Annotated in this window: 54 protein-coding genes, 2 tRNA genes, 1 pseudogene and 1 riboswitch; of the genes and pseudogenes, 31 read left to right on the plus strand and 26 right to left on the minus strand. The window is 71.6% G+C overall.

All coding sequences use genetic code 11. The annotated features are described in order from the left end of the window. The 3 genes from ADK41_RS29985 to ADK41_RS29995 all read left to right on the plus strand — a co-directional run. The coding region (locus ADK41_RS29985; RefSeq protein WP_167353494.1) for an AIM24 family protein at positions 1 to 874 on the plus strand (874 nt) is incomplete at its 5' end. Positions 875 to 885: 11 nt separating this feature from the next. After that, positions 886 to 1,566, plus strand: coding sequence for an AIM24 family protein (locus ADK41_RS29990; protein ID WP_030835101.1), 681 nt, complete (start codon positions 886 to 888; stop codon positions 1,564 to 1,566). 17 nt (positions 1,567 to 1,583) lie between these two features. Beyond that, positions 1,584 to 2,339 (plus strand): AIM24 family protein, encoded by a 756-nt coding sequence (locus ADK41_RS29995; RefSeq protein ID WP_030835103.1) that lies wholly within the window; start codon positions 1,584 to 1,586, stop codon positions 2,337 to 2,339. Between the two features lie 57 nt (positions 2,340 to 2,396). Here the strand turns inward: ADK41_RS29995 and ADK41_RS30000 are convergent, their stop codons facing one another. Then, on the minus strand, positions 2,397 to 2,918 hold the full coding sequence (locus ADK41_RS30000; RefSeq protein ID WP_030835106.1) for an NUDIX hydrolase: 522 nt from the start codon (positions 2,916 to 2,918) through the stop codon (positions 2,397 to 2,399). Further along, positions 2,915 to 4,363 (minus strand): zinc-dependent metalloprotease, encoded by a 1,449-nt coding sequence (locus tag ADK41_RS30005; protein WP_030835109.1) that lies wholly within the window; start codon positions 4,361 to 4,363, stop codon positions 2,915 to 2,917. The genes ADK41_RS30000 and ADK41_RS30005 overlap by 4 nt, the downstream gene beginning before the upstream one ends. Positions 4,364 to 4,555: 192 nt before the next feature. Between ADK41_RS30005 and ADK41_RS30010 the strand changes: the two genes are divergently transcribed. From ADK41_RS30010 to ADK41_RS30020, 4 genes are all read left to right on the plus strand, one after another. Beyond that, entirely contained in the window at positions 4,556 to 5,719 is a 1,164-nt protein-coding gene (locus ADK41_RS30010) for an SDR family oxidoreductase (RefSeq protein ID WP_030835112.1), read from the plus strand. Positions 5,720 to 5,812: 93 nt separating this feature from the next. Then, positions 5,813 to 6,271, plus strand: a complete 459-nt coding sequence (locus ADK41_RS30015; RefSeq protein ID WP_030835115.1) for a molybdenum cofactor biosynthesis protein MoaE — start codon at positions 5,813 to 5,815, stop codon at positions 6,269 to 6,271. Positions 6,272 to 6,412: 141 nt separating this feature from the next. Beyond that, positions 6,413 to 6,577, plus strand: a complete 165-nt coding sequence (locus ADK41_RS42270) for a hypothetical protein (protein WP_167353495.1) — start codon at positions 6,413 to 6,415, stop codon at positions 6,575 to 6,577. Positions 6,578 to 6,675: 98 nt separating this feature from the next. Next, positions 6,676 to 7,770, plus strand: a complete 1,095-nt coding sequence (locus ADK41_RS30020; protein WP_030835117.1) for a YlbL family protein — start codon at positions 6,676 to 6,678, stop codon at positions 7,768 to 7,770. A gap of 9 nt (positions 7,771 to 7,779) precedes the next feature. Here ADK41_RS30020 and ADK41_RS30025 read toward each other — a convergent pair whose 3' ends face one another. Then, entirely contained in the window at positions 7,780 to 8,322 is a 543-nt protein-coding gene (locus ADK41_RS30025; protein WP_030835119.1) for a PPA1309 family protein, read from the minus strand. Positions 8,323 to 8,486: 164 nt separating this feature from the next. Between ADK41_RS30025 and ADK41_RS30030 the strand changes: the two genes are divergently transcribed. The 4 genes from ADK41_RS30030 to ADK41_RS30045 all read left to right on the plus strand — a co-directional run bounded on the left by ADK41_RS30030 (position 8,487) and on the right by ADK41_RS30045 (position 13,770). After that, positions 8,487 to 11,414, plus strand: a complete 2,928-nt coding sequence (locus ADK41_RS30030) for a UPF0182 family membrane protein (RefSeq protein ID WP_234319091.1) — start codon at positions 8,487 to 8,489, stop codon at positions 11,412 to 11,414. A 55-nt stretch (positions 11,415 to 11,469) separates the two neighbouring features. Then, positions 11,470 to 11,543 (plus strand) — tRNA-Met (locus ADK41_RS30035). A gap of 223 nt (positions 11,544 to 11,766) precedes the next feature. After that, entirely contained in the window at positions 11,767 to 13,581 is a 1,815-nt protein-coding gene (locus ADK41_RS30040) for a tetratricopeptide repeat protein (RefSeq protein WP_199821972.1), read from the plus strand. Between the two features lie 115 nt (positions 13,582 to 13,696). After that, positions 13,697 to 13,770, plus strand: a tRNA-Met gene (locus tag ADK41_RS30045). Between the two features lie 116 nt (positions 13,771 to 13,886). On the opposite strand, the gene ADK41_RS30050 is transcribed toward ADK41_RS30045, so the two are convergent. After that, a complete protein-coding gene (locus tag ADK41_RS30050) occupies positions 13,887 to 14,303 on the minus strand; it encodes a Fur family transcriptional regulator (RefSeq protein ID WP_053637111.1) in 417 nt (138 codons plus the stop codon). Positions 14,304 to 14,447: 144 nt separating this feature from the next. Here ADK41_RS30050 and ADK41_RS30055 point away from each other — a divergent pair, with 144 nt between their 5' ends. Next, the gene (locus ADK41_RS30055; RefSeq protein ID WP_030835131.1) at positions 14,448 to 15,899 is read left to right on the plus strand and encodes a catalase; all 1,452 of its coding nucleotides are present in this window, start codon (positions 14,448 to 14,450) and stop codon (positions 15,897 to 15,899) included. Between the two features lie 71 nt (positions 15,900 to 15,970). On the opposite strand, the gene ADK41_RS30060 is transcribed toward ADK41_RS30055, so the two are convergent. Next, complete coding sequence (locus tag ADK41_RS30060; RefSeq protein WP_030835134.1) at positions 15,971 to 16,372, minus strand: CBS domain-containing protein; 402 nt, start codon at positions 16,370 to 16,372, stop codon at positions 15,971 to 15,973. A gap of 170 nt (positions 16,373 to 16,542) precedes the next feature. Next, positions 16,543 to 17,343: a histidinol-phosphatase gene (gene hisN / locus ADK41_RS30065; RefSeq protein WP_030835137.1), complete on the minus strand. Its 801-nt coding sequence runs from the start codon at positions 17,341 to 17,343 to the stop codon at positions 16,543 to 16,545. 85 nt (positions 17,344 to 17,428) lie between these two features. Between hisN and ADK41_RS30070 the strand changes: the two genes are divergently transcribed. After that, on the plus strand, positions 17,429 to 18,082 hold the full coding sequence (locus tag ADK41_RS30070) for a TetR family transcriptional regulator (protein WP_234319092.1): 654 nt from the start codon (positions 17,429 to 17,431) through the stop codon (positions 18,080 to 18,082). Positions 18,083 to 18,089: 7 nt separating this feature from the next. On the opposite strand, the gene ADK41_RS30075 is transcribed toward ADK41_RS30070, so the two are convergent. The 4 genes from ADK41_RS30075 to ADK41_RS30090 form a co-directional block, all read right to left on the minus strand. Beyond that, positions 18,090 to 18,413, minus strand: a complete 324-nt coding sequence (locus ADK41_RS30075; RefSeq protein ID WP_030835143.1) for a DMT family transporter — start codon at positions 18,411 to 18,413, stop codon at positions 18,090 to 18,092. Between the two features lie 109 nt (positions 18,414 to 18,522). Beyond that, positions 18,523 to 19,533, minus strand: coding sequence for a ribosome small subunit-dependent GTPase A (gene rsgA, locus ADK41_RS30080; RefSeq protein ID WP_030835147.1), 1,011 nt, complete (start codon positions 19,531 to 19,533; stop codon positions 18,523 to 18,525). 9 nt (positions 19,534 to 19,542) lie between these two features. After that, on the minus strand, positions 19,543 to 20,883 hold the full coding sequence (aroA, locus tag ADK41_RS30085; protein WP_030835151.1) for a 3-phosphoshikimate 1-carboxyvinyltransferase: 1,341 nt from the start codon (positions 20,881 to 20,883) through the stop codon (positions 19,543 to 19,545). Positions 20,884 to 21,035: 152 nt separating this feature from the next. After that, positions 21,036 to 21,758: a M50 family metallopeptidase gene (locus ADK41_RS30090; RefSeq protein WP_030835156.1), complete on the minus strand. Its 723-nt coding sequence runs from the start codon at positions 21,756 to 21,758 to the stop codon at positions 21,036 to 21,038. 60 nt (positions 21,759 to 21,818) lie between these two features. Here ADK41_RS30090 and ADK41_RS30095 point away from each other — a divergent pair, with 60 nt between their 5' ends. The 10 genes from ADK41_RS30095 to ADK41_RS30140 all read left to right on the plus strand — a co-directional run bounded on the left by ADK41_RS30095 (position 21,819) and on the right by ADK41_RS30140 (position 31,945). After that, a complete protein-coding gene (locus tag ADK41_RS30095; RefSeq protein WP_030835159.1) occupies positions 21,819 to 22,634 on the plus strand; it encodes an SOS response-associated peptidase in 816 nt (271 codons plus the stop codon). 1 nt (position 22,635) lies between these two features. Then, positions 22,636 to 23,304 (plus strand): alpha/beta hydrolase family protein, encoded by a 669-nt coding sequence (locus ADK41_RS30100; RefSeq protein ID WP_030835162.1) that lies wholly within the window; start codon positions 22,636 to 22,638, stop codon positions 23,302 to 23,304. A gap of 254 nt (positions 23,305 to 23,558) precedes the next feature. Beyond that, positions 23,559 to 24,245: an RNA polymerase sigma factor SigR gene (gene sigR / locus ADK41_RS30105; protein ID WP_030835166.1), complete on the plus strand. Its 687-nt coding sequence runs from the start codon at positions 23,559 to 23,561 to the stop codon at positions 24,243 to 24,245. Next, positions 24,242 to 24,553, plus strand: a complete 312-nt coding sequence (gene rsrA / locus ADK41_RS30110) for a mycothiol system anti-sigma-R factor (protein WP_030835170.1) — start codon at positions 24,242 to 24,244, stop codon at positions 24,551 to 24,553. The genes sigR and rsrA overlap by 4 nt, the downstream gene beginning before the upstream one ends. A 144-nt stretch (positions 24,554 to 24,697) precedes the next feature. Beyond that, entirely contained in the window at positions 24,698 to 26,092 is a 1,395-nt protein-coding gene (locus ADK41_RS30115; RefSeq protein WP_030835173.1) for an HD-GYP domain-containing protein, read from the plus strand. Beyond that, entirely contained in the window at positions 26,089 to 27,390 is a 1,302-nt protein-coding gene (locus ADK41_RS30120; RefSeq protein ID WP_051843565.1) for an HD-GYP domain-containing protein, read from the plus strand. Before ADK41_RS30115 ends, ADK41_RS30120 begins: the two co-directional genes overlap by 4 nt. Positions 27,391 to 27,492: 102 nt before the next feature. Then, positions 27,493 to 28,473, plus strand: a complete 981-nt coding sequence (locus ADK41_RS30125; RefSeq protein WP_030835179.1) for a tetratricopeptide repeat protein — start codon at positions 27,493 to 27,495, stop codon at positions 28,471 to 28,473. Positions 28,474 to 28,622: 149 nt separating this feature from the next. Beyond that, entirely contained in the window at positions 28,623 to 29,273 is a 651-nt protein-coding gene (def, locus tag ADK41_RS30130; RefSeq protein WP_030835182.1) for a peptide deformylase, read from the plus strand. Between the two features lie 219 nt (positions 29,274 to 29,492). Next, positions 29,493 to 30,578 carry an epi-isozizaene synthase gene (cyc1, locus tag ADK41_RS30135; RefSeq protein WP_078662181.1) on the plus strand — a complete coding sequence of 362 codons (1,086 nt, stop codon included), beginning with the start codon at positions 29,493 to 29,495 and terminating at the stop codon, positions 30,576 to 30,578. Continuing rightward, entirely contained in the window at positions 30,575 to 31,945 is a 1,371-nt protein-coding gene (locus ADK41_RS30140; protein WP_030835188.1) for a cytochrome P450, read from the plus strand. Before cyc1 ends, ADK41_RS30140 begins: the two co-directional genes overlap by 4 nt. A gap of 19 nt (positions 31,946 to 31,964) precedes the next feature. On the opposite strand, the pseudogene ADK41_RS40000 reads toward ADK41_RS30140, so the two are convergent. From ADK41_RS40000 to nagB, 8 genes and pseudogenes are all read right to left on the minus strand, one after another. Beyond that, a pseudogene (locus ADK41_RS40000) lies at positions 31,965 to 32,392 on the minus strand (hypothetical protein). 232 nt (positions 32,393 to 32,624) lie between these two features. After that, complete coding sequence (locus tag ADK41_RS30150) at positions 32,625 to 33,638, minus strand: ribonucleotide-diphosphate reductase subunit beta (RefSeq protein WP_030835193.1); 1,014 nt, start codon at positions 33,636 to 33,638, stop codon at positions 32,625 to 32,627. After that, complete coding sequence (locus ADK41_RS30155; RefSeq protein ID WP_030835197.1) at positions 33,638 to 35,998, minus strand: ribonucleoside-diphosphate reductase subunit alpha; 2,361 nt, start codon at positions 35,996 to 35,998, stop codon at positions 33,638 to 33,640. The genes ADK41_RS30150 and ADK41_RS30155 overlap by 1 nt, the downstream gene beginning before the upstream one ends. Before the next feature lie 122 nt (positions 35,999 to 36,120). Beyond that, positions 36,121 to 36,297, minus strand: a riboswitch (cobalamin riboswitch). Positions 36,298 to 36,309: 12 nt separating this feature from the next. Continuing rightward, complete coding sequence (locus ADK41_RS30160; protein WP_030835200.1) at positions 36,310 to 36,816, minus strand: GNAT family N-acetyltransferase; 507 nt, start codon at positions 36,814 to 36,816, stop codon at positions 36,310 to 36,312. 78 nt (positions 36,817 to 36,894) lie between these two features. After that, positions 36,895 to 38,523, minus strand: coding sequence for a monocarboxylate uptake permease MctP (mctP, locus tag ADK41_RS30165; protein ID WP_030835203.1), 1,629 nt, complete (start codon positions 38,521 to 38,523; stop codon positions 36,895 to 36,897). Continuing rightward, positions 38,520 to 38,786: a DUF3311 domain-containing protein gene (locus ADK41_RS30170; RefSeq protein WP_199821971.1), complete on the minus strand. Its 267-nt coding sequence runs from the start codon at positions 38,784 to 38,786 to the stop codon at positions 38,520 to 38,522. The genes mctP and ADK41_RS30170 overlap by 4 nt, the downstream gene beginning before the upstream one ends. Positions 38,787 to 39,005: 219 nt before the next feature. Further along, a complete protein-coding gene (locus ADK41_RS30175) occupies positions 39,006 to 39,770 on the minus strand; it encodes a GntR family transcriptional regulator (protein ID WP_030835206.1) in 765 nt (254 codons plus the stop codon). Positions 39,771 to 39,929: 159 nt separating this feature from the next. Then, a complete protein-coding gene (gene nagB / locus ADK41_RS30180) occupies positions 39,930 to 40,715 on the minus strand; it encodes a glucosamine-6-phosphate deaminase (RefSeq protein WP_030835208.1) in 786 nt (261 codons plus the stop codon). Between the two features lie 508 nt (positions 40,716 to 41,223). Here nagB and ADK41_RS30185 point away from each other — a divergent pair. Next, on the plus strand, positions 41,224 to 42,699 hold the full coding sequence (locus ADK41_RS30185) for a sensor histidine kinase (protein ID WP_078662179.1): 1,476 nt from the start codon (positions 41,224 to 41,226) through the stop codon (positions 42,697 to 42,699). A gap of 138 nt (positions 42,700 to 42,837) precedes the next feature. On the opposite strand, the gene ADK41_RS30190 is transcribed toward ADK41_RS30185, so the two are convergent. Further along, positions 42,838 to 43,095, minus strand: coding sequence for a WhiB family transcriptional regulator (locus ADK41_RS30190; protein WP_030219886.1), 258 nt, complete (start codon positions 43,093 to 43,095; stop codon positions 42,838 to 42,840). A gap of 318 nt (positions 43,096 to 43,413) precedes the next feature. Next, positions 43,414 to 44,382, minus strand: coding sequence for a diacylglycerol/lipid kinase family protein (locus tag ADK41_RS30195; RefSeq protein WP_030835212.1), 969 nt, complete (start codon positions 44,380 to 44,382; stop codon positions 43,414 to 43,416). 114 nt (positions 44,383 to 44,496) lie between these two features. On the opposite strand from ADK41_RS30195, the gene ADK41_RS30200 reads away from it, so the two are divergent. Next, entirely contained in the window at positions 44,497 to 44,937 is a 441-nt protein-coding gene (locus ADK41_RS30200) for a hypothetical protein (RefSeq protein WP_030835214.1), read from the plus strand. Positions 44,938 to 44,958: 21 nt separating this feature from the next. On the opposite strand, the gene ADK41_RS30205 is transcribed toward ADK41_RS30200, so the two are convergent. From ADK41_RS30205 to ADK41_RS30215, 3 genes are all read right to left on the minus strand, one after another. Next, on the minus strand, positions 44,959 to 46,089 hold the full coding sequence (locus ADK41_RS30205) for an RNA polymerase sigma factor SigF (RefSeq protein ID WP_078662180.1): 1,131 nt from the start codon (positions 46,087 to 46,089) through the stop codon (positions 44,959 to 44,961). Between the two features lie 17 nt (positions 46,090 to 46,106). Then, positions 46,107 to 46,520, minus strand: coding sequence for an anti-sigma regulatory factor (locus tag ADK41_RS30210; RefSeq protein WP_003973726.1), 414 nt, complete (start codon positions 46,518 to 46,520; stop codon positions 46,107 to 46,109). 258 nt (positions 46,521 to 46,778) lie between these two features. Next, on the minus strand, positions 46,779 to 47,039 hold the full coding sequence (locus tag ADK41_RS30215; RefSeq protein WP_030835219.1) for a UBP-type zinc finger domain-containing protein: 261 nt from the start codon (positions 47,037 to 47,039) through the stop codon (positions 46,779 to 46,781). A 60-nt stretch (positions 47,040 to 47,099) separates the two neighbouring features. On the opposite strand from ADK41_RS30215, the gene ADK41_RS30220 reads away from it, so the two are divergent. Further along, positions 47,100 to 48,692, plus strand: coding sequence for a Na+/H+ antiporter (locus ADK41_RS30220; RefSeq protein ID WP_030835222.1), 1,593 nt, complete (start codon positions 47,100 to 47,102; stop codon positions 48,690 to 48,692). 229 nt (positions 48,693 to 48,921) lie between these two features. On the opposite strand, the gene ADK41_RS30225 is transcribed toward ADK41_RS30220, so the two are convergent. From ADK41_RS30225 to ADK41_RS30235, 3 genes are all read right to left on the minus strand, one after another. After that, a complete protein-coding gene (locus ADK41_RS30225; RefSeq protein ID WP_030835225.1) occupies positions 48,922 to 49,842 on the minus strand; it encodes a 1-aminocyclopropane-1-carboxylate deaminase/D-cysteine desulfhydrase in 921 nt (306 codons plus the stop codon). Further along, a complete protein-coding gene (locus tag ADK41_RS30230; RefSeq protein ID WP_030835228.1) occupies positions 49,839 to 50,264 on the minus strand; it encodes a DUF6010 family protein in 426 nt (141 codons plus the stop codon). Before ADK41_RS30230 ends, ADK41_RS30225 begins: the two co-directional genes overlap by 4 nt. Before the next feature lie 137 nt (positions 50,265 to 50,401). Next, positions 50,402 to 50,980: an N-acetylmuramoyl-L-alanine amidase gene (locus ADK41_RS30235; RefSeq protein WP_037805219.1), complete on the minus strand. Its 579-nt coding sequence runs from the start codon at positions 50,978 to 50,980 to the stop codon at positions 50,402 to 50,404. Between the two features lie 307 nt (positions 50,981 to 51,287). Here ADK41_RS30235 and ADK41_RS30240 point away from each other — a divergent pair, with 307 nt between their 5' ends. The 5 genes from ADK41_RS30240 to ADK41_RS30260 form a co-directional block, all read left to right on the plus strand. Continuing rightward, entirely contained in the window at positions 51,288 to 52,694 is a 1,407-nt protein-coding gene (locus ADK41_RS30240; protein WP_030835233.1) for a family 2B encapsulin nanocompartment shell protein, read from the plus strand. Positions 52,695 to 52,884: 190 nt separating this feature from the next. Beyond that, positions 52,885 to 53,940, plus strand: a complete 1,056-nt coding sequence (locus tag ADK41_RS30245; protein WP_234319094.1) for a family 2 encapsulin nanocompartment cargo protein polyprenyl transferase — start codon at positions 52,885 to 52,887, stop codon at positions 53,938 to 53,940. 194 nt (positions 53,941 to 54,134) lie between these two features. Beyond that, a complete protein-coding gene (locus tag ADK41_RS30250; RefSeq protein WP_030835247.1) occupies positions 54,135 to 54,749 on the plus strand; it encodes a GNAT family N-acetyltransferase in 615 nt (204 codons plus the stop codon). Between the two features lie 185 nt (positions 54,750 to 54,934). Next, entirely contained in the window at positions 54,935 to 55,474 is a 540-nt protein-coding gene (locus tag ADK41_RS30255; RefSeq protein ID WP_051843569.1) for a hypothetical protein, read from the plus strand. A gap of 124 nt (positions 55,475 to 55,598) precedes the next feature. Continuing rightward, on the plus strand, positions 55,599 to 56,687 hold a 1,089-nt coding region (locus ADK41_RS30260), incomplete at its 3' end, for a cytochrome c oxidase subunit I (protein ID WP_209438656.1).

Raw genomic sequence — 56,687 nt, forward strand, 5'->3', positions numbered from 1 at the left:
CCCGCCGCCGACGCCCTACGGCCGGCCGGGCCAGCAGCCGCCGCACGGCCAGCCCGCTCCGCCGCCCCCGGGTTACGGACAGCCGCACGCTCCCGCCCCGCCGCCCGGCTACGGACAGCCCACGCCCCCTCCGGGCTACGGCCAGCAGCCCCCGCCCGGACAGGTGCCGCACCAGCCGGCCCCGTACGGTGCTCCCCAGGGCGCACCGCAGGGCCCCGGTGTGCTCGGCGCGCTCCAGCAGTTCAAGGAGACGCCCACCGGACAGCGCTGGACCCAGCAGAACAAGAAGCTGGTCCGCGCCGACCTCGGCATCGGCGGGCAGCCCGTGCTGGCCCGGCAGGGCAGCATGGTGCTCTACCAGGGCAAGGTCGACTTCGGCTACAAGGGCGCAGGCTTCTCCGGCCGCGTCGTCGGCAACGCCACCGGCCAGGAGATGCAGCTGATGCGCTGCACCGGCCAGGGCCAGGTGTTCTTCGCCGAGAACTCCACGATGCTGCACCCGATCGAGCTCCAGGGCGACGCCGTGTGCGTCTCCGCCGAGAACGTCCTCGCCTTCGACGAGGGCCTCCAGTACGAGGTCCGCCGCATCGAGGGCCACGGCATCCCCGGCGGCGCGCTGTTCACGATGCAGTTCCAGGGGACCGGCACCATCGTCGTCAAGACCCACGGCACGCCCGTGGTGCTGCCGGTCACCCCCACCACCTTCGCCGACTGCAACGCCGTGGTCGCCTGGTCGGCCGCCTCCCAGGTGGTCGTCTCCAGCCAGGTGCGGATGCGCCGCAACTCCTACCCCGGCGACACCGGGGAGAGCGTCAACCTCCAGTTCCGGGGCGCACCCGGCAACTTCATCGTCGTCCAGCCGTACGAGATCTGAGGGAGCCCGTCATGAACCAGCCGCTCGCGGGCTACGCCCCCGCCCCCGTCACCGCCCGCATGGAGAACCACGGCAACCACATGCTGAAGGTCGCCGTGCAGACCGGGAACGACCTCCTCGCGCGCGTGGGCTCGATGGTCGCCTACGAAGGGTTCGTGCAGTACGAGCCCAACCCGCCGGCCGTGCGCCAGATCGCCAAGGACTGGATGACCGGTGAGGGCGCGCCGTTGATGAAGTGCTCCGGCGACGGCCTGCTCTACCTCGCCGACTACGGCGCCAACGTCGTCGTGATCAACCTCAACGGCGACGGCATCTCCGTCAACGCCACCAACCTGCTCGCTTTCGACGCCCACCTCACGTGGGGCGTGGAGCGGGTCAAGGGCCTGGCGAAGTTCGCCGGACAGGGCCTGTGGAACACCAGGATCTCCGGACAGGGCTGGGTCGCGCTGACCTCGCGCGGCAAGCCGATCGTCGTCGACTGCGGTGGCGGCGACGACGAGACGTATGTCGACCCGGACGCCCTGGTCGCCTGGTCCCCGAACCTCAAGGTGAAGGGCAAGCGCAGCTTCCGGGCCCAGTCGCTGATCGGCCGCGGCAGCGGAGAGGCCTACCAGATGGCCTTCTCCGGTCAGGGCATCGTCGTCGTCCAGCCCAGTGAGGACAGCACCGACCGTCTCCGGGTCCGGGGCTGAGGGGGAGCAACCACACCATGCAGAGCCCGCTTTTCGCCTTCAACGACCAGCAGACCCAGGAGCGCTGGAGCCTGCAGAACCAGCAGATGCTCCGCGTCGCCCTGGAGGGCCACGAGGACGTCCTCGCCCGCAAGGGCACCATGGTCGCCTACCAGGGACTCGTCGAGTTCGACGCCGAGTTCCAGAGCAACAGCGCGTCCCGCGCGCGTGCGCGGACCGGTGAGGGACTCGATCTGATGCGCTGCCACGGGCAGGGCACCGTCTACCTCGCCAACCTCGCCCAGCGCATCCACGTCATGGAGGTGGATCACGACGGGCTGACGGTCGACAGCAGCTATGTGCTCGCGATGGACTCCTCGCTGCACCACGAGGTGATCGCCGTCGACAGCCTGTACGGCATCTCCGGCTCCGGGAAGTACCAGCTCAACATCACCGGCAACGGCAAGGTCGCCCTGATGACCTCGGGCATGCCGCTGCTGATGCAGGTGACGCCGGACAAGTACGTCAACTGCGACGCCGACGCGATCGTCGCCTGGTCCACGTCCCTGCGCGTGCAGATGCAGGCCCAGACCCACTCCTCCGGGGTGTGGCGGCGTCGCGGCAGCACCGGTGAGGGCTGGGAGCTCAGCTTCATGGGCACCGGCTTCGCGCTCGTCCAGCCCAGCGAACTGCTGCCGCCGCAGAACGCCCAGGTCGGCTCCGGCCTGGCCGCGCAGTACGGCATGGGACAGCAGGGCGCCCGCGGTCAGAACCAGGGCAACGCCTGGAGCTGACGGGGGACGGACGCAGGGGTGGGGGCGACCGCCCGGGCGGTCGCCCCCACCCCTGCGTCAGACGCCCAGTCTCGTCCGGGTCGCTTCCACCAGACGGGTGACCGAGGTGTCGGCCACGTCCGCCACCTCGTCGTACGGGAACCAGCGCAGGTCGAGGGACTCGTCGCTGATCGCCTCGACGGCTCCGGACGGAGCCAGTACCGCGTACTGGACGTCCAGGTGCCAGGCACACGGTGTGAGGTGGCGGTCCAGCCGCACGGGCCCGCCGGGCACCAGCGCCAGTCCCGTGACGCCGGACTCCTCCGTCGCCTCCCGCAGGGCCGCCGCCGCGAGCGAGACGTCACCGGGCTCGCAGTGCCCGCCCATCTGGAGCCACATCCGCAGCTTCCGGTGCAGGGTCAGCAGGACCCGGCCCCGCTCGGGATCGATCACCAGGCCGCTCGCCGTGATGTGACCGTCCGCGCAGGCCTTCCACAGGCCGTCCGGGTGCGCCGCGAGATGATCCAGATAGGCCTGGCGCAGCTCGGGCTGGTCCTCGTACCCCTTGAGCACGAGGACCGCGTCGTCGTGGAGGCTCACTCGGTGTCGTCGCCCTTGCTCTCGCCCTCGCTGCGGCCCTCGCCCTCGTCCTTCTTCTTGAGGTCGGGCTTGCCGGCGGCCTCGCCCAGCATCTTGTCCAGCTCGGAGAAGTCGATCTGCTCGCGGTGCACGAAACCGTCCGGGTCGTCCAGGTCGGTCGCCGTCGGCAGCATGTCCGGGTGCGCCCACAGGGCGTCCCGGCCGTCGACCCCGCGCGCGTCGGTGAGCGAGGCCCACAGGCGCGAGGCGTCGCGCAGCCGGCGCGGACGCAGCTCCAGACCGATCAACGTGGCGAACGTCTGCTCCGCCGGGCCGCCCGAGGCGCGACGGCGGCGCAGCGTCTCGCGCAGCGCGTCGGCCGACGACAGCCGCGGCTTGGCCGCGGCGTGCACCACGGCGTCCACCCAGCCCTCGACGAGCGCCAGCGCCGTCTCCAGACGAGCCAGGGCGGCCTTCTGCTCCGGCGTGTCCTCCGGCTGGAACATGCCCTGCTGGAGGGCCTCCTGCAGCTGCTCGGGGTTCTGCGGGTCGAACTGGCCGACGACGTCCTCGAGCTTTCCGGTGTCGACCTTGATCCCGCGCGCGTAGCCGTCGACGGCGCCGAACAGGTGCGAGCGCAGCCACGGGACGTGCGCGAACAGGCGCTGGTGGGCGGCCTCGCGCAGGGCGAGGTACAGCCGCACCTCCTCCTGGGAGACGCCCAGGTCCTTGCCGAACGTCTCGATGTTCAGCGGCAGCAGCGCGGCCCGGCCGGCCGGGCCCAGCGGCAGGCCGATGTCGGACGAACCGACGACCTCACCGGCGAGCACGCCGACGGCCTGCCCGATCTGCGTGCCGAACATGGCGCCGCCCATGGAGCGCATCATGCCGATCAGCGGGCCGGCCATGGCCTGCATCTCCTCCGGCAGCACATCGCCCATCGCGTTCCCGACGCGCTCGGCCACCGGGTCGACCAGCTCCCGCCACGCCGGAAGGGTGGCCTCCACCCACTCCGCGCGGCTCCAGGCCACGGCGGAGTGGGCGCCCGACGGCAGGGAGGTCGCGTCGTCCAGCCACAGGTCGGCCAGACGGACCGCCTCCTCCACGGCCCTGCGATCGGCGGGGCCGACGCTCGCGTCCTTCGAACCCTCCGCGGTGCCCTGCGAGACGGTCTGCCGGGCGATCTGCTTGGCCATGTCCCAGTTCACCGGCCCGCCCTCGTAGGAGAGCATCTGGCCGAGCTGCTGGAACGCTGCGCCCAGGTCGGTGGGGTTCAACGACCCGAACATCGCGGCGAACGGATTGTCCGCGCCCGGGCCGCCAAAGCCTCCGGCCCCGGGCGTGCCGAAGCCGAACGGGTTGGCCGGGCCCTGACCACCACCGCTCTGCGGGTCCTTCTTCTTGCCCTCGTCGCCGTCGTCCGGCTCCTCCGGCGGAAGGCCGAATCCGAATGGGGTGTCACTCACGGGTTTCCTCGGCTGGTAGGGCCACCGGTTCTTTCCGGCGGCGCGGTTGCCCGACAACACCACCCAGCGTAGACACCTGAAGCGGTTCGGGCCTCGGTGCTTCGCCGACAGGAGGCCTGCGGCAGGATGGATGCCACCTGGTACGCGCGCGTCACTCGCGCTCGTACTGAAGACAACCGCTGGAGACGCCCGGTGAGTTCCCCAGATCCACAGGTTCGCGCAGCGCGAAACGACTCGGCCCGCCCGTCGCCCGACCGCCGCCCCTCGACGACGGCGCCTCGCGCCGACAGAACGACCGCCCCGCGCGGACCCGTCGTCGCGGTCACCGGTGCCGCGTCCGGCGTCGGCGCGCTGCTCACCGCGCGGCTCGCCGCCTCGGAGGAGGTCAAGCAGGTCATCGCCATCGACGAGCGGCGCGGCGAGTGCGCCGAGGCGCTCTGGCACATCCTGGACGTACGGGACCCGGCCATCGCGGACAAGCTGCGCGGGGCCGACGTGGTGGTCCACCTCGCGCTCGACCTCGATCTGGAGACCGACGCCGCCGCGCGGACGGCCTACAACGTGCGGGGGACGCAGACGGTGCTGACGGCCGCGGCGGCCGCCGGAGTGCACCGCGTGGTGCTGTGCACGTCGACGATGGTCTACGGAGCGCTGCCGGACAACGAGCTGCCGCTGTCCGAGGACGCGGAGCTGCGGGCCACGGCGGAGGCCACGGGGGTCGGCGACCTCCTGGAGATCGAGCGGCTCGCGCGCCGGGCGCCCAGGGCGCACCCGGGGCTCAATGTCACGGTCGTGCGCCCCGCCGTGCTGGTGGGAGGCACCGACACCGCGCTGACCAGGTACTTCGAGTCGCCCAGGCTGCTCGTGGTGGCCGGGTCGCGGCCCGCGTGGCAGTTCTGCCACGTCGAGGATCTGTGCAGCGCCCTGGAGTACGCCGTCCTGGAGAAGGTCGACGGCGAGCTTGCCGTCGGCTGCGACGGATGGCTGGAGCAGGAGGAGGTCGAGGAGCTCAGCGGGATCCGGCGGATGGAGCTGCCGTCGGCGGTCGCGCTCGGCGCGGCGGCCCGGCTGCACCGGATCGGGCTCACCCCCTCCCCGGCCGGGGACCTGGCGTACACGATGCACCCCTGGGTGGTGAGCGGGAGCCGGCTGCACGACGCCGGGTGGCGGCCCGCGCACACCAACGAGGAGGTGCTCGCGGAGCTGCTGGAGGAGGTGTCCGGCAGGCACACGGTCGCCGGTCGGCGACTGGGGCGCAAGGACGCGACGGCGGCGGGCGCCGCGGGAGCGACGGTGGCCCTGCTGGGCGCGGCGGCCGTGGTGCGACGGGCGCGCAAGGCCCGGCGCCGGATCTGACGCGTCTCCCGCGGGAGGTTCCGAACGGGCACGCGCGCGTGCCGGGCGACGACGCCGTTCCGCGTTGCCGCCGGGGTGGGGCACGATGGGGACATGGCATCCACGCACGATCACCCGGGTGAGCAGGCCGCACAGGACCCGATCAAGCTGATCTCGATCCGCGACACGCCGCTGTCCGTGGACGAGGTCCTCCGCGCGGTCGGGGACGACGCGGCCGGCGGGACGGCGCTGTTCGTGGGGACGGTACGGAACCACGACGGGGGCGCCGACGTCGACGAGCTCGGCTATTCGTGCCACCCCGGCGCCGAGGACGAGATGCGGCGGATCGCCGGGAAGGTCGCCGCCGAGTACCCCGTTCGGGCGCTGGCCGCCGTGCACCGCGTGGGGGACCTCCGGGTCGGCGACCTCGCAGTGGTCGTCGGCGTGTCGTGCCCGCACCGGGGGGAGGCCTTCGAGGCCTGCCGGAAGCTGATCGACGACCTCAAGCACGAGGTGCCCATCTGGAAGCACCAGAGGTTCTCCGACGGGACCGAGGAATGGGTCGGCGCGTAGCGCCGTCTTTTTTGGGGTCCTGCTGAGCGGGCCCGGACCTCAGGTTGCGTAACCCCACCCCTGGCGTGAGCGTTGTCACTGCGGATGGTTAATCTGCTGATCAGTCAGTGTTGCGGACGCTCATGGGGTTGGGAGGTCGGCATGGCGGCGCTCGCCTGGTTGCTGATTCCGCTTGTGGCCGCGATCGGAGCGGGGCTGTGGGGCAGTTGGGCCAACCGTACGCGCAAGGTGCGGAGCGACGGCCCCGAACTCATCGGTTACGCCCGGTTCCGCGAGGCCATGGAAAGGCCGCGCCCGGGCAGCTGAAGGACGACCACAGCAGGTCAGGCGTATGACGCGAGCAGGGCCGCCCGTCCGGGCGGCCCTGACGGTGTGCTGACAGGCCTGTCACGTACTGTCGAGGCATGCCACGCCGCACCGCGACGATGCTCGCCTCCACCCTGATGCTGATCGCGCTCCTGTGCGCGGGAGTGTTCCTCCCCGTGCCCTACTCGGAGATGTCCCCGGGGCCGACGGTGAACACGCTGGGTGAGCACGACGGCGAGCCGGTGCTGCGGATCTCCGGGCACAAGACCTACCCGACGGACGGTCACCTCAACATGACCACGGTGCGGGTCACCGGCGCCGACTACCGGATGAACCTCGTCGAGGCCGTCTACGGATGGCTCGCGCACGACAACAAGGTCGTCCCCCACGAGACCCTCTACCCCGACGGCAAGACGGAGGAGCAGTCCACCCAGGAGAACGCCGAGGAGTTCAGCCAGTCCCAGGAGAGCGCCAAGGTCGCGGCCCTGAAGGAACTCGGCGTCCCGGTGAAGTCCTGGGTGATCGTCTCCACGGTGGTCAAGGGGTCCCCGTCCGAGGGCAGGCTGCACGCGGGCGACGTGATCAAGGCGGTCGACGGCAAGGCGGTGAAGGCGCCGGCCGACGTCGCCGAGCGGGTGACCGAGCACAAGCCGGGCGAGGACGTCGTCTTCACCATCGTGCCGGCCAAGGAGCAGGCCGCCGCCGAGAAGGAGAACCGCCCGGCGGCGAAGACGGAGAAGGTGACGATCACCACCACGACCTCCGAGGACGGCGGCGAGAAGCGCGCCGTCGTCGGGATCTCCGCCGGGACCGACCACACCTTCCCGTTCAGCGTCGACATCAAGCTCGCCGACGTCGGCGGGCCGAGCGCGGGTCTGATGTTCGCCCTCGGCATCTACGACAAGCTCACTCCGGGCAGCCTGACCGGCGGCAGGTTCGTCGCCGGCACCGGCACGATCGACGACGACGGCAAGGTGGGGCCGATCGGCGGGATCCAGATGAAGACGGTCGGCGCGCGCGGCAAGGGCGCCGAGTACTTCCTCACGCCCGCCGGCAACTGCGCGTCCGCGGCCAAGGACACCCCGGAGGGACTCACCCTGGTGAAGGTGGGCACCATCGGCGACGCCCTGGACGCCCTGAAGGACATCCGCTCCGGCGACGTCTCGGACCTGCCGACGTGCAGGGCGTCCTGACCGGCCCCGCTACTCCTCGAACGTGGCCGCCAGCGCCTGAGCCAGGCCCGGCACCAGCTCGGAGCCGGTGAGGACCTCCGTGGCGGAGTCCTTCTCCCGCAGCCGCAGGGCCGACTCGCGGGCCCCGTCGCGCAGCACCGCGACCGTCATCCGCACCTCCTGGCGCTCCGGGTGCCGCGCCACCCACTTCGTCAGCGCGGCCTCGTCCAGGTCCTTGGGGACCTGGGCCTCGGCCGACGGCGGCAGCATCAGCCGTTCCACGGTCAGGGCGCAGCCGGTCACCGCGTCGGGCCAGGCGATGGTGCCCAGGAACTCGTCGAGCGGCTTGCCCGTGGGAATCTCGTCCTGCTCGATGGGGGTGAGAACGGTCGTCTCCTGTGCGTCGCCCAGACCGAGCCGGTCCGCGAGCGAGGGCTGTTCGGCCCGCAGCCGGGCGGTGTCGACGAGGGCGAACAGGCGGGCGGGCTGGTCCCAGCCAAGGCCGGAGGCGTACTCGTCGATCTCGAGTACGGCCCGGGTGAGCGGGTTGGCCGCCATGGGTGTGTTGGACATGGTCACAATCCTCTCTCGTTCCTGCCCGGAATCGGGAACCGAGTAAAGCGTGAGTAAGTTGCATAGGTGTGGGCCCACGATCACGGGGCACCACACACGGTCCGTGAAGACGCGGGCTTGACGAATCAACAGCGAACTTCGAGGTGCCTACCTTGGCTTTCCAGATGCCGGACCGCGGCGGAGGCCCGACGGGGCCACGGATCAGAGTGGGCCGCCCGTCCCGGCGGGTCCGGACCCTGCTCCTGACACTGGGCGTCCTGGCCGTCCTCGGCATGGTGTTCACCATGTTCGCGGGCTTCTGGACCGACTGGCTGTGGTATCGCTCGGTCGACTACTCGTCGGTGTTCACGACCACCCTGTGGACCAAGATCGGGCTGTTCTTCGTCTTCGGTCTGCTGATGGCCCTCGCGGTCGGCTTCAACGTCTGGCTGGCACACCGGATGCGGCCGCCGCTGAGCGCCATGTCCATGGAGCAGCAGAACCTCGACCGGTACCGGATGGGCATCGCCCCGTACAAGAAGTGGCTGCTGCTCGGCATCACCGCGCTGGTGGGCCTGATCGCCGGCGCCTCGGCGTCGAGCCAGTGGCGGACCTGGCTGATGTGGATCAACGGCGTGTCCTTCGGCCAGAAGGACCCGCAGTTCAAGCTCGACGTCTCCTTCTACGCCTTCGACCTGCCCTGGTACCGGTTCCTGCTCGGCTTCGGCTTCGCCGCCACGATCCTGGCGCTGATCGCCGCCGCGCTCACCCACTACCTGTACGGCGGACTCCGCATCACCAGCCCGGGCGCGCGCGCCACGGCCGCGGCCACCGGACACCTGTCGGTGCTGCTCGGCGTCTTCGTGACCCTGAAGGCGGTCGCCTACTGGCTCGACCGGTACGGACTGGCGGTGAAGTCCAGCGACTTCAAGGCCACCGACAGCTGGACGGGCCTCAGGTACGTCGACGCCAACGCCTATCTGCCGGCCAAGACGATCCTGTTCTGCATCGCCGTGATCTGCGCGCTGCTGTTCTTCGCCACTCTGTGGCGGCGCACCTGGCAGCTGCCCGTGATCGGCTTCGGTCTGATGGTGCTGTCGGCGATCCTCATCGGCGGCCTGTACCCGGCGATCGTGCAGAAATTCCAGGTCCAGCCGAACGAGCAGGCGAAGGAAGCGCCGTACGTCGAGAAGAACCTCAAGGCCACGCGTGAGGCCTACGGCATCGACGACTCGCAGGTCACCGAGTATCCGGGCACGGCCCAGACCGAGGACCAGACCAAGTTGCGGGACGACGTGTCCGACGCGGCGAGCATCCGCATCATGGACCCGAACATCGTCTCCCCGACGTTCCAGCAGCTCCAGCAGATCAGGAACTACTACGCGTTCCCGACCAACCTGGACGTCGACCGGTACACCAAGGACGGCAAGGACCAGGACACCGTCATCGGTCTGCGCGAGCTGAACTACGACGGCATTCCCAAGCGGAACTGGATCAACGACCACTTCCGTTACACGCACGGTTACGGTGTCGTCGCCGCCGAGGGCACCAGCGCCGACGCCGGCGGTCGCCCGGCGTTCACCGAGTCCGACCTGCCGTCCAAGGGCGACCTCGGGTCGTACGAGCAGCGCGTCTACTACGGCGAGCGGACGACGACGTACTCGATCGTCGGCGGGCCCCAGAAGGAGATCGACTACTCCGACGACAGCGGCGAGAAGACGTACAGCTACAAGGGCGACAGCGGGGTCGACCTCGAGAACCCGGTCAACCGGGCCGCCTACGCGGTCGCGTTCAGCGAGCCGCAGATCCTGTACTCGGGGGCGATCGGTGAGGGTTCGCGGATCCTGTACAACCGCACGCCCAAGGAGCGCGTCGAGGCGATCGCCCCGTGGCTGACCATCGACGGCGACGCCTACCCGGCGGTCGTGGACGGCCGGATCCAGTGGATCGTCGACGCCTACACGACCACCAACGGCTACCCGTACGCGTCGCGGACGACCCTCGGCGACACCACGGCCGACTCGCTGACCGCCACCAACGACCAGCGCGCGGTGGTGGCCCAGCAGAACCAGGTCAACTACATCCGCAACTCGGTGAAGGCGACCGTCGACGCGTACAGCGGCGAGGTCAAGCTCTACCAGTGGGACACCCAGGACCCCGTCCTGAAGACCTGGATGAAGGCCTTCCCGGACACGGTGCAGCCGAAGACCGAGATCTCCGGCGCGCTGATGGCGCATCTGCGCTACCCGCAGGATCTGTTCAAGGTGCAGCGCGAGCTGCTGACCCGCTACCACGTGAAGGACGCCACCACGTTCCTCTCCGGCAGCGAGGTGTGGCAGGTTCCGGACGACCCGACGAACAAGACGGGCGACGCGGTGCCTCCGTACTACCTGAGCATGAAGATGCCCGATCAACAGGAGCAGACCTTCTCGCTCACCACGACGCTCACCCCGAACGGGCGCGACAACCTCAGTGCGTTCATGGCGGTCAACGCCGACCCGGGCACCGAGGACTACGGCAAGATCAGAATTCTGAAACTGCCGACGAGCACCACGGTCTCCGGACCGAAGCAGGTACAGAGCCAGTTCAACTCGCAGCAGGACATCGCCGAGACGATCCGACTGCTGAGGGGTGGCGACTCCGAGGTCGAGTACGGCAATCTCCTGGCCGTCCCGCTCGACGGGGGACTGCTCTACGTGGAGCCGGTCTACGTGCGCGGTGGCGGACTGAAGTACCCGCTGCTGCGGAAGGTGCTGGTGACCTACGGAGGTCAGACCGCCTTCGAGGACACCCTCGACCAGGCCCTCGACAAGGTCTTCGGGGGTCAGGGCGCGACCACTGAGCCGCCACCGGGCGAGGACGAGGGAGCCGGCGAGGGGGAAGGCACGACGCCACCGCCGACGTCCGACAACCCGACGGTCCAGGAGGCGCTGAACGACGCCCAGAAGGCCTTCGAGGCCGGCCAGGAAGCCCTGAAGAAGAACGACTGGGAGGCCTACGGCAAGGCGCAGAAGGACCTGGAGGGAGCGTTGCGCAAGGCCGAGGAGGCCCAGTCGGCCGAAGGGGGCGGCGGCGCCGGCGGCACCGCCCCCAGCGCGAGCCCGAGCAGTTAGCGAGCAGGTTGGTCAAACGCCCGCCCCGCGCCGTGTTACGGTTGCAACGCAACGGCGCGGGGTGGAGCAGCTCGGTAGCTCGCTGGGCTCATAACCCAGAGGTCGCAGGTTCAAATCCTGTCCCCGCTACTCAGGTCGCGAAGCAGGCGACATCAAAGGCCCGGATTCCTCAAGGAATCCGGGCCTTTGTGATGGGCGAACGCATGTGCCGGGGCGGGTGACGGCCGTGCCGCCGACGGGAGTTGACCGATCTGTGTTTGACTTGTCTCTCTGTGGGCATGTCGACAAAACGCTGTAGTGACCTCACTGACTGCGGTATACCAGGTGTACCCAGGTTGCAGGTGGTGCGACGATGGATGTTATGGGGGACAAGGCAACTCTGTTCGGGACTGGGCGTTTTGTGCAGTCCTCCCCTTGGGAGGACCCCCGCGACGAGACGGGGGAGGCCGCCGACGAGGCGGCCGAGGAGTTGCGTCAACGGCTCGCCGCCGAGGCCGGCGACGTCGAGGCGATGAGCGTCCTCGGCGCCATGCTGCTGCGCCGCGGTGATCTCGACGGAGCCGAACCCCATCTGCGTGCCGCCACCGCCGCGGGCGACCGCGCCGCCGCCAACAACCTGGGTGTCCTGCTGCACCAGCGGGGCTACGCCGACGAGGCCGCGGGCTGGTGGCGGATCGCCGCCGTGGCCGGTTCCACCGCGGCTGCCCACGCGCTCGGCCGCCATCACCGGGAACGCGGCGACGAACCCGCGGCCGAGTACTGGCTGCGCCAGTCCGCCGAGCAGGGCCACACCCTCGGCGCGTACGCCCTCGCCGACCTGCTGGAGCACCGCGGGGACACGGCCGGGACCGAGCGCTGGATGAGGGTCGCCGCCGAACGGGGGCACCGGGAAGGGGCGTACCGGCTGGCCCGCGCGCTGGACCGCAGGGCCGCCGGGGAGAGCGACGACGCCGCCGCGCTGGTGCGGGAGGCCGAGCAGTGGTACCGGCAGGCCGCCGCGCGCGGACACCGCCGGGCCGCGCTGCACCTCGGGACGATCCTGGAGCGGCGCGGCGACCTCAAGGAGGCCGGCCGCTGGTACCTGACCTCCGCCAAGGACGGCGAGGTCCGGGCCGCCTGCGCGCTCGGCTTCCTGCTGCGCGACGCCGGGGACACCGAGAACGCCGCCGTCTGGTGGCTGCGGGCCGCCCAGGACGGCGACGGCAACGCCGCCAACGCGCTGGGGGCGCTGCACGCCGAGCGGGGTGAGACCCAGACCGCCGAGCGCTGGTACCGCGCCGCGATGGACGCCGGTGACATCAACGGCGCGTACAACCTCGGGCTGCTCTGCGCCGACCAGGGCCGGACCGCCCAGGCCGAGCAGTGGTACCGCCGGGCCGCGTACGCCGGTCACCGCGAGGCGGCGAACGCGCTGGCGATCCTGCTGCTGCGGGCCGGGGACGCGACCGGGGCGGAGCCGTGGTTCTCCAAGGCCGCGGAGGCCGGCAGCGTGGACGCCGCCTTCAACCTCGGCATCCTGCACGCGGGCCGGGGCGAGGAGCGGTCCGCGCTGCGCTGGTACGAGCAGGCGGCGGCCGCCGGGCACATGGAGGCGGCGCTCCAGGTCGGGATGGCGCGGCTGCGGGAGGGCGAGGAGGGCGAGGCGGAGCGGTTCCTGCGGTGTGCGGCGGGCGGGGGGAGCGCGGAGGCCGCGTACCGGCTGGCGACGGTGCTGGACGCCCGCAGGCCGCCGGAGCCCGCGCACGAGCTGGGGGAGCCCGTGAACCGGCGCAGCGAGTGCGAGGAGTGGTACGAGCGGGCGGCGTCCCAGGGGCACCGGCGGGCCCAGGTGCGGGTCGGGATGCTCGCGGCGGCCCGGGGGGACGTGGTGGAGGCGGCGCGCTGGTACCGGGAGGCGGCGGAGGCCGGGTCGCGCAACGGTGCCTTCAATCTGGGGCTGCTGCTGGCCCGTGAGGGCAGAGAGCCGGAGGCGGCCGTGTGGTGGACCCGGGCGGCCGACGCGGGGCACGGGCGGGCGGCGCTGCGGCTCGCGCTGGTCTACGCGCGGCGAGGGGAGCTCGCGGAGGGGCAGCGGTGGGCCGAGCGGGCGGCGGCGCTGGGGCCTTTGGCGGTCACGGAGCGGGCGGCTCGGCTGCGGGACGCGTTGCGTGAGGAACTGTCGGCGTGAGGCGGGGCGGGTTCCGCAGCCCGGCGTGTGCGGGGCGGTGCGGGACTGCCCGCAGCGGTGCGTGGGAACGGATTTGCTTCTGCCCGTTCTCTTGACGTAGTGTTTCATTCATCGACGCGGGGTGGAGCAGCTCGGTAGCTCGCTGGGCTCATAACCCAGAGGTCGCAGGTTCAAATCCTGTCCCCGCTACTGAAGGCCGAGGGCCGGAATCCCGAGGGCCGGAATCCGAAAGGGTTCCGGCCCTCGGCTTTTGGCCCCGGTACCCATGGGTGCCGGGGCTTTCGCTTGCGCGTGGGGTGTGCCGCCTAAGCCGCCGCGCAGTTCGGGCAGACTCCGCGGTACGTCACCTCGACGTCGGAGACCGTGAAACCGAAGCGCTCCGTGTCGGGGAGGTCGGCCAGCGGATTGCCGATCGGGTGGACGTCGCGTATCGCGCCGCACTGCGCGCACACCAGGTGGTGGTGCGGGCGGTGCGCGTTGGGGTCGTACCGCTTGGCCCGCTTGTCCGTGGCGACCTCCAGCACCTCGCCGAGCGAGACCAGCTCGCCCAGGGTGTTGTAGACGGTCGCCCGGGAGATCTCGGGCAGCTTGGCGACGGCCCTGGCGTGCACCTCGTCGGCTGTCAGGTGAACGTGTTCGCCGTCGAGGACCTCGGCCACGACACGGCGCTGTGCGGTCATCCGCCATCCACGTCCACGGAGCCGTTCCAAAAGGTCACTCATAGGCACCAGCCTAACAGGAGGGGGACAAGAGTCCCGAACGGGTGTGACTTTGGAGTCTTGCTTGACTTAGACATTGTCCATTGTAGGATCGAGATCGGATTTGGCCAAGGCATGGTTTGGTCAGCGAGTACGCAGGAGGCGCACGTGACGCAGGGACCGCTCACTACGGAAGCCGGTGCTCCGGTAGCCGACAACCAGAACAGCGAGACCGCGGGCGTCGGTGGCCCGGTCCTCGTTCAGGACCAGCTCCTCATCGAGAAGCTGGCGCACTTCAACCGTGAGCGCATCCCGGAGCGTGTGGTGCACGCCCGCGGCGCCGGCGCCTACGGCACCTTCACGGTGACCGCCGACGTCACGCGGTACACGCGGGCCGCGTTCCTCTCCGAGGTCGGCAAGCAGACGGAGACCTTCCTGCGCTTCTCGACGGTGGCCGGCAACCTGGGCGCCGCGGACGCCGTGCGCGACCCGCGCGGTTTCGCGCTGAAGTTCTACACCGAGGAGGGCAACTACGACCTCGTCGGCAACAACACCCCGGTGTTCTTCATCCGGGACGCGATCAAGTTCCCCGACTTCATCCACACCCAGAAGCGCGACCCGTACACCGGCTCGCAGGAGGCGGACAACGTCTTCGACTTCTGGGGTCTGTCCCCGGAGTCCACGCACCAGGTGACCTGGCTGTTCGGTGACCGCGGCATCCCGGCGTCGTACCGCCACATGGACGGCTTCGGCTCGCACACCTACCAGTGGAACAACGAGGCCGGCGAGGTCTTCTGGGTCAAGTACCACTTCAAGACGGACCAGGGCATCAAGAACCTGACCGCCGAAGAGGCCGAGATCCTCGCGGGCAAGGACCCCGACTCCCACCAGCGGGACCTGCGCGAGGCCATCGAGCGCGGCGACTTCCCGTCCTGGACCGTCTACGTCCAGGTGATGCCGGCGGCCGAGGCGGCCACGTACCGCTTCAACCCGTTCGACCTGACCAAGGTCTGGCCGCACGCGGACTACCCGCTGATCGAGTTCGGCAAGCTGGAGCTCAACCGCAACCCGGAGAACATCTTCGCCGAGGTCGAGCAGTCCGCCTTCAGCCCCGCCCACTTCGTGCCGGGCATCGGTCCCTCCCCGGACAAGATGCTCCAGGGCCGCCTCTTCGGCTACAGCGACGCCCAGCGCTACCGCATCGGCATCAACGCCGACCAGCTGCCGGTGAACCGCCCGCACGCCACCGAGGCGCGCACCCACTCCCGTGACGGCTACCTGTACGACGGCCGTCACAAGGGCGCGAAGAACTACGAGCCGAACAGCTTCGGCGGCCCGAACCAGACGGGTCGTCCGCTGTGGCAGCCCGTCGCGGTCACCGGCGTCACCGGTGAGACGGTCACACCCGTCCACGCCGAGGACAACGACTTCGTCCAGGCGGGCAACCTGTACCGGCTGATGACGGAGGAGGAGAAGGAGCGCCTGGTCAAGAACCTGGCGAACGCCGTCTCCGGCGTCACGCGTGACGAGATCGCCGACCGCGCGATCAACAACTTCCGTCAGGCGGACGAGGACTTCGGCAAGCGGCTGGAGGCCGCGGTCCAGGCCCTGCGCGGCTGATTCCAGCGCTGGACCGCTTGTCGAGACACGGGCCGGACCCCCTCTCGGGGTCCGGCCCGTTCGGCACGTCGCTACGCCGGTACCTGCGGGGCCCGCTGCCGCCGGGGCGCCCAGCAGCGGATGATGTCGCGGACCGAGACGATGCCGACGGGCCCGCCCCGGTCCAGGACGATCAGATGGCGGAAACCTCCGTGGGCCATGGCGGCGGCGGCCTCCTCCAGGGTCCAGGACGGGGTGGCGAACACGACGTCGGTCGTGGTGTGGGCGTGGGCGCGCTCGGTGTCGGGATCCTGGCCGAGTCCGACGGAGTCGAGCACGTCCCGCTCGGTGAGGATGCCGATGCCGGTGCCGTCGGGGTCGAGGACCACGGCCGCGCCCACCCGGCGGGCGGACATCAGGGCGGCGGCCTGGCGGAGGGTGTGGGCGGGGCCGATGGTGAGGACCACGGCGCTCATGGCGTCACGGACGAGCATGGATGGAGCCACCTCCTACCGGAAAACGCGAAGTCACGGACGGGGGAGTCCGCTCGTTCGCGATTTCACAAGTTCACAAGTGGGGGAACTCTCAGAGTGGCAGGCGGAGCGGGGGCCAACAAGGGGGCGCGTGCGGCCGATCGGGGGCGCGCACGCTCGCCCCGCGCCGCTCAGTAACGCTGGTTGAGGTACCCCAGCAGCTCGTCGTGCAGCAGCCCGTTCGACGCGGCCGCGTTGCCGCTGTGCGGGCCGGGGCGGCCGTCGAGTCCGGTGAAACTGCCGCCCGCCTCCGTCACCACGATCGCGGTGGCCGCCATGTCCCACAGCGACAGCTCGGGCTCGGCGCACAGGTCGACCGACCCCTCGGCGACCATCATGTACGGCCAGAAGTCCCCGTACGCGCGCGTGCGCCACACCTCGCGGGTGAGGTCGAGGAAGCCGTCGAGGCGCCCCTGCTCCTCCCAGCCGCTGAGCGAGGAGTACGCGAAGGAGGCGTCGGAGAGCTCGGAGACGCGGGAGACGTGCAGCCGGGAGGCCGACGACAGACTGCGGCCGGAATAGGCGCCGTGCCCGCGCGCGGCCCACCAGCGACGGCCGAGGGCGGGGGCGGAGACCACCCCGACGACCGGCTGGAAGCCTCCCTCACCGGCCTCCATCAAGGAGATCAGCGTGGCCCACACGGGGACCCCGCGCACGTAGTTCTTGGTGCCGTCGATCGGGTCGATCACCCAGCGCCGCGGCCCCGTCCCCTCCACCCCGTACTCCTCGCCCAGGACCGCGTCCCTCGGGCGGGCGCGCTTGAGGTGGCCGCGGATGAGCTCCTCGGCGGCCTTGTCCGCCTCACTCACCGGCGTCATGTCCGGTTTGGTCTCCACCTTGAGGTCGAGAGCCTTGAACCGTTCCATCGTCGCGGCGTCGGCGGCATCCGCCAGGACATGGGCGAGACGCAGGTCGTCGAGGTAGTCGGGCATGCGACGAACGGTATCTGCCGAGGTGGGTGCGGGGCCACCGGGGGCGGGACCCGCGCACCCTCGACAGGGTCCGGCGGCGCGCCGGATCTCACCGCAGGACCGGCCGCTCGCCCCGAGGGAGGCGAAGACGTCCGCAGCGCGGGAGTCCCTGCTGGACGCCGCCCGCACGGAGCCGGCGCGCCGACCGTGGTCCGCGGTGCGGAGGGCGGACGCGGCCGCCACGGCCAGGGTCTCCCGCCAGACGCTGTACGACGAGTTCGGCAGCAAGGACGGGCTCGCCCCGGCCCTCGTCCGCAGGGAGCCCGACGGCTGCCTCGCCGGCGTCGGCCGTGCCCTCACCGGCCACCTGGACCCGCGCGACCGGCTGACCGCGACCGCCGGGTGGACCACCGCCGGCGCCCGGGAGAACGCCCTGGTCCGCGCCATGCTCACCGGCTGCTGGGGTGGACGCCTGCTCGCCCCGGGCCGCACGGCCGCGGCGTCCGGCTCCGCCGTGCCCGCGCAGCGCCGCGCCGACGGCCCGCTGCCCTCACCCGCCGACTTCGTCGTCCTCGTCCGCGACCGTGCCGTCGCCGTCCTGGCCGGACCCGGCGCCCCCGGCTCCGACGCCGCCGACCCGGCCCGCTCCTGCGAGCCGGTGGTCCGCCTCGCCCTGTCCTGCCACGCCGCGCCCCCGACCGACGGCGGCGCCGCCGGCCCGGCGCGCGGCGTCCCGCACCGGCAGCCGGTGGTGCCGTAGCGGACGCTCAGTGCGCGGACCCCGACAGCTGCAGCCCGATCACCCCGACGATCACGAACGTGATCGACACGATCTTCAGGGTCGACACCAGGTCCCCGAGGAACACCATCCCGTAGACGGCCGTCCCCGCCGCGCCGATCCCCGTCCACACCGCGTACGCGGGCCCCACGTCCAGCTTCTTCAGCGCCAGGGTCAGCAGTCCGAAGCTGCCCAGCGCGAACGCGCAGAACGCGATGGTCGGCCACAGCCGGGTGAAGCCGTGCGACAGCTTCAGGCACACGGCGAAACCGGTCTCGAGCAACCCGGCCACGATGACCAGCAGCCACGCCATGTGTCGTCCTCCCGCGTTCCCACGTACAGTGACCGCTTCGTCGGCTTCGGGTCCGGCTCGGTGCGATTATGCACTTACCGTCCGGAGGTCACGACAAACAACGCGGAGGTCAGTCGCCCTCCGTGCGCTCCCGCGTCGCCAGCAGTCGCCGCAGCGAGTACAGCCGCGCCGGATCCGCGTGCCCCTCGGCCACCCACGCGTCCAGCGCGCAGTCCGGCTCGTCGTGGCTGCACGCGCGCGGACAGCCCTCCGTGCCCGACTCGAGGTCGGGGAAGGCGTGGATCACCCGGGACGGGTCGACGTGGGCGAGCCCGAAGGACCGCACCCCCGGTGTGTCGATCACCCAGCCCTCGGCCCCCGCCAGCGGCAGCGCCAGCGCGGACGTCGTCGTGTGCCGTCCCCGTCCGGTCACCGCGTTGACGTGTCCGGTCGTACGCCGTCGCTCCTGCGGCACCAGCGCGTTGACCAGCGTCGTCTTGCCGACCCCGGAGTGCCCCACGAACGCGGTGATCCGGCCGTCCAGGTGCTCCCGCACCCGGTCCGCGGCCTCGCCGCTCTCCAGTTCCGCGCGGCTGGTCACGACGTACGGGATGTCGAGGTCGCCGTACAGCTCCAGCAGCTTGTCCGGCGGCGCGAGGTCCGACTTGGTCAGCACCAGCAGCGGTTCGAGACCGCCGTCGTACGCCGCGACCAGACAGCGGTCGACCAGCCGCGGGCGGGGTTCGGGGTCGGCGAGGGCGGTGACGACGGCGAGCTGGTCGGCGTTGGCGACGACGACCCGCTCGTAGGGGTCGTCGTCGTCCGCGGTACGGCGCAGTACCGACGCGCGCTCCTCGATCCGCACGACCCGCGCGAGCGTGTCCTTCTTCCCGGACAGGTCGCCCACGATGGCCACCCGGTCACCGACCACGGCCGCCTTGCGGCCCAGCTCGCGGGCCTTCATCGCCAGCACGGTCCGGTCGTCGACGAGGCAGGTCAGCCGGCCCCGGTCCACGGTGAGGACCAGCCCCGGGGCCGCGTCCTCGTGCTTGGGCCGGATGTGGGTGCGCGGCCGGTTGCCCTTGCGGTGGGGACGGGAGCGGATGTCGTCCTCGTCGGTGTGCTTGCCGTAGCGGCGCATGGTGAACCCCTACGCCCCGAGCATCCCGGTCCACAGCTCGGGGAAGTCCGGCAGGGTCTTCGCCGTGGTCGCCACGTTCTCGATCTGCACCCCCTCGACCGCGAGGCCGATGATCGCGCCGGCGGTGGCCATGCGGTGGTCCTCGTAGGTGTGGAAGACCCCGCCGTGCAGCCGGCGCGGGCGGATGTGCAGCCCGTCGGCGGTCTCGGTGACGTCGCCGCCGAGCTCGTTGATCTCCTTGGTCAGCGCGGCCAGCCGGTCCGTCTCGTGCAGCCGCAGGTGGGCCACGCCCCGCAGGGTGGACGGGGAGTCCGCGAGCGCCGCCACGGCCGCGATGCCGGGCGTCAGCTCGCCGACCTCGCCGAGGTCCACGTCGACGCCGTGGATCGACCCGGAGCCGGTGAACACGAGCCCGAACTCGGTCAGCTCGCAGGAACCGCCCATCTCGGTGAAGATCTCCCGCAGCCGGTCACCGGGCTGGGTGGTACGGGCCGGCCAGTCCGGAACGACGACCTTGCCGCCGGTCACCAGCGCCGCCGCCAGGAACGGCTGGGCGTTGGACAGGTCCGGCTCGATGGTCAGGTCCCGGCCCAGCAGGGCGCCCGGCGTGACCCGCCAGACGTTCGGCTCGCCGCCCGATTCGGGGGTGTCCACCTGGGCGCCCACCGCGCGGAGCATGTCGACGGTCATCCGGATGTGCGGCAGGGACGGCAGCGTCTCACCGGTGTGCCGGACCTCGACACCCTGGTTGAAGCGCGGCGCGGACAGCAGCAGGGCGCTGACGAACTGGGAGGAGGAGGACGCGTCGACCTCCACGGTGCCGCCGTCCAGGGCGCCGCCGCCGTGCACGGTCATCGGCAGGGTGCCGCGGTCCTCGTCGTCGATCCGGGCGCCCAGCCGGCGCAGCGCGTCGATGACACCGTTCAGCGGACGCTCGTACGAGCGCGGGTCGCCGTCGAAGCGGACGGGGCCGTCGGCCAGCGTGGCGACCGGGGGCAGGAACCGCATCACCGTGCCGGCGTTGCCGACGTCGACGGTGGCCGGGCCGCGCAGGCCGGTCGGGAGCACCCGCCAGGCCTCGCCGGTGCTGTCCGGGCCCCCCGCGACGGAGGAGCTGGACGACACCGTCTCCTCGATCTCGACGCCCATGGCGCGCAGGGCGCCGGCCATCAGCAGGGTGTCGCGGGAACGCAGCGGGCGGCGCAGCCAGCCGGGCTCGGAGGCGAGGGCGGCGAGGACGAGGGCACGGTTGGTGACCGACTTGGACCCGGGCACGTGGACCGTCGCGTCGACGGCTCCGCTCGCGTGCGGGGCGGGCCAGAGGGCGGTGTGCGCGGAGTTTCGGGCCATGGGGACCACTCTATAAGGAGGGGGAGCGGGTAGGCCGTTCGTCGGTCGCGGATCCGTCATGCCTGTTCGCACCCGTGCTGCGGAGCCGCGCACCGGCACGGCCCAGGGGCCCCGCGGGCCGTCTCCGTCCGCGGCCTCCCCGCGCTCGCGCCCTACAGCCCCAGGAGCCACCTGCCCCCGCCCAGCAGCGCGCAGAGCGACACCGCGTGGAACAGGAACAGCCACAGGCCCGCCGGCACGTGGGTCAGGCGCGAGAGCTGGTCCGCGTCGGAGTCGCCCGCGCCGCCGCGTGACCGCTTGGCCTGGAGCTCGAAGGGCGGGCGCACCCCGCCCAGGAGCAGGAACCAGACCACGGCGTACGCGAACGCCGCCTGCACCTGGGGCCCGGTCAGCCAGGACACCAGGACGAACGTACCGCCCGTGACGAGCACCGACACCGCGCCGTACGCGTTGCGGATCATCACCAGCATCGCCACCAGCAGCGCCGTGGCCAGCCACAGCAGCAGCGTGATGCGGCCGGCGCCGAGCAGCGCGGCGCCGCCCAGCCCCAGCAGCGGGGGAGCGGTGTAGCCGGCGGCGGCCGTGAGGATCATGCCGATGCCGTGCGGTTTTCCGCGGCTGACGGTCAGGCCGCTGGTGTCCGAGTGCAGACGTATCCCCGTCAGCGTGCGGCCGGTGAGCAGCGCCACCAGGCCGTGCCCGCCCTCGTGGGCGATCGTGACGGCGTTCCGGGACAGCCGCCACAGCCCCTGCGGTACGACGACGGCGGCCGCGGCGACCAGTGTGGCGACGACCACCCACACATCCGGGTCGGGCTGGGTGCCGGAGACCTCGTCCCAGAGGGAGGCGAGTGAGGCGGACGCGGTGCTGACCATGCTTTCCATCTGTTTCCGATTGCTCCCTCTGCGCGGACGGAGTCTGGCAGTGTTGCATGTATGTGCGGACGGTATGCAGCGAGTCGCAGGCCCGAGGATCTCGCAGGAATCTTCGAGATCGAGAAGTGGGAGCCGGAGGAGGCCCTGGGGCCCGACTACAACGTGGCGCCGACCAAGGAGGTCTACGCCGTCCTCGACCGTGCCCTGAAGGACGCGGCGGACCCGCGTCCGGTTCGGCAGCTGCGGAAGCTGAAGTGGGGCCTGGTGCCCTCCTGGTCCAAGACGCCCGAGGGCGGGGCCCGGATGATCAACGCCCGCGCGGAGACCGTCCACGAGAAGCCCTCCTACCGCCGCGCCTTCTCCTCCCGGCGCTGCGTCCTGCCCGCCGACGGCTACTACGAGTGGGTCACCGGCAAGCAGGAGCGGGACCTGGAGGTCGAGGGGAAGAAGAAGCGGCCCCGCAAGCAGCCCTACTTCGTGACGCCGGCCGACGGCTCGGTGTTCGCCATGGCCGGGCTGTACGAGTTCTGGCGGGACAAGACGCTGCCGGACGACCACCCCCAGGCCTGGTGGGTGACGTGCTCCGTCATCACCACCGAGGCGGAGACGAGCCCGCTCGCGGTGTCCCCGGCGGACGGCCCGCACACCCTCGCCGAGATCCACCCGCGGATGCCGCTGATGCTCACCCCGGACCGCTGGGACGCCTGGCTGGACCCCGCCCGCACGGACGTCGGCGAACTGCGCGAACTGCTCGCCCCGCCGCCCCCCGGCCTGATGCGCGCCTACCCGGTCCCCACGGCGGTCAGCAACGTCCGCAACAACGGACCGGAGCTGCTGACCGAGCTGGCCGCGCCGGAGGAGGGCACACTCTTCTGACGTGACCCCCGACACGACAGACGCGACGGACACGGCAGGCACGACCGAGACCGTCGAGACCGGCGCCGGCACCGCCCGCGTCACCTGGCACCACGCACGTGACCGCGCCCGCCTCGTCCTCGCGGTGGGCCACGGCGCCGGCGGCGGCATCGAGGCCCGGGACCTGAAGGCTCTCGCCGCCGGACTGCCCGCACACGGGGTGACCGTCGCCCTGGTCGAACAGCCCTGGCGGGTGGCCGGCAAGAAGGTGGCCCCCGCGCCGAAGACCCTCGACACCGGCTGGCGCGGCATCTGGCCCGCGCTGGCGAAGTCCGGCCTGCCGGTGATCTCGGGCGGGCGCAGCGCCGGAGCCCGCGTCGCCTGCCGCACCGCCACGGAACTCGGCGCGCACGCCGTGCTCGCCCTGAGCTTCCCCCTGCATCCGCCGGGCAGGCCCGAGAGGTCCCGCGCCGACGAACTGCTGGGCACCGGCGTGCCCACGCTCGTGGTCCAGGGCGGCAACGATCCCTTCGGCAGGCCCGAGGAGTTCCCCGAGGGGGGCTTCGAACTGGTCGAGGTCCCCCGCGGCGACCACGGTCTCGCCGTGCCCAAGCGGGCGGACATCACGCAGGACGCGGCCGTGGCGGTCGTCACCGACGCCGTCGCGCGGTGGACCGGCACGCTCGGCTGACCCCGGGAATGCCCGGGCGGTTCCCGATGTTGGGACGGTCGTACGTGCCGGCCGACGGCACCACCGCCGTAGGAGAGGAAGTCCGCCGCATGGGTTCGACAGCCTGCCCGACCCGCAGCAGCCGCGCCGACCTGGACTGGACGGTGCTGCACGCGGCCAAGACCGCCCCCATTCGGGCGGCGGGCGGACCGGATCGTCGTCTATCCTCCGATTCGGGTGGGGCCGCCTTCGGTCCCACGACAACTCTGGAGGAGGTGGGTCCGGTTCCCGGTACCGACGCAGGGACCGAACACGGCCAGGCGGAGCAGCCCGAGGGCCAGGGCGGCACGGGCGCGGAGTCGACCGCGGAGCGCAGCGCGCGCTTCGAGCGGGACGCGCTCGAGTTCCTCGACCAGATGTACTCGGCCGCCCTGCGCATGACGCGCAACCCGGCCGACGCGGAGGACCTGGTGCAGGAGACGTACGCCAAGGCGTACGCGTCCTTCCACCAGTTCCGCGAGGGCACCAACCTCAAGGCGTGGCTGTACCGGATCCTCACCAACACCTTCATCAACTCGTACCGCAAGAAGCAGCGCGAACCCCAGCGCAGCGCGGCCGAGGAGATCGAGGACTGGCAGCTCGCGCGCGCCGAGTCGCACATGTCCACCGGTCTGCGCTCCGCGGAGTCGCAGGCGCTGGACCACCTGCCCGACTCGGACGTCAAGCAGGCGCTCCAGGCGATCCCCGAGGAGTTCCGCATCGCGGTGTACCTCGCCGATGTGGAGGGCTTTGCCTACAAGGAGATCGCGGACATCATGGGGACACCCATCGGTACGGTGATGTCCCGGCTGCACCGTGGCCGCCGTCAGCTGCGCGGCATGCTGGAGGACTACGCGCGCGAGCGCGGACTGGTCCCGGCCGGCGCCGGGGAGTCGAACGAAGCGAAAGGCTCGGGGTCATGAGCTGCGGAGAGCCGCACGAGACGGATTGCAGCGAGATCCTCGATCATCTCTACGAGTTCCTCGACCGTGAGATGCCGGATTCCGACTGCGTGAAGTTCGAGCACCACTTCGAGGAATGCTCGCCGTGCCTGGAGAAGTACGGGCTCGAGCAGGCGGTGAAGAAGCTGGTCAAGCGCTGCTGCGGACAGGACGACGTGCCGGGCGACCTGCGCTCCAAGGTCATGGGCCGGCTCGACCTGATCCGCTCCGGCCAGGCCGTCCCCGACCAGGACGTCACGGCCGCGCCGGCCACCCCGCAGGAGTCCTGACACTCCGCGGTTCCCCGGCCTCTGTGTCACTCGAACGTGCTAATCCGCGGGTTATCGGCCCGTGGAGGCACGCCCCGTCGCCCTAGGCTCCAGAACCTGGCAGGCGGCAGGCCGAGTGCCGGCGGGCACGGTCGGGAGGGGTTCATGGAGGCGTTACCGGCGCGGGCCCGCGCGTATGTCGCCTGTGTCACCGTACCGGCCCTGCTCTGCCTGCTGCCGCTGGTCCCCGGAAGCCCGGTGCCGCCGCCGGGCGGCGCCCGCTTCTCCTGGTGGGCGGTCGCCCTGCTCGCCGCGCTGTACGCGGGCTGCGAGCACCTCGCCCGGTCGCGTCCGGCCGCGGCCCCGCACCCGGGCGGAGCCTTCCACCCCGTCCTGCTCGCCGGGGCCTTCCTGCTGCCACCGCCCGCCGCGGCGCTGGTCGCGCTCCCCGGGGCGCTGCTGCTCCCCGTGGAACGACGTCCGTACCCGGCGCGCAGGCTCTGGCGGGCCGGCCGGCTGGTGCTCGCCGTGTGGGCGGCGGGCCGGGTCCACCTGGCGGTCGGCGGCCGGGAGGCGGTGGCGGACTGCGACGTCCCGGGCGCACTCGGCACCGCCGGGGCCGCGGTGCTGGCGTTCTGCCTGGTGCTCACCCTGCTGGACGGCGGCTTTCCGGCGCCCGGCGCGCTCCCGCGCGGGAGGCGGATCTCGGCGCCGGCCGCCTGGTGGCGGCTGTTCCTCAGGTCGCTGGCGCCGATCACCGTGCACGGCCTCGCCGGACTCATGATGGCGCTGCTGTGGCGCAGCCCCTACGGTCCGGTGGCCGCGCTGCTCGTGCTGCCGCCGATGGGCGTCTCCTGGTGGGCGTTCGCCCAGTACCACCGGGAGCGGGCCGCCCATCAGGCGACGATCCGCGCGCTCGTCCAGGCCGTCGACATCAAGGACGGCTACACGCGCGGGCACAGCGAACGCGTCGGACGGGCGTCCATGATGATCGCGCGGGAACTCGGCATGGACGACGAGCGCGTCGAGGTGCTCCGCTTCGCGGGCATCCTGCACGACGTCGGCAAGCTCGGCGTGCCCACCCGGCTGCTCACCAAGGACGGCCCGCTGACCCCCGAGGAGCGCCGGGTGATCGAACTGCACCCCGAGTACGGGCACGAGATGGTGCGGGGGATCTCCTTTCTCGGCGAGGCCCGCGCGGCGGTCCTGCACCACCACGAACGGCTGGACGGCACCGGCTACCCCTATGGGCTGTCGGGCGGTCAGATCCCGGAGTCCGCGCGGGTGGTCGCCGTCGCCGACGCCTTCGACGCGATGACCTCCAACCGCTCCTACAGCAGGGCGCGGCCCGTGCCCGTGGCGCTGGAGGAGCTCCGGCGGTGCGCGGGCGCCCACTTCGACCCGCGGATGGTGGCCGCGCTGGTCCGGGCGATCGGCCGGGCCGGCTGGCATCCGGCGGTGACCGCCGACGACCCCCGGCCGGCCGGCGGCGACACGCGGCCCGACGCCGTGCCCGGGCCCGTCGCACCGGCCGTCGGCCGGCCCGGGGCGCGCCGATGAGGCCCCGGCTCCACACCGTCGTGCACCTGTGCGCCGCCGTCCTCGCCGCAGGTTCCCTCGGCGCCACCCTCTACAACGGCGTCGAGCAACGCGGTGCCGCCCTCGCCTTCGGGGTGCTCATCGCCGTCGGCGAGCTCACCCGGCGCAACGGGACGCGGATCAGGGAGGCCGCGCCGCTCGCCGCCGCGGGTTCGCTGTCGTACGCGCTGCTCGGCGAGACCGCGGGGCGGCCCACCCAGCACGGCGCCGCCCAGGTCGTCACCGTGGTGCTCGCCGCGTCCCTGCTCGGCAGCGTGCCGCACGTCGGGCGTGGCGGGGGCCCGGCCCTCGACCCGTCGGCCCGCAGGGTGCTGACCGTCGGGTTCGCCGCCGTGTGCTTCCAGCCGCTGTACAACCGGGGCGTCTTCGACGGCTGGGGAGGCCCCGCCCACGCGCTGCTGCTGCTCGCCCTGCTGTGCCTCACCGCGCTGTGCGACGCCGTGCTCGCCGCCGCGCTGGCCCACTCCCGCACCGGATGGCCCTTCCTGCCGACGCTGCGCGGCGAACTGCGGGCCGTGCCCGGCATCGGGGCCGCCGTCATCGCCACGGGCGCGGTGATGGCGCTCGGGGTCGCGGTCGTGGGGCTGTGGGCGCTGCCCGTCTTCTCCGTGCCCCTGCTGCTCGCACAGCTGTCCTACCGGCGGTACGCCGCCGTGCGCGCCACCTACCGGCAGACCATCGCCTCCCTCGCGCGGGCCACCGAGATCGCCGGATACACCCCGGCCGGGCACGCCCGCCGGGTCGCCGGGCTCAGCCGGGCGGTGGGCCGGGACCTCGGGCTGACCGAACCCGAACTGACCGTGCTGGAGTACGCCGCCCTGATGCACGACATCGGCCAGCTCAGCCTCGTCGACCCGGTCCCCGACGGCGCCACCGCCGTCCTGCCGGTCACCGAACAGCGGCGGATCGCGCTGCTCGGCGGCGCCGTGGTGCGCCAGACCGGGGTGGACCCGCGGGTGGCCGCGATCGTCGAACGCCAGGCCGACCCGCACCGGGAGCAGCCGCTCGCCGCGCGTATCGTCCGGGTGGTCAACGCGTACGAGGAGAAGTCCCGGGAAGGAGGGCCGGGCGGGCCGCTGACCGCGCTGGAGGAACTGCGCCTGGGCACCGCCGGCGCGTACGCGCCAGAGGTGGTCGAAGCACTGGCCCGGGTGCTGTCACGGAACACGGAGGGTGCGCGTGAACACGGAGGCCGATCGTGGCGAGGGCCACGCACGGGACTGTCTGACCCCGGCCGAGGCTGGGTAACCCATGGGTAATGAGCGTCCTCGTGGCCGTACGTGGTTGGATGCGAAGGAGAGGGTGTCCGGGGGCGCGGACGGGCACAGCCAGCCCACCGACGGAACTGGCAGGCGGGAATCGTGAGGATCTTCGGCAAGGGACGGCACCGGCCCTCCGCCTCCTGGCGGCAGGCCACGGACCGTGCGTTCACGCTCATCGGCGACGGCCGGTACGAGGACGCGGGCGCGCTGCTGACCCGTGCCGCCGACCTGGAGCCCTGGTTGTCGGAGTCCTGGTTCAACCTCGCGCTGCTGCACAAGTTCCGGCACGACTGGGAGCAGGCGCGGGCCGCCGGACTGCGGGCCGTGGCGCTGCTCGACCGCGACACCGGGGCTCCCGACTGGTGGAACGTCGGCATCGCCGCCACCGCCCTGCAGGACTGGCCGCTGGCCCGGCGGGCCTGGCAGGCCTACGGACTCAAGGTGCCCGGCCCGGCCACCGACTCCGGCGAGCCCCTCGGCATGGACCTGGGCAGCGCGGCCGTACGGCTGTCCCCGGAGGGGGAGGCGGAGGTGGTGTGGGGGCGACGCCTCGACCCCGCCCGGATCGAGGTGCTGTCCATTCCGCTGCCGTCCTCCGGGCGCCGCTGGGGCGAGGTCGTCCTGCACGACGGCGTGCCGCACGGGGAGCGGAGCACCGCCGCCGGGCACACCTACCCGGTGTTCGACGAGATCGAGTTGTGGGCTCCCTCGCCGGTGCCGACCTGGGTGGTGCTGCTGGAGGCCGCGACCGAGGCCGACCGGGACGCGCTGGAGCAGCTGGCCTCCGACGCCGGGTTCGCGGCCGAGGACTGGTCGTCCTCCGTGCGGCTGCTGTGCCGGATGTGCTCGGAGTCCCGGATGCCGTCCGACGAGGGGGAGGGCGAGCACCTGGATCCGCACGACCACAGCGAACCGGGGCACCCCGGGCCGCTGGGGCACCGTACGGACGGGCAGTCGTGGGTGCCCGAGCGGGAGTGCGGGGTGGCCGCGCCGGCTTCGTTGGTCCGGGGGTTGCTCGACGGGTGGGTCGCGGACAGCCCGGACTCCCGGGACTGGCGGGACCTGGAAGAGGTGTGCTAGAAGCGCCGCCGGCCGCGGGTCCGTCGTGGCCGGTCGCGCCCACGCGGCGGAGCCGCACAGCGACCCGGTCCCGTGCTCCCGCAGGGGCGCGGGACCGTACCCTTGTCAGATCACGACCCCGGTTTTACTCAGGAAGGCACACGTCGGTCATGGCTCAGCAGGACACCGATCAGCAGCACGCGGGCGTGCTCCCCGTCGACGACGAGGGGTACGTCATCGACACGGAGGACTGCGAGGAGCGCGAGACGGGGTGGCGGGAGCGCGGCACCTCGCGCCCGATCACCGTGGTCGGCAACCCGGTGCTGCACCAGGAGTGCGAGGACGTGACGGACTTCGGCGACGAGCTCCAGCAGCTGGTCGCCGACATGTTCGCCAGCCAGCGCACCGCCGAGGGCGTGGGCCTGGCCGCCAACCAGATCGGCGTGGGCAAGAAGGTCTTCGTCTACGACTGCCCGGACGACGAGGGCGTGCGGCACGTCGGTGTGCTCTGCAACCCCGAGCTGGTCGAACTGCCCGCCGAGCGGCGTCGGCTGGACGACAGCAACGAGGGCTGTCTGTCGGTGCCCACGGCGTACATGCCGCTGGCCCGCCCCGACTACGCCGAAGTGACCGGTCAGGACGAGAAGGGCAACCCCGTCCGGGTCCGCGGCACCGGCTACTTCGCACGGTGTTTGCAGCACGAGACCGACCACCTCTACGGCTACCTCTACATCGACCGACTGTCCAAGCGCGAACGCAAGGACGCACTGCGGCAGATGGCCGAGAACGAGCCGCGTTATCCCGTGGTGGCCAACGGCTGACCGGCCTCCGGAGCCCCTCCTTCTCCTCGTCGACGGCGCCCGATCGAGCATTTTTTCGATCGGGCGCCGTTCGTTCGTGCGGCCCCTGTCGTGGCGAAAGAAGCAAATCCGGTCCCAGAACGGTCAGTTGTGGTGCTGAATAGAGGTACGGGGATACGCACGGCGTGCGCCCGGCTCGGGGCGGGCGTACGCCGACCGGCGGCAGAGAGGGGATTGTTCGTGCATGCGTTGTCACACGGCACCACATCGACACCGACCACCATCGCGGTTCCACCGGCGTTGTCCCTTCCGGTGATCGAGGCGGCTTTTCCCCGGCAACTCCACCCGTATTGGCCGCGACTTCAGGAGAAGACCCGGGCGTGGCTGCTCGAAAAGCGGCTCATGCCGGCGGACAAGGTGGAGGAACACGCCGATGGCCTGTGCTACACCGACCTTATGGCGGGCTACTACATAGGCGCCCCCGACGGCGTCCTGCAGGCGATAGCGGACTACAGCGCGTGGTTCTTCGTCTGGGACGACCGGCACGACCGTGACATCGTCCACGGCCGCGCCGCCGCCTGGATGCGGCTGAAGGACCGGCTGCACAGGGCCCTCGACAGCCCCGGTGACCACCTGGGGCACGAGGACCCGGTGGTGGCGGGGCTCGCGGACAGCGTGGAGCGGCTGTACGCGTTCCTGCCGGGCGGTTGGAACGACCGGTTCGCCCGCCACTTCCACGAGGTGATCGAGGCGTACGACCGGGAGTTCCGCAACCGCACGGAGGGGATCGTCCCCACCGTCGAGGAATACCTGGAACTGCGCCGGCTCACCTTCGCGCACTGGATCTGGACCGATCTCCTGGAGCCGAGCGCGGGAAGCGAACTGCCGGACGAGGTACGGCAGAACCCCGCCTACCGGAAAGCGGCGCTGCTCAGTCAGGAATTCGCCGCCTGGTACAACGACCTGTGTTCGCTGCCGAAGGAGATGGCGGGAAATGAGGTGCACAATCTCGGCATCAGTCTCGTCATCCACGAGGAACTCACGCTCGAAGAGGCGATCACGGAAGTGAGGCGTCGCGTCGAGGAATGCATCAGCGAATTCCAGGACGCCGAACGGGACGCCCTGCGTTTCGCGGACACCCTCGACGACGGCACGGTGGCAGGAAAGGAGACGAGTGCCGCCGTACGCGCCTGCGTCGGCAACATGCGGAACTGGTTCAGTTCCGTCTACTGGTTCCACCACGAGTCCGGCCGGTACCGGGTCGACAGCTGGGACGACCGGTCCACACCCCCGTACGTCACCAACGAAGCGGCAGGTGAGTCATGAGCGTCGAGCCGGCGAACCCCAGGGCGGCCGAGGTGTCCCCGCTGCGCGAGCCCCCCGTGGCCGGCGGAGGAGTGCCCGTCCTCGGCCACGGCTGGAAACTGGCGCGCGATCCGCTGTCCTTCATGTCCCGGCTGCGCGACCACGGCGACGTGGTGCGCCTCAAGCTCGGTCCGAAGACGGTGTACGCCGTCACCACCCCCGCCCTCACCGGGGCGGTGGCGCTGAGCCCCGACTACATCATCGCCGGACCGCTGTGGGAGTCCCTGGAGGACCTGCTCGGCAAGGAGGGCGTCGCCACCGCCAACGGCCCGCTGCACCGGCGCCAGCGCCGCACCATCCAGCCCGCGTTCAAACTCGACGCCATTCCCGCGTACGGGCCGATCATGGCGGAGGAGGCGTACGCGCTCGCGGAGCGCTGGCGCTCCGGAGAGGTGCTGGACGTCACGGCGGAGTCCTTCCGCCTGGCCGTCCGGGTCACCGCCCGCTGCCTGATGCGCGGCAGCTCCATGGACGCCCGGGCGGAGCGCGTCTGCGCCGATCTCGCCACCCTGTTCAGCGGCATGTACCAGCGCATGGTGGTACCGCTCGGGCCGCTTTACAAGGTGCCGCTGCCTGCCAACCGGGAATTCAATCGCGCGCTGGCCGATTTGCACGTCCTGGTCGACGAGATCGTCGCCGACCGGCGGGCGAGCGGTCAGAAACCGAACGATTTGCTGACGGCTTTGCTGGAGGCGCGGGACGAGCATGGCGATCCCATAGGGGAACAGGAGATCCACGACCAGGTGATCGCCATCCTCACGCCCGGCAGCGAAACCGTCGGAGCCACGGTCATGTCGCTCCTCCTGGTTCTCACCGAGCACCCGGAAGTCGGTGAGAGGATCCGCGAAGAGATGAAAACCGTCGTGGGCGACCGCCCGGTCGCATTCGAGGACGTCCACGAGCTGAGGTACACCGCGAATGTCGTCGTCGAGACCCTGCGGCTGTATCCGGCCGTATGGATATTGACCCGTCGCGCGGTGACCGACACGGAACTCGGCGGATACCGCATTCCCCGGGGCGCGGACCTCGTCTACAGCCCGTACGCGATCCAGCGCGACCGGCGGTCGTACGAGCGGCACGAGGAGTTCGACCCCGACCGCTGGCTCCCCGAGCGGTCGGGGAACGTGCCCAAGTACGCGATGAGCCCGTTCAGCGTGGGCAACCGCAAGTGCCCCAGCGACCACTTCTCGATGGCCGAACTCACACTCGTCACCGCGGTGGTCGCCTCCGCCTACCGCTTCGAGCACGCGCCCGGCTCCGACTCCCGGCCCCGGATCGGCATCACGCTCCGGCCGCGCGGCCTGATGCTGCGGGCGGTGCCCCGCTGAGCGACCGCGCGGCGCGCGTTCAGGCGGCTTCCGGGCCCCTGAACGTGCGCCGGCAGGCGTGCGGGGTGGCGCCGACGGCACGGGTGAAGTGGTGGCGCGGCGCCGCCGCGTTGCCGAAGCCGGTACGGCCCGCGATCGCGTCCACCGTCTCGTCCGTCGCCTCCAGCAGGTGCCGGGCCTGCCCGCCGTCGCGGTGCGGGGGTGGCGGGCGCAGGCGGTCCCGGAGCGGATGCCGAGTACGTGCGCACCCCGGTCCACCCCTCTGCGCAGGGCGTCCAGCAGCTCGGGCGGGAACTCCCGGGAGAGGTAGGAGACGCCGGCGAGCACGGCGAAGTCGTGGACCGGTGGGCCGTCGTCGCTGCGGTCGACGCCGAAGACCTCGCGGACGACATCGAGTCCGAAGGGAGCCACGCCGTCGAGGAGGGCGGCTGCCACGTTCTGGAGCATGGCTCCGGGGTGCTGCGCCCTTGGCGGTGGATCGAGGGTGTACGGCAGTCCTGCCACTGCCGGTAAGGAGCATCGGGCGTGAGCGGCGAATCGACCGGCAGATCAGGCAGGCCGAGGCCGCCCGTGCGGCCGCCGCGAGGAGCCGGCGGCCGCACGCCCGGCGGCGGGTGCCGCCCCGCGCCGCGCCGCACGAGCGGCGTGACGGCGGGGCGGCGCCCGGGCGCACGGCGTCCTAGAAGTCCTCGTCCAGGTCGACCGTGCCCTCCACGGCGACCTGGTACGCGGACGGGCGCCGCTCGAAGAAGTTCGTCAGCTCCTGGACGCCCTGGAGCTCCATGAAGGAGAACGGGTTCTCCGAGCCGTACACCGGGGCGAAGCCCAGCCGCACCAGCCGCTGGTCGGCGACGCACTCCAGGTACTGGCGCATCGACTCGGTGTTCATGCCCGGCAGCCCGTCCCCGCACAGGTCGCGCGCGAACTGCAGCTCCGCCTCGACCGCCTCGCGCAGCATGTCGGTGACCTGCTGCCCGAGCTGCTCGTCGAAGAGCTCCGGCTCCTCCTTGCGCACGGTGTCGACCACGTCGAAGGCGAAGGACATGTGCATCGTCTCGTCCCGGAACACCCAGTTGGTGCCGGTCGCCAGCCCGTGCAGCAGGCCCCGGCCGCGGAACCAGTAGACGTAGGCGAACGCCCCGTAGAAGAACAGGCCCTCGATGCACGCGGCGAAGCAGATCAGGTTCAGCAGGAAGCGGCGGCGGTCCGCCTGCGTCTCCAGCCGGTCGATCTTCTCCACCGAGTCCATCCACCGGAAGCAGAACTCGGCCTTCTCCCGGATGGACGGGATGTTCTCCACGGCCGCGAAGGCCGCCGCCCGGTCGTCCGGGTCGGGCAGGTACGTGTCCAGCAGGGTCAGGTAGAACTGGACGTGCACCGCCTCCTCGAAGAGCTGCCGCGACAGGTACAGCCGCGCCTCCGGGGAGTTGATGTGCTTGTACAGGGTCAGCACCAGGTTGTTCGCCACGATCGAGTCGCCGGTCGCGAAGAACGCGACCAGCCGGCCGATCAGGTGCTGCTCCTCGGGGCTGAGCTTCGCCAGGTCGGCCACGTCCGAGTGGAGGTCCACCTCCTCCACGTGCCAGGTGTTCTTGATGGCGTCCCGGTAGCGCTCGTAGAAGTCGGGGTAGCGCATGGGGCGCAGGGTCAGCTCGAAACCCGGGTCGAGCAGGTTCTTGGTTTCGCTGGTCATCACTGGCAGGCCTCGCAGGACTCGGGGTTTTCCAGGGAGCAGGCGACGGCCTCGGGGTCGGCCGCCTGCGGGACGGGGACGGTGGTCCGGGCCGCCGCGCGGGCGATCCGGGTCGCCGGGCGGGAGCGCAGGTAGTACGTGGTCTTCAGGCCCTGTTTCCAGGCGTACGCGTACATCGAGGAGAGCTTGCCGATGGTCGGCGTCTCCAGGAACAGGTTCAGCGACTGGGCCTGGTCGAGGTACGGGGTGCGGGCGGCGGCCATGTCGATCAGAGCGCGCTGCGGGATCTCCCAGGCGGTGCGGTACAGCCGCCGCACGTCCTCGGGGATCCAGGCGAAGCCCTGCACCGAGCCGCCCGCCTCGCGCAGCGCCTCACGGGTGCGCGCGTCCCACACGCCGAGCCGCTTCAGGTCGTCCACCAGGTACGAGTTGACCTGGAGGAACTCACCGGACAGCGTCTCGCGCTTGAACAGGTTGGACACCTGCGGCTCGATGCACTCGTACACGCCCGCGATCGACGCGATGGTGGCGGTGGGCGCGATCGCGAGGAGCAGCGAGTTGCGCATCCCGACGGAGGCGATCCGGGTCCGCAGCGCCGCCCAGCGCTCCGGCCAGGTGAGCTCGACGCCGTAGTGGTCGGGGTGCAGCACGCCCCGGGCGGTACGGGTCTTCTCCCAGGCCGGGAACGGGCCGCCGCGCTCGGCGAGGTCGGCGGAGGTCTCGTACGCGGCGAGCATGATCCGCTCGGCGATCCTCGTGGACAGGGCCTTCGCCTCCGGGGAGTCGAAGGGCAGCCGCAGCTTGAAGAAGACGTCCTGCAGGCCCATGGCGCCGAGACCGACGGGGCGCCACTTGGCGTTGGAGCGGCCCGCCTGCTCGGTCGGGTAGAAGTTGATGTCGACGACCCGGTCGAGGAACGTCACGGCCGTGCGCACGGTCTCGTCGAGGCGCTCCCAGTCGACGTCCCCGTCCGCCACGAAGGCGCCGAGGTTGACCGATCCCAGGTTGCAGACCGCCGTCTCCCCGTCGTCGGTGACCTCCAGGATCTCCGTGCACAGGTTCGAGGAGTGGATGACGTGGCCCGGTTCGGCGGTCTGGTTCGCCGTGCGGTTGGCGGCGTCCTTGAAGGTCATCCAGCCGTTGCCGGTCTGCGCGAGGGTGCGCATCATGCGGCCGTACAGCTCGCGGGCCGGGAGGGTCTTCCTCGCCAGGCCCGCCGCCTCGGCGGCCCGGTACGCCGCGTCGAACTCCTCGCCCCACAGGTCGACCAGTCCGGGCACGTCCGCCGGGGAGAACAGCGACCACTGCCCGTCGGCGTCCACCCGGCGCATGAACTCGTCCGGCACCCAGTGCGCGAGGTTCAGGTTGTGCGTGCGGCGGGCGTCCTCGCCGGTGTTGTCGCGCAGTTCCAGGAACTCCTCGATGTCGGAGTGCCAGGTCTCCAGGTAGACCGCCGCCGCCCCCTTGCGCCGCCCGCCCTGGTTCACGGCGGCGACCGAGGCGTCGAGCGTCTTCAGGAACGGGACGATGCCGTTGGAGTGCCCGTTGGTGCCGCGGATCAGCGAACCCCGGGCGCGGATGCGGGAGTAGGACAGACCGATGCCGCCGGCGTGCTTGGAGAGGCGGGCGACCTGGTGGTAGCGGTCGTAGATCGAGTCCAGCTCGTCCTTGGGGGAGTCGAGGAGGTAACAGGACGACATCTGCGGGTGCCGCGTGCCGGAGTTGAACAGGGTGGGGGAGGAGGGCAGGTAGTCCAGGCGGCTCATCAGCCCGTACAGCGCGGTGACCTCGTCCACGGAGCGCGCGCTGTCGTCCTCGGCGAGTCCGGCGGCGACCCGCAGCAGGAAGTGCTGGGGCGTCTCGACGACCTTGCGGGTGACCGGGTGCCGCAGCAGGTAGCGGCTGTGCAGGGTGCGCAGGCCGAAGTAGCCGAAGCGGTCGTCGGCCCGGGGGTCGATCAGCGCGTCCAGGCGGGCGGCGTGCAGCCGGACGAACGCGGCGGTCCGGTCGGCGATCAGGCCCTCGCGGTGCCCGGTCGCGACGGACCCGGTGAACGAGGTGACGCCCTGCGAGGCGGCCTCGGCGCGGATGCCGATGGTCAGCAGCCGGGCGGCGAGCCGGGAGTAGGCCGGGTCCTCGGAGATGAGTCCGGCCGCCGCCTCGGTGGCCAGCTCCCGCAGCTCCGCCGCGTCGGCGGAGGCGGACCGGCCGCGCAGCGCGGCGGCGGCGACCCGGCCGGGGTCGGCGTCCGGCAGGTCGGCGGTCAGCTCGGTCAGGGTCCGCAGCAGCGCGGCACCGGGGCCGCCGCTCTCCTCGGTCACGTCGATCGCTGAGGCCGGATCGGCTGGCGCGATGGTCACGTGGGGCTCTCCCTCGCTCGGCACGGGGCCTCGAGGAGGGCAGGGGCAGCACACGAGCGCACGCGGCGTCGCGTCCACCGGCCCACTCCACGAGGCCCGGACGTCCAGGCACCCGGACCGGACGGCCGGGCGCACTGTCGGCAGGTCCTCGGACTGACGCCCGTGCGCGCACCTCGGCGGGGGCGGGCATGGGTACACCGTTGCGGGACAGTTCCGGATTCACACCGGATTCCCCTGCGACGACAGCGAGCATGAGCATACATCTTGTGTCGGGTGTCGCCGACAACCCCATATGTTGTGTCGCGGAGGTGTCAGAGCGTCAACTCGTAGGTGAGCAGAGTGATGTCGTCCAGCTCCGGCAGAGGGTTCCAGTCGCGCTCGGGGGTGCGGGTGAAACCGAGCCGCTCGTAGACGCGGTGGGCGGCGCGCATGGTGCGCTGGGTCGACAGCACGACCCGCCCGCACCCCTCGACGGCCCGCGCCCGGTCCACGCAGGCGCGCACCAGCGCCTCCCCGGCGCCCCGTCCCCGGCCCGCGCGGGCGACCGCCAGCATCCGGATCTCCGCCTCGCCCGGCTCCGCTATGTCGGCCATCGGGCCGGGACCCGGCACGAAGGTCACCCCGCCCAGCACCACCCCGTTCGCCGCGGCGACCAGCACCTCGGCGGCGGCCGCCCGCTTCCCCACGTTCCGCAGCTCCCCGAGGTAGGGGTCGCTCCCCCCGAAGTCCAGCAGCCCGTCCAGCAGATAGGCCTGCGCGGTGATCTCACCGAGCTCTTCGTACTCGCCGGGCTCCACCGGCCGGATGACGATGTCCATGTACGGAGTGTGCCGGACGGGTACGACGACGGGCCGCCGGTCCTCCCCGGCGGCCCGTCACCTCCCGTGTCCGCCGCCTCAGTGGGCGCTGCCCGCCGTGGCCGGCGGAAGCTCCACCTGGACGCCGGGGTCGCCCGCGTCCGCCGTGTAGTCCTCCGGCTTGGTCCGGTCGATCCCCTCGGGCGCCTTGAGGGCCCGCATGACGAAGGTCAGCACGACCGTGACCAGGACGTTGAGCACGAAGGCGGTGAGGCCGATGTAGCCGATCTCGCCGATGCCGGGGATCTCCTTCGACGACCCGCCGAAGTGCTTCTGCGTCGGCGAGGCCACCCCGTACGCGGCGACCGTGCCGTAGACCATGCCGACCGCCCAGCCGCCGATCAGCGCCCAGCGGTGGAACCAGCGGGTGAACAGGCCGCCCACCAGTGCCGGGAAGGTCTGCAGGATCCAGATGCCGCCCAGCAGCTGGAAGTTGATGGCGACCGTCTTGTCCATGGTCAGGACGAAGACCAGCGCGCCCACCTTCACCAGCAGGGACACGATCTTGGAGACCTGGGTCTCCTGTTTCGGTGTCGCGTCCGGCTTGATGAAGTCCTTGTAGATGTTGCGGGTGAAGAGGTTCGCCGCCGCGATCGACATGATCGCCGCCGGCACCAGCGCGCCGATGCCGATCGCCGCGAAGGCCACGCCCGCGAACCAGGCCGGGAACATGTTCTCGAACAGCTGCGGGATCGCCAGCTGGCCGTTCTGCACCTTCACCCCGGCCGCGATCGCCATGAAGCCGAGCAGCGCCAGCAGGCCCAGCATCAGGGAGTACAACGGCAGGATCGTGGTGTTGCGGCGGATCACCTCACGGCTGCGCGAGGACAGCGTCGCGGTGATCGAGTGCGGGTACATGAACAGCGCGAGCGCCGAGCCGAGCGCCAGCGTGGCGTACGTCCACTGGCCCGCCTCGCCCGGTACCAGCGCACCGCGCGGAGCGCCCGTGGCCGGGTTGGTCTGGCTGTACGCCTCGCTCGCCCTGGAGAAGATCTCGTCGAAGCCGCCCAGTTTGATCGGGATGTAGATGATCGCCACCGCGATCACGAGGTAGATCAGCGTGTCCTTGACGAACGCGATCAGCGCGGGCGCCCGCAGCCCCGAGGAGTACGTGTACGCCGCCAGCACACCGAAGGCGATCAGCAGCGGCAGGTCCTTGACGAACCAGTTGGTGTCCTCGCCGCCGCCGACGCCCATCACGTCCAGCACGGCCTGGATGCCGACCAGCTGGAGCGCGATGTACGGCATCGTCGCCAGGATGCCGGTGACCGCGACGGCCAGCGACAGGCCCTTCGAGCCGAACCGGCCGCGCACGAAGTCGGACGTCGTCACATAGCCGTGCCGGTGCGACACCGACCACAGCCGGGGCAGGAAGGTGAAGATCAGCGGGTACACCAGGATGGTGTACGGCACCGCGAAGAAGCCGGCCGCGCCCGCCGCGTAGATCGCCGCCGGTACGGCCACGAAGGTGTACGCGGTGTACAGGTCGCCGCCGAGCAGGAACCAGGTGACCCAGGTCCCGAAGGACCGCCCGCCCAGTCCCCACTCGTCGAGGCTGTGCTCGTTCTCGGCCTTGCGCCAGCGTGCGGCCATGAACCCCATGGCCGTGACCAGCACGAAGAAGAAGACGAAGACGGCGAGTGCCACGCCGTTCACGCCGTCGTTCACGTCGACGCACCGCCCTTCGAGGCCGAGCGGGCGCGCCGGTCACGCTGCCAGAGCTTGTACGCGACCATCGTCAGCGCGGTGGAGAGGAGCACCCACAGCATCTGGTACCAGTAGAAGAACGGAATGCCGATGACGACGGGGTCGGTCTTGGCGTACGAACCGACCCACAGCACGGCCACGAATGGTGCGACGAGACAGAGGGCGATGACGACGCGGACAGGCGTCACCACCGGCCCTCCTCTGGTTTCTGGGGCTTGCGACATCAGACGGCTCCCGTCCCCTCACTGATCACCGGCGGTGGTGCGCAGGGCAATCTAGGTCAGGGTGCGGCGCGGCCGTAACCCCTCGTCGGCGGAGAGGTGCCCGGACACGGCCCGGCCGAGGGCCGACGGCGACGGGAACCCCGGTCGACCGCCCGCTCCGCCGGGGTCCGCGGGGCGTTTCGGAGACGGCTCGGACCCCCGGCACGGGGTCCGCCGGCGTCACTCCTGCGGGCGCTTCAGACGGGCGACGAACTTGTACCGGTCGCCCCGGTACACCGACCGCACCCACTCCACCGGCTGTCCGCCGCGGTCCCGCGAGTGCCGGGACAGCATCAGCATCGGCAGGCCGACGTCGGTGCCGAGCAGACCGGCCTCGCGCGGGGTGGCCAAGGACGTCTCGATGGTCTCCTCGGCCTCCGCGAGGTGGACGTCGTACACCTCGGCGAGGGCGGTGTAGAGGGAGGTGTACTTCGTCAGGCTGCGGCGCAGCGCGGGGAAGCGCTTGGCGCTCAGATGGGTGGTCTCGATGGCCATCGGCTCGCCGTTGGCCATGCGCAGCCGCTCGATGCGCAGCACCCGCCCGCCGGCCGTGATGTCGAGCAGCCCGGCGAGCCGGTCGTCGGCGGTGATGTAGCCGAGGTCCAGCAGCTGCGAGGTGGGCTCCAGGCCCTGGGCGCGCATGTCCTCGGTGTACGACGTGAGCTGGAGCGCCTGGGAGACCTTGGGCTTCGCGACGAAGGTGCCCTTGCCCTGGATGCGCTCGAGGCGCCCCTCGACCACCAGCTCCTGGAGCGCCTGGCGCACGGTGGTGCGCGAGGTATCGAACTCCGCCGCCAGGGTGCGTTCGGGCGGGACCGGCGTGCCGGGCGGCGCCGTCTCGGTCATGTCCAGCAGGTGCTTCTTCAGCCGGTAGTACTTGGGCACACGCGCCGTACGGACCGTGGTCCCACCCTCGTGCTCCGTACTGCTGACGTCGGTGCTCATGCTCTGCCTTCCCGGCTTCGAGTGCCGAAACGGCCGACATCACCGTCGGCCACGGCTGACATCGTGGCACGGCTCGCGGCGGGGGGTGTGCCCCGCACGCTCCGTGATCCCCTTTGTATACCCCTGGGACGGGGGATGGTCCAGACCACGGACGGCCGCTCAGACGCCCTGCCAGTCCGGCTTGTTCGCGTAGGTGTGGCGGAAGTAGTCGGCGAGCTTCAGCTTGGCGGCGGCGGCCTCGTCGACGACCACCGTGGCGTGCGGGTGCAGCTGCAGCGCGGACGCCGGGCACACCGCCGCCACCGGCCCCTCGACGGTCGCGGCGACCGCGTCCGCCTTGCCCTCGCCGGTGGCCAGCAGGACCAGGTGCCGGGCCTCCAGGATGGTGCCGATGCCCTGGGTGATGACGTGGTGCGGGACCTGGTCGATGTCGCCGTCGAAGAAGCGGGCGTTGTCCACCCGGGTCTGCTCGGTCAGCGTCTTGATCCGGGTGCGGGAGGCGAGCGAGGAGCACGGTTCGTTGAACCCGATGTGCCCGTCCGTGCCGATCCCGAGCAGCTGGAGGTCCACGCCGCCGGCCCCGGCCAGCTCCCTGTCGTACGCCTCGCACGCGCCCTGCACGTCCTCGGCGGCGCCGTCGGGGCCCATGAAGGCCTCCAGCCCGATGCCGAGCGGCTCCAGCACCTCGCGCCGCAGCACCGAGCGATAGGACTCGGGGTGGTCGGCGGGCAGTCCCACATACTCGTCGAGCTGGGCGATCCGCGCCCGGGAGACGTCCGCGGCACCGGAGCGCACCTTGGCCGCCAGCGCCTCGTAGACGGGCAGCGGCGTCGAGCCGGTGGCCACGCCCAGCAGGGCGTCGGGCTTGCGCCGCAGGAGCTGCGCCATGGCCTCGGCGATGAGCTCGCCGCCCGCCTTGGCGTCCGCAACGATGACAACTTCCACGGTGGGCCTGCCGATCTTGAGGAGGACTCGACTGGGACCGGACCCGTCGGCACGGGCCCGCGCGGTGGTGCAATGTGGTTTAGACCAATCTCAATCTAACAGAGCGGGTGCGGGGGCCGCGCGCCGAAATCGACCCGCCCGACTGGTCCCGCGCGAGAAGTCCACGGGTTAGGCTGCATGGCGGACGCCCGCGCGTCCGGGCCGGCGGCAACACGCCGACGGAGAACCGAAGAACGGCGTCCGACGCATTTACAGGGGCAGTGGTCTAGTCCACAATGCGTAGCAGGACACGACAAGCCTGCCTTCCCCGCACAGGAAGGCGGAACCGAGGAACCGGAGCTCTCTGCCCTGACTGCCCCGGCTCCTCACCCCTCGGCCGACCGGGACCGCACACCCCACGGCCGATGTTGCTCCGGGCTGCGGTGCCGGGAGGGTTGAGGGTCCCTCTCAGGCGCCGCGGCCCGCGGGTGTTTCAGGCCTCCGCAGACCGCCGGGTACGCTCGCTGACGTGCCCTCCATGAACGAACTCGTACGCCAGCACACCGCCCTCGACGACACCGATCTCGAGTGGCTCCACCTGCTGGTCTCGGAGTGGCAGCTGCTCTCCGACCTCTCCTTCGCCGACCTGGTCCTGTGGGTCCCCACCCGCGACGGCACCCGCTACGTCTCCGTCGCCCAGATGCGGCCCAACACCGGCCCGACCTCGTACCAGGACGACATGGTCGGCCACCTCGTCCCGCGCGGACGCCGCCCCATGCTGGACGCGGCCCTGGACGAGGGCCGGATCGTGCGCGAGGGGGACCCGGAGTGGCGCGAGGAGGTTCCCGTACGGGTCGAGTCCATCCCCGTGCGGCGCGAGGGGCGCGTCCTCGGGGTCATCGCGCGCAACACCAACCTGCTCACCGTGCGTACCCCGAGCCGGCTGGAGCTCACCTACCTCCAGAGCGCCTCGGACCTCGCGCAGATGATCGCGGCCGGTTCCTTCCCGTTCGCGAACCAGCAGCTCGAGATGGACGCCTCGCCCCGCGTCGGCGACGGGCTGATCCGGCTCGACGCCGACGGCGTCGTCCAGTACGCCTCCCCGAACGCCCTGTCCGCGTACCACCGCATGGGGCTGGCCGCCGATCTGGTGGGCCATCACCTCGGGCAGACCACCGCCGAACTCGCCCCCTCCCGCGGGCCGGTGGACGAGGCGCTGGCCAAGGTCGCCAGCGGCTGGGCCCCGCGCGAGTTCGAGATCGAGGCGCACGACGGGGTGATCCAGTTCCGGGCGATCCCGCTCAAGCCGAAGGGGACGCGCATCGGTTCGCTGGTGCTGCTCCGTGACGTCACGGAACTTCGCCGCCGTGAACGCGAGTTGATCACCAAGGACGCGACCATCCGGGAGATCCACCACCGGGTGAAGAACAACCTCCAGACGGTGGCGGCGCTGCTGCGCCTGCAGGCGCGGCGCATCGGGTCCGAGCGGGGGCGTGCGGCGCTGGAGGAGGCGGTCCGCCGGGTGGGGTCCATCGCGATCGTGCACGAGACGCTGTCCCAGAACCTGGACGAGCGGGTGGAGTTCGACGAGATCGCCGACCGTGTCCTCGCGATGGTCGCGGAGATCTCCCCGGGCAAGGTCGCCGGCCGGCGCACGGGCCGCTTCGGCATACTCGACGCGGAGGTCGCCACGCCGCTGTCGATGGTGCTGACCGAGGTGCTGCAGAACGCCCTGGAGCACGGCTTCCGCGAGGGCGAGACCGGCACCGTGGAGGTGTCGGCGGTCCGCGGCGGCACCACGAAGGAGACCCGCCTGCTGGTCACCGTGCAGGACGACGGCGTGGGTCTGCCCGAGGGCTTCGACCCGCACACCGCGGGCAATCTCGGCCTGCAGATCGTACGAACCCTGGTGGAGGGCGAGTTGGGCGGCACCTTCGACATGGTGCCGGCCCCGGAGCGGGGGACCAGGGTGATCCTGGACATCCCGGTGCAGTCGGACAAGTAACGGGCGCGGACGGCACAGAGCCCCGGACCGCTGAATGCGGCCGGGGCTCGTGCTCAACTGCGCGCTGCGACTCGGGGGCGGGAGATGCGTACGCGCCGTACGCGCCGCCAAGCTCAGGCTGTCAGCAGGGGTGGGTTGTCAGGCGGAGGCCTGACGGGCCCGGTTGCGGGCGGCACGGCGCTTCATCGCGCGACGCTCGTCCTCGCTGAGACCACCCCAGACGCCGCTGTCCTGACCGGACTCGAGTGCCCACTGCAGGCAGCTCTCGATCACCGGGCAGCGACGGCAGACGGCCTTGGCTTCCTCGATCTGCAGCAGCGCAGGACCGGTGTTGCCGATGGGGAAGAAGAGCTCGGGGTCTTCCTCGCGGCAAACGGCGTTGTGACGCCAGTCCATGGCTGCTACCTCTCCTGGGTATGTACTGCGATTGCTTGTGAATGTGAACGCTTTCACGAATCCCCCAACAAGGGAAGGGCCGAACGCCAGGTTCCCTGGCGTGGTCCTTGGGTTTGAAGAGGGGTTCCGGTGATCTGTGGAGGCCGATGGTGCGGGCCGTCCCGATCGCCAAGAAGAGACTCGCAAACCTCGGCGGCGGATACAACCCCTTCCGGAAAGTTTTTTTTGATTCTTCGGTGTCGACTAGGTCACAGCCGTACTTCCATGGGGTGGATCCTGGCCTAAACGTTCGACTGAAAGGACTTTGGCCCTTTCTGCTCACACAATCACACGCAGTGCACGGCGTACGCCTGTGAACGTCACGCTGGTTCGCAGCCCCAGGTGATCACCGTCCATCTGAAGGGGCAGTGGCACCTTCGAATGCAAGGTGAAGCGTGTCAGATCGTGCCGGGAGACCGCATGCCTGCCGCGGGGGCCGCGCTCCGGGGACGAAGTGAGCAACTGGGTGCCATACCGGGCAACCGCGGCGGTGGACAGCCGGCTCAGACCGAAGAGATCGAGCGCGGTATCGAACGAGGCCTTAGGTGACGCGTAGATCGGACGATTGCCGAGAAACGTCCACGGCGAGGTGTTCGAGACTATGGAGAGCACCAGATCGGTGACCGGCTCCTCACCGGGATGCTCCAGGGTGATCACCCCGCGCCACCGGTGCGGATCGCCGAGCAGCTGACGGACCACCTGGCGCATGTACAACGCGTGGGTCGACTTCCGGCCGCGCTCCCGCTGCTGCTCCACCCGGCCGACCACCCCGGCGTCGAAGCCCAGCCCCGCGTTGAAGGTGAACCAGCGGGCCGGTACGGCCTCGTCCTCCGTGCCCGGCGTGCCCGAGGTCAGACCCAGGCCGACGGTGCGCTCGCGGCCCTCGCGCAGCGCGTCCAGCAGGACGCCGGTGGCCTCCACGGGCTGGTTGGGCAGGCCCAGGGCGCGGGCGAAGACATTGGTGGAGCCGCCGGGGACCACGGCGAGGCCGGGCAGGTGCTCCGGATCGGGCCCCGCGTGCAGCAGACCGTTGACGACCTCGTTGACCGTGCCGTCCCCGCCGAGGGCCACCACCAGGTCGATGTCGTCGCTCTCCGCGGCCTGCCGGCCCAGGTCGCGCGCGTGCCCGCGGTACTCGGTGGTGACCGCCTCCAGCTTCATCTCGCTGGCGAGCGCGTGGATCAGCACGTCGCGCGTGCGCGCACTGGTGGTGGTTGCCGCCGGGTTGACCACGAGAAGTGCACGCATGACGTGCAGGGTACCTACTGAGTGGTACCGGGCCCAGACCGAGACGGGACGCGGGGGGAGACGGGGCGTGAACCTCGACACGGGAGCGTGCACGGCGAGGGCTACCCTTCAGGGGTGAGCAGTGAGCAGACCACCACCGCCCCGGACACCACCGGCCCCCGCCCGCGCCGTCTGACGTACGCCGCGGCGCTGGCCGCCCTGGAAGGGCTCGCGCTGGTGGCCGGCGGGGTGTGGATGTCGGTCCTCGCCCTCACCGGCGAACCGGACGACCGCCGGCAGGCCGTCACCGGCGGGGTGACGCTGATCGTGCTCGCGCTGCTCCCGCTGCTCGCCGCGCGGGGACTGTTCGCCCGGCGGAGCTGGAGCCGCGGCCCCGCCGTCATCACACAGATCATCGCGCTGCCGGTGGCCTACAACCTGCTGCGCTCCGACAGCGTGGCCATCCCCGCCGGAATCGTGCTCGCCGTCGTGGCCGTCACCGCCCTCGTCCTGCTGGTCAACCCCGAGACGACCCGGGCCCTCGGCATCCGGGGGCCCGGGAACACCGGGAAGTAGCGCCCGGGCGGTCGCGCCGGGTCACTCCTCCACGAGCAGCTTCTCCCGCAGCTGGGCCAGGGTGCGGGCCAGCAGCCGGGAGACGTGCATCTGCGAGATGCCGACCTCCTGGGCGATCTGCGACTGGGTCATGTTGCCGAAGAAGCGCAGCAGCAGGATCCGCTTCTCGCGCGGCGGCAGGTCCTCCAGCAGCGGCTTGAGCGACTCCCGGTACTCCACGCCCTCCAGCGCCTCGTCCTCGGCGCCGAGGGTGTCGGCGACCGCCGGGGACTCGTCGTCGGTGTCGGGGACGTCCAGGGACAGCGTGGAGTACGCGTTCGCGGACTCCAGGCCCTCCAGGACCTCCTCCTCGGAGATGGCCAGCTTCTCGGCCAGCTCGTGCACCGTGGGGGAGCGGCCGTGCAGCTGGGAGAGCTCCGCCGTGGCCGTGGTCAGCGCCAGCCGCAGCTCCTGCAGCCGGCGCGGCACCCGCACCGCCCAGCCCTTGTCGCGGAAGTGCCGCTTGATCTCGCCGACGACCGTCGGCGTCGCGTACGTCGAGAACTCCACGCCCCGGTCGGGGTCGAAGCGGTCGACCGACTTGATCAGGCCGATGGTGGCGACCTGGGTGAGGTCGTCCAGCGGCTCACCGCGGTTGCGGAAGCGGCGCGCGAGGTGCTCGACGAGCGGCAGGTGCATGCGCACCAGGCGGTTGCGCAGTTCCGCGTACTCGGGGGTGCCGTCCTGCAGCGTGCGCAGCTCGAGGAACAGGGCGCGCGCCCCGCTGCGGTCCTGCGGGCCGTGGTGCGCGTGCCCGCCCTGGGCGCCCGACGTGCCGGGGGTGCTCCGGGCACCCCGGGCGGCGGGCGCCCGCGGCGCCTCGTCCTCGGCGTGTCGCTCGTGCTCGCTCATCGTCCCGCCCGTCGCCCTTCCCCGAGCGCTCGCCTCGTCCCCCGCCGGGCCGGCCCCGGCGGGAGCGCCCCCACGGCCGGGAGCGACCCCGGCCGGTCCGGCCGCGTTCCGCGCGGTCCCCCCGGGCCGCCCGCCGCCCGGGGGGACGGTCTGCGCGGAGTCGTCCTCCGGATGCGGCCGGGCCTGCTCGGGGATGCCGTCGATGCCGCTCGGCACGCGCTCGGCCGGCAGCTCCCGTGTGCCGCGTTCTTCGTCCCGCACCGGCCCGTCCTCGCTCCTCACGTCGGCCCGGGTCCCGCGCCGCGCTGTTTGTAGAGGCTGATCGACACGGTCTTGTCCTCGTCCACCGCGGAGGAGACCTTGCCCGCGAGCGCGGACAGGACGGTCCAGGCGAAGGTGTCCCTCGAAGGGGCGTGACCGTCCGTGGTAGGCGCCGAGACGGTCACCTCGAGCGAGTCGTCGACGAGCCGGAAGACACAGCTGAGCACCGAACCCGGCACGGCCTGCTGGAGCAGGATCGCGCAGGCCTCGTCGACCGCGATGCGCAGGTCCTCGATCTCGTCGAGGGTGAAGTCCAAACGGGCCGCGAGGCCGGCCGTGGCCGTACGCAGCACCGACAGGTAGGCTCCCGCGGCCGGCAGCCGGACTTCCACGAAGTCCTGGGTCGCGGGCTCGCCTGCGATCTGGGACACCCTCACCTCCAAGGTGGTACAAGCGTTTCAGGGCCTGGTTCGCCCCCGGGTAACGCGCTACGTGGTTCAGCGGTGACGCTATCGCGCTCTCGACGGTCCTGTCCCCGGGACCCCGACCCATGTGCCGTCACTCATAGTAAAACTATGAATACGCTCCGTGGCTAGGGGTCTGCGGCTCCCAAATGGGAAGAGCGCGCGCCGCATTGACGTACCCAGACGTCAGACGGTCGAACCGTCCGGCACCGGGGTCACGCCGGGTCACACGAGTACATGGTCGACGAAGCACCAGCGCCAGTCCTCGCCGGGCTCATGGGTCCGCATCACGGGGTGGCCGGTTTCCCTGTGGTGCTCCGTGGCGTGCCGCTTCGGCGAGGAGTCGCAGCACCCGACGTGACCACAGGTGAGACAGAGGCGCAGCTGCACCGGATCGGTGCCGTCCCGCAGGCACTCCGGACACGTCTCGCCGAGCGGGACGGGTTCCGGGTGCGGCAGCGCCTCGACGTGCGTGCACTGTTTCATGATTGCCAGATTACGACGCCCGTGCGGGAAGCCGCGCGGAAAAACGAGGGTGGGCCGGACATGGATGTGATGCCGCTGCTGTTGCTGGTGGCGGGCAGCGCCGCGATCGCCGCGGCCGGCCGGCGCACCCCGGTGCCGCCACCGCTGCTGCTGGTCGCCGCCGGACTGGCGGTCAGCTACGTCCCCGGCGTGCCCGAGTACACGCTCGACCCGCACATCGTCCTGCCGCTCGTCCTGCCCCCGCTGCTGCACACGGCGGCCACCGACAGCTCCTACCTCGACCTGCGGGCGCAACTGCGGCCGGTGGCGCTGCTGTCGGTGGGGTACGTGCTGTTCGCGACGTTCGCCGTCGGCTGGGTCCTGTACCTGATCGTGCCGGGCCTGCCGCTGACCGCGGCGCTGGTGTTCGGCGCCGTGGTGGCCCCGCCGGACGCGGTGGCGGCGACGGCGGTGGCACGCCGGGTGGGCCTGCCGTCCCGGATCACCACCATCCTCCAGGGCGAGTCCCTGCTGAACGACGCCACCGCGATCACCGCGTTCCGGGTGGCCCTGGCGGCCGCGGTCGGCGAGGGCGCGACCTGGGCCGGGGGAGTCGGCGAGTTCCTGCTCGCGGCGGTCGGCGGGCTGGTGGTCGGCCTGGTGCTGATGGCGCCGCTGCACTGGCTGCGCATCCACGTGAAGGAGGCGCTGCTGCAGAACACGCTCTCGCTGCTGATCCCGTTCGCCGCGTACGCCGCCGCCGAGCAGGTGCACGCCTCCGGCGTCATCGCCGTGGTGGTCGTCGCCCTCTACCTGGGGCACCGCGCGTGGGAGGTCGACTTCGCCACCCGCCTCCAGGAGGAAGCGGTCTGGAAGATGGTCGCGTTCGTCCTGGAGTCCGCGGTGTTCGCGCTGATCGGACTGCAACTGCCCGTCGTCCTGAGAGGGCTCGGCGCGTACGAGGGCGTCGACGCCGCCTGGTACGCGGTCGCCGTCTTCGCGGTGGTCGTCGTCGTCCGGTTCCTCTGGGTGTACCCGGCGACCTGGCTGCCGCCGATGCTGTCCGCGAAGGTCGGGGAGCGCGAGGGGAGGCCCGGCTGGAAGGCGCCATTCGTCATCGCGTGGGCCGGGATGCGGGGCGTGGTCTCGCTGGCCATCGCCTTCTCGATCCCGGTCACCGCCGGGAACGAGGACTTCCCGCAGCGCAACCTGCTGCTCTTCCTGACCTTCACCACCGTCATCGGCACCCTGGTCGTGCAGGGGCTGACGCTGCCCCCGCTGATCCGGGTGCTGAAGCTCCCCGGGCGCGACGCGCGGGCCGAGACCCTGGCCGAGGCCAACGCCCAGGCGCAGGCGTCCCGGGTCGCCGAGCAGCGCCTGGACGAACTCCTGGCCGACGAGCGCAACACCCTGCCCGCACCGCTCGCCGAACGCCTGCGCACCGTCCTGGAACGCCGCCGCAACGCCGTCTGGGAACGGCTCGGGCAGGTCAACCCGGTCACCGGGGAGTCGGTGGACGACACCTACCGGCGGCTGTCACGGGAGATGATCAGCGCGGAACGCGAGATGTTCGTCCGACTGCGCGACGGCCGCCACATCGACGACGAGATGCTGCGCACGCTGCTGCGCCGACTGGACCTGGAGGAGGCGGCGGCGTTCCGGGAGACGACCTAGGGGTGTCGTTCGGATCCTGTCGGGGGCGCGGGGGCGCGGGGGCGCGGGGGCCGGCACCGCTCCCCACGCTCGGCTTCGCTCACGCGGGAGGGGCCCACCGCCGTGTCGTCGTCGGTCGTCAGGGTCCGCCCCGGCGTCCTCCTCCGCCTCGTGACGCACGGCGCCGGGCCCCGCTCGGTCCGGCGGCGAGGCACCGCGCACCGGAGCCGACCTGATCCGAACGACACCCCTAGGGGAAGGGGCGCCCGGTGATCACCGCGGCGACCGTGCTCCCGCGCGGGAACGCGTCGTCGTCCACCAGGGCGACAAGAGCGTAGAGCAACTTGGCGACATAGAGGCGTTCGACCGGGACGCCGTGGCGGTGCTGGAAGTCCTCGGCGAACGCGTCGAGTTCCGGGGGGACGCGGGCGTAGCCGCCGAAGTGGAAGCGGTCGTCGAGGCTCCAGTCGCCGCGCGGGCCGCCGAACGCCTCGCTCTGCAGGGTCCGCACGTCCTCGGCCAGGAAGCCGCCCTTGAGTACGGGTATGCCCAGCGCGCGCGTCCCGCAGCCGAGCCCGGCGGCCAGTCCGGCCAGCGTGCCGCCGGTGCCGCAGGCCACCGCCACCACGTCCGCCCGGCCGGCCAGCTCCTCCCCGAGCGCCCGGCAGCCGCGCACGGCGGCGGGGTTGCTGCCGCCCTCGGGCACGACGTACGCGTCCTCGGCGTCCGCCGCGCGCAGCACGGCCGCCAGGGTCTCCGGCTCGGTCTTGCGGCGGTACGTCGACCGGTCGACGAAGTGCAGCCGCATCCCGTCGGCCGCGCACCGGGCCAGCGAGGGATTGAGCGGGCGGTCGGCGAGTTCCTGGCCGCGCACCACGCCGACCGTGCGCAGGCCGAGCAGCCGGCCGGCGGCGGCCGTGGCCCGCAGGTGGTTGGAGTACGCGCCGCCGAAGGTGAGCACGGTCCGCCCGGCCGCCTCGTCGAGGTTCGGGGCGAGCTTGCGCCACTTGTTGCCGACCAGCTCCGGGTGGATCAGATCGTCCCGTTTCAGCAGCAGCCGCACCCCGCGCCGCTCGAACCGCCCGTCCGCGGCCTCCCGCAGCGGGGAGGGCAGCCGGGGGCGCAGGTCCGCGAGGGGGTCGCGGGGGTCGGGGTCGTCGGAGCCGGTCACCGGGCCATTGTCGCCCGCGGCTCCTCGCGGCTTCGGCCGCGGTCCCGGACCATGCCGATCAGGGAGGGGCCGCCCCGCAGGCACCACAGCGCGATCACCGGGTCGCAGATCGCGCAGCCCAGGGACGACGTGTGGGCGAACGGGATGATGGGGTTGCCCTTGACGTGGTGGACGACGTCCCACGCGGTGTGCAGCAGCCAGCCGACGCCGATGAACGTCCAGGAGTCCAGGCCGCGGAACGCGACATAGGTGACCAGCGCCGTGAAGGCGAACTCCCAGCCGCCCAGCCCGCCGCCGCTGAGGTAGGCGGCGCCCGCACCGGCGACCATGAGGGCGTTCAGGCGCCGCCGGTGCGGTTCACGGGCGAGGGACATCAGCAGGGCGTAGAGGACACCGATGCCGACCGGGGCGACGTACTGCATGGTGAGACCTTCTCCTGGGACCGTCAGGGACGGCTCACCACGCTAGGAGCGGACCGCCACGGGCCCCAGGGGGGCGAGCGACAGGTTCCAACGGGTTGTCGCCGGCCGGCCAGGCCGTGCGCCGTCGCGCCCGCGCGTCACTTCAGCCGGTCGCCGATCCGTTTCCTCATCGAGCCCATCGTGAACCCGCGCGGGTCCACCTTCCCCGGCTGCCACTCCTTGTGCCCGATCACCGACCGCTCGTTCCAGCCGTGATGGCGGCACACGGCGGCCGCGGCCCTCTCGACGGCCTCCAGCTGGGCAGCCGGCCAGGGGTCCTCGCCGTCGCCGAGGTTCTCGCACTCGAAGCCGTAGAAGTGCCGGTTGCCGTCGGTGTTCGCCTCGTTGTCCTTCGGCAGCCCCCTCTCGGCGATCACCGCGCGGAGCACGTCGTCGTCGCCGAGCCCGGCGTGGTTGGCCCGGCCGTAGCCGACGAGGTGGACCCGGCCGTCCTTGGTGACGACGCCGTGGCACAGGGGTCCGGGCAGACCCTCGTAGCCCCTGCGGCAGATGTCGACCGTGCGGGCGCTGCCCCTGGTCACCGTGTGGTGGATCATCACGCCGTGGACGGGCCCCCACGGGCCCTTGTGGTTGCGGTTGTGGTGGCGCCAGTCGCCGACCTCGACGACCGTGAGACCCTCCGCCTTCAAAGCGCGCAGGAACGCGCTCGCGGACATGGGTGGGGCCATGACCGCCCTCCTTCGTTCCGGGCGGCGGCCGCCTTCCGCAGCCGCTCGCTACCGGGCCTATACCGAAAAGGAGCGGATTCAACTACTCGTCCGTCACCTGTGCGAGTCGATCCGGACAGCCTCCTGCCGGTACGGCGCCGCCGAACGGGCGCTCCATGTGTGCCCATCCCTCCCAAGATCCAATCCCGCTCGATCGGGTAATGGTGCGCGCACGCTGGGTGAGGAAGGCTTGGTCGCGCAACGTCCCGCCCGGCGCGGCCGGGCGAGGGATCACCATCGGGGAGGGCAATTCTCTATGTCGGTAGGCGAAGAGGTCCGTTCGGAGCAGGCCAGGCAGCAGCAGAGCCTCGGTACGGCGGCCGCGCGGAACCTGGCCACCACGACCAAGTCCGTGCCGCAGATGCAGGAGATCAGCTCGCGCTGGCTGCTGCGCATGCTGCCCTGGGTCGACGTGCAGGGCGGTACGTACCGCGTCAACCGGCGGCTGACCTACGCCGTGGGCGATGGCCGGATGACGTTCGTGAAGACCGGCGACCGCGTCGAGATCATCCCCGCGGAACTGGGCGAACTGCCGGTGCTGCGGTCGTACGAGGACGAGGAGGTGCTGACCGAGCTGGCCGCCCGCTGCCGGCAACGGGAGATCGAGGCCGGTCAGGTCATCGCCTCCTTCGGCAGTCCGGCCGACGAGGTGTACCTGCTGGCGCACGGCAGGGTGGAGCGGGTCGGCACCGGTCCCTACGGCGAGGACGAATCCCTCGGGGTCCTCGCCGACGGCGCCTACTTCGGTGAACAGGCGCTGCTGGGCGAGGACGCCATCTGGGAGTACACCGCCCGCACCCTCACCGCCTGCACCGTGCTCGTGCTGCCGCGCGAGGCCGTCGAGCAGGTCGCCGAGCGGTCGGACACCCTGCGCGAACACCTCCGCCGGCGGCTCACGCTCCCGGGGCAGCGCACCAACAAATACGGCGAGAAGGAGATCGACCTCGCGGCCGGTCACAGCGGAGAGCCGGACATCCCGCACACCTTCGTCGACTACGAGGCCAGGCCGCGCGAGTACGAACTCAGCGTCGCCCAGACCGTGCTGCGCATCCACACCCGCGTGGCCGACCTCTACAACCAGCCCATGAACCAGACGGAGCAGCAGATCCGGCTGACCGTCGAGGCACTGAAGGAACGCCAGGAGCACGAACTCGTCAACAACCGCGACTTCGGCCTGCTCCACAACTGCGAGTACGACCAGCGGATCCAGCCGCACAACGGCGTGCCGGGCCCCGACGACATGGACGAACTGCTCAGCAGGCGGCGCGGGACCAGGCTGCTCCTCGCCCACCCGCGCGCGATCGCCGCGTTCGGCCGTGAGCTCAACAAGCGGGGACTCGTCCCCGAGACCATCGACATGGGCGGCAACCGCATCCCCACCTGGCGGGGAGTGCCCATCTACCCGTGCAACAAGATCCCGGTGACCGAAGCCCGGACGACCTCCATCATCGCCCTGCGCACCGGTGAGGAGGACCAGGGCGTCATCGGGCTGCGGGCCGCCGGCATCCCCGACGAGATCGAGCCGAGCCTGTCCGTGCGGTTCATGGGCATCAACGAACAAGCCATCATCAAGTACCTGGTCACGGCCTACTACTCGGCCGCGGTCCTGGTACCGGACGCGCTCGGCGTCCTGGAGAACGTCGAGATCGGCCGTTGGCGATGACCTGCCGCCGGCTCCCGCCCCGCGCGCCGTGTCCCCGCCCGTCAGGGCGGGTACACCTCGGAGGTACGCGCTCGACGGGTGCGGAAGAGCCATCCCTCCGCTCCTCCACCGAGTCGGTCCCAGGGGGAAGCCGATGACGGAGTCCATCACGGAGCCGAAGACGGGGCTTGCCACGGAGAGCGCGACCGGGATGCCGGCGGTGCCGGAGCAGCGGCCCGGCGACGGGCACGAGGCGACGACGCTGCTGGAGCGGGCGCGGGTCGCGGTCGACCCGGCGCTGCGGGCCGCCATCGGTTCGCTGCCCGGCCCGATGCGCCGCGTCGCGCTCTACCACTTCGGCTGGGAGCAGGCGGACGGCACCCCGGCAGGGGGTGGCTCCGGCAAAGCGATCCGTCCCGCCCTGGTGCTCGCCGCGGCCTCCGCCCTGGGCGGGCCCATGGCCCGGGCGGCCGCCGTACGGGCGGCGGCCGCCGTGGAACTGGTCCACAACTTCACGCTGTTGCACGACGACGTGATGGACCGGGACGCCACCCGCCGTCACCGGCCCACCGCCTGGGCGGTGTTCGGGGACGCCGACGCGATCCTCGCCGGGGACGCACTCCAGGCGCTCGCCCTGCGGCTGCTCGCCGAGGACCCCCATCCGGCGGCCTCGGCGGCGGCGGCCCGGCTCGCGGACTGCGTGATCGAGCTGTGCGCGGGGCAGCACGCGGACACGGCCATGGAGCAGCGGGGTCCCGACGAGGTCACCCTCGCCGAGACGCTGGCCATGGCCGAGGCCAAGACCGGGGCGCTGCTCGGCTGCGCCTGCGCGATCGGGGCGCTGTACGCGGACGCCGGGGACGCGGACGTGGCCGCACTGGACGCGTTCGGCCGGGAGGCGGGACTGGCCTTCCAGCTCATCGACGACGTGATCGGCATATGGGGCGACCCGCGGCGCACCGGCAAACCGGTCGGCGCGGATCTGGCCGCCCGCAAGAAGTCACTGCCGGTGGTCGCCGCGCTCACCTCCGGCACCCCGGAGGCCGCGGAACTCGCCGCCGTGTACGCGACCCCGCATGACGAGGAGGACGACCTGGAGGAGATCGCGCTGGCCGTGGAACGGGCGGGTGGCCGGGACTGGGCGCAGACCCAGGCGGCCGACCGGATGGCCCGGGCGATGCAGGAAGTGGCCCGCGCGGTGCCCGATCCGGAGGCGGCGGGCGGACTGCTGGCCCTGGCCGAGTTCGTGACACGGCGCACCACCTGACGGCCCACCGGCCGTCTCCCCGGACCCGGGGCCACCGGTGCCGTGCGGCTCCTTTTGCCCCGCACGGCACCGTGGCTCCGGTCCGGCGGGTCCCGCACTTCCCCACGATGTGCGGGGCCCGCCCTCCCCGCCCCGGCGGCCCCACTACGCTCAACACCCTTACGTGAGAAGACAGTTGAGCTGAAGGGGTGGACATGGGCGTGGCGATCCGGACGGCTGGGGACGGAGACCGGGAGCTGGTGGTCCGGCTTCTGGACGAGGCGTTCCAGGACGACCCGGTCAGCGGGTGGGTCTTCCCCGGCGAGGAGTACCGTCGTACGACGCACCACCGGCTCATGGCCGCCTTCACCGACGTCGTGCTCGCCGAAGGACGTGTCGACCTCACCGAGGACGGCTCGGCGTGCGCCCTCTGGATGTCCGTACCGGCGGGCAAGCCCGAGCACGGCGAGGAGCAGCCGGACGACGACGGTTTCGCGCGGATGCGCCGGGCGGTCGACCCGGACAACGAGCGCGTGGAGCTGATCGGCCGGCTCACCGCGGACATCCACCCCTCGGGACGGGCCCACGAGTACCTGTGGATGATCGGCGTGGCGCCGGGCCGTCAGGGCGAAGGGCTCGGTACCGCGCTGATCGGCTCCGTCCTCGACCGTTGCGACCGGGAGGGGCTGGCGGCGTACCTGGAGGCGAGCAGCGAGCGCAGCGCCCTGCTGTACCGGCGCCTCGGCTTCGAGGCGTCCGGTGAGCCCCTGGCCCTTCCGGACGGCCCGTACATGTGGCCCATGTGGCGCGAACCCCGCACGACCGGCTGACGGACCGGCCGGGAGCGGCGGACCGACGGAGCGCGCGGCCGACCGCCGTCGGGTCCGGGACCTCGAAAGGGACGTTCGGCCCTGGCCGCCGGCGTGCGCCCGGACTTCACTGGCCCGCGGACAGCGCCCGCCGGCCGTACCGAGGGATCCGGCGGGTGTCGGACGACGAGGCCGGCGGGGGCGGGATGAGGACAACGGCGGGCGACGACGGCACGAGGGGCGGGCACATCGCGGTGGTGGGGCACGCCGACCTGACCCCGGACACGCTCCTGCTGGTGGAGTCCGCGCTGCGGACCCGGCTGGCGCGGCTGCCCGTTCCGGCCGTGGCCATGGTGCGCACCGGCGCGGGAACGCCACTGGCGTCCGGCCGGGCCGCGCGGGCGTCGGGGTGCCCACTGGCCGTGGTGATCCCCACGCGCGTCGGCGTGCCCGCCATGCCGCCCCGGCGGGACCGGATGGCGGCCGGCGAGCTGCTGACCCTCGCCGACGAGGTGCGCCTGCTGGCCTACGACCCGGTGGACCGCGACTCCTGCGTCGGCGCGGACGAACGGCTCGTCGCCCGCAGCGGCCTCCTGCTGGCCGTCTGGGACGGGTCCCCGTCCAACGGCCGCGACGCCACCGCCCACCTGGTGACCTACGCGCGGGCCCGAGGTCTCCCGGTGGAGATCGTGTGGCCCGAGGGGGCCGCCCGGGAAGCGCTGCCCGCCGTCCGCACGGAGGGCTGACGGCGGGAACAGGGACCATCGGCCCCTGCCCGGGGACCCTCGCAGGGACCCTTCGACCCATGCGGAGCCCTCTCCCCGCCGTCGATCATGGGCGCGCGAAACAGCCTGGGGAGGAAGACGTCCGGTGGACGAGATACGCATGGAGAAGGTCGAAGCCGCGGAGGACGCACGGCCCCGTCCGGTACCGCCGCCCGAAGGGACCGCCGCAGGGGCGCCCGCGGTGCGCCGGGCCGCGTGGGTGGACTGGCTGACCACCACCGACCACAAGAAGATCGGCACGCTGTACCTGGTCAGCGCGTTCGTGTTCTTCGTCGTCGGCGGCGTCATGGCGCTGATGATGCGCGCGGAGCTCGCCCGACCGGGTCTGCAGATCATGTCGAACGAGCAGTTCAACCAGGCGTTCACGATGCACGGCTCGATCATGCTGCTGATGTTCGCGATGCCGCTGTTCACCGGCTTCGCCAACTGGATCATGCCGCTGCAGATCGGCGCGCCCGACGTGGCGTTCCCGCGGCTGAACATGCTGGCCTTCTGGTTGTTCCTGTTCGGCTCCTCGATCGCCGCCGCCGGTTTCCTCACTCCGGGAGGAGCCGCCGACTTCGGCTGGTTCCTGTACGCACCGCTGTCCAACGAGGTCTACTCGCCGGGGATCGGGGCCGACCTGTGGATCATGGGCGTGGCCCTGTCCGGCTTCGGCTCGATCCTGGGCGCGGTCAACTTCATCACCACGATCATCTGCATGCGCGCGCCCGGCATGACGATGTTCCGCATGCCGATCTTCACCTGGAACGTGCTGCTGCTGACGGCCCTGCTGGTGCTGATCGTGTTCCCCGTGCTGGCGGCGGCGCTGTTCGCGCTGGAGTGCGACCGGAAATTCGGCAGTCACATCTTCGACTCGGCCCACGGCGGGGCGCTGTTGTGGCAGCACCTGTTCTGGTTCTTCGGCCATCCCGAGGTGTACATCCTGGCGCTGCCGTTCTTCGGCATCGTCTCCGAGGTGATCCCGGTCTTCTCCCGCAAGCCGATGTTCGGCTACATGGGCCTGATCGGCGCGACCATCGCGATCGCGGGTCTGTCGGTGACGGTGTGGGCGCACCACATGTACGTCACCGGTGGTGTGCTGCTGCCGTTCTTCTCCTTCATGACGTTCCTGATCGCGGTGCCCACCGGTGTGAAGTTCTTCAACTGGATCGGCACCATGTGGAAGGGCTCG

This window comes from Streptomyces caelestis (assembly GCF_001279005.1).
In the GTDB taxonomy this organism is placed as follows: domain Bacteria; phylum Actinomycetota; class Actinomycetes; order Streptomycetales; family Streptomycetaceae; genus Streptomyces; species Streptomyces heliomycini.

Bases quoted from the DNA above. Each gene is read 5' to 3' on its own strand.
- ADK41_RS29990 (WP_030835101.1), top strand. From the start codon at position 886: ATGAACCAGCCGCTCGCGGGCTACGCCCCCGCCCCCGTCACCGCCCGC.
- ADK41_RS29995 (WP_030835103.1), top strand. From the start codon at position 1,584: ATGCAGAGCCCGCTTTTCGCCTTCAACGACCAGCAGACCCAGGAGCGC.
- ADK41_RS30015 (WP_030835115.1), top strand. From the start codon at position 5,813: ATGGCATCCACGCACGATCACCCGGGTGAGCAGGCCGCACAGGACCCG.
- ADK41_RS42270 (WP_167353495.1), top strand. From the start codon at position 6,413: ATGGCGGCGCTCGCCTGGTTGCTGATTCCGCTTGTGGCCGCGATCGGA.
- ADK41_RS30020 (WP_030835117.1), top strand. From the start codon at position 6,676: ATGCCACGCCGCACCGCGACGATGCTCGCCTCCACCCTGATGCTGATC.
- ADK41_RS30025 (WP_030835119.1), bottom strand. From the start codon at position 8,322: ATGTCCAACACACCCATGGCGGCCAACCCGCTCACCCGGGCCGTACTC.
- ADK41_RS30030 (WP_234319091.1), top strand. From the start codon at position 8,487: ATGCCGGACCGCGGCGGAGGCCCGACGGGGCCACGGATCAGAGTGGGC.
- ADK41_RS30040 (WP_199821972.1), top strand. From the start codon at position 11,767: ATGGATGTTATGGGGGACAAGGCAACTCTGTTCGGGACTGGGCGTTTT.
- ADK41_RS30050 (WP_053637111.1), bottom strand. From the start codon at position 14,303: ATGAGTGACCTTTTGGAACGGCTCCGTGGACGTGGATGGCGGATGACC.
- ADK41_RS30060 (WP_030835134.1), bottom strand. From the start codon at position 16,372: ATGCTCGTCCGTGACGCCATGAGCGCCGTGGTCCTCACCATCGGCCCC.
- hisN (WP_030835137.1), bottom strand. From the start codon at position 17,343: ATGCCCGACTACCTCGACGACCTGCGTCTCGCCCATGTCCTGGCGGAT.
- ADK41_RS30075 (WP_030835143.1), bottom strand. From the start codon at position 18,413: ATGGCGTGGCTGCTGGTCATCGTGGCCGGGTTGCTCGAGACCGGTTTC.
- rsgA (WP_030835147.1), bottom strand. From the start codon at position 19,533: ATGCGCCGCTACGGCAAGCACACCGACGAGGACGACATCCGCTCCCGT.
- aroA (WP_030835151.1), bottom strand. From the start codon at position 20,883: ATGGCCCGAAACTCCGCGCACACCGCCCTCTGGCCCGCCCCGCACGCG.
- ADK41_RS30090 (WP_030835156.1), bottom strand. From the start codon at position 21,758: ATGGTCAGCACCGCGTCCGCCTCACTCGCCTCCCTCTGGGACGAGGTC.
- ADK41_RS30095 (WP_030835159.1), top strand. From the start codon at position 21,819: ATGTGCGGACGGTATGCAGCGAGTCGCAGGCCCGAGGATCTCGCAGGA.
- rsrA (WP_030835170.1), top strand. From the start codon at position 24,242: ATGAGCTGCGGAGAGCCGCACGAGACGGATTGCAGCGAGATCCTCGAT.
- ADK41_RS30115 (WP_030835173.1), top strand. From the start codon at position 24,698: ATGGAGGCGTTACCGGCGCGGGCCCGCGCGTATGTCGCCTGTGTCACC.
- ADK41_RS30120 (WP_051843565.1), top strand. From the start codon at position 26,089: ATGAGGCCCCGGCTCCACACCGTCGTGCACCTGTGCGCCGCCGTCCTC.
- def (WP_030835182.1), top strand. From the start codon at position 28,623: ATGGCTCAGCAGGACACCGATCAGCAGCACGCGGGCGTGCTCCCCGTC.
- ADK41_RS30140 (WP_030835188.1), top strand. From the start codon at position 30,575: ATGAGCGTCGAGCCGGCGAACCCCAGGGCGGCCGAGGTGTCCCCGCTG.
- ADK41_RS30150 (WP_030835193.1), bottom strand. From the start codon at position 33,638: ATGACCAGCGAAACCAAGAACCTGCTCGACCCGGGTTTCGAGCTGACC.
- ADK41_RS30160 (WP_030835200.1), bottom strand. From the start codon at position 36,816: ATGGACATCGTCATCCGGCCGGTGGAGCCCGGCGAGTACGAAGAGCTC.
- ADK41_RS30170 (WP_199821971.1), bottom strand. From the start codon at position 38,786: ATGTCGCAAGCCCCAGAAACCAGAGGAGGGCCGGTGGTGACGCCTGTC.
- ADK41_RS30175 (WP_030835206.1), bottom strand. From the start codon at position 39,770: ATGAGCACCGACGTCAGCAGTACGGAGCACGAGGGTGGGACCACGGTC.
- ADK41_RS30190 (WP_030219886.1), bottom strand. From the start codon at position 43,095: ATGGACTGGCGTCACAACGCCGTTTGCCGCGAGGAAGACCCCGAGCTC.
- ADK41_RS30195 (WP_030835212.1), bottom strand. From the start codon at position 44,382: ATGCGTGCACTTCTCGTGGTCAACCCGGCGGCAACCACCACCAGTGCG.
- ADK41_RS30215 (WP_030835219.1), bottom strand. From the start codon at position 47,039: ATGAAACAGTGCACGCACGTCGAGGCGCTGCCGCACCCGGAACCCGTC.
- ADK41_RS30220 (WP_030835222.1), top strand. From the start codon at position 47,100: ATGGATGTGATGCCGCTGCTGTTGCTGGTGGCGGGCAGCGCCGCGATC.
- ADK41_RS30230 (WP_030835228.1), bottom strand. From the start codon at position 50,264: ATGCAGTACGTCGCCCCGGTCGGCATCGGTGTCCTCTACGCCCTGCTG.
- ADK41_RS30235 (WP_037805219.1), bottom strand. From the start codon at position 50,980: ATGTCCGCGAGCGCGTTCCTGCGCGCTTTGAAGGCGGAGGGTCTCACG.
- ADK41_RS30240 (WP_030835233.1), top strand. From the start codon at position 51,288: ATGTCGGTAGGCGAAGAGGTCCGTTCGGAGCAGGCCAGGCAGCAGCAG.
- ADK41_RS30245 (WP_234319094.1), top strand. From the start codon at position 52,885: ATGCCGGCGGTGCCGGAGCAGCGGCCCGGCGACGGGCACGAGGCGACG.
- ADK41_RS30250 (WP_030835247.1), top strand. From the start codon at position 54,135: ATGGGCGTGGCGATCCGGACGGCTGGGGACGGAGACCGGGAGCTGGTG.
- ADK41_RS30255 (WP_051843569.1), top strand. From the start codon at position 54,935: ATGAGGACAACGGCGGGCGACGACGGCACGAGGGGCGGGCACATCGCG.